This window comes from Nocardioides sp. IC4_145, from assembly GCF_011250565.1.
Classification (GTDB): Bacteria; Actinomycetota; Actinomycetes; order Propionibacteriales; family Nocardioidaceae; genus Nocardioides.
In genome coordinates this window covers 1-43,033 of record NZ_JAANMS010000043.1, presented here as the reverse complement: position 1 = coordinate 43,033, position 43,033 = coordinate 1, and the positions used below count along the sequence as shown (strand labels likewise).

The window sequence follows — 43,033 nt, the reverse complement described above, 5'->3', positions numbered from 1 at the left end:
GGCAGGGGGTCGGGCAGGGCATCGCGCTCGCGCTGGCCTCCGGGGGGGTGTCGGTCGCGGTCGTGGGCCGGACGCCGGAGAAGCTCGAGGAGACCTGCCGGCTGGTCCGCGAGCGCGGCGCGGACGCCCACGCGATCGCCTGCGACGTCGCCGAGCTGGAGCGGCTCCCGGGTGTCGTCGCGGAGACCGTGGAGCGGTTCGGCCGCCTCGACGTCCTGGTCAACAACGCCTACGCGGGCGCGGTCGGCAAGAAGCTGCTCGAGGTGGACGACCACCTCTTCCAGAAGGGCTTCCGCACCGGCCCGTTCGCGGCGTTCGCGCTGATGCGGGCCGCCCACCCGCACCTCAAGGCGACTGGCGACGGCTCGATCATCAACCTCGTCACCTCGGCGATGGTGCGGTGGGACCCCACGACCTACGGCCCGTACGCCGCGGCGAAGACCGCGCTGCGCTCGCTGACCCGCACCGCGGCCGTGGAGTGGGCGCCCGACGGCATCCGGGTCAACGCGATCGCGCCGCACGCGCTCTCGCCGGGCCTGAAGTGGTGGACCGAGAACCACCCCGAGGAGGCCGCGGAGTTCGTCGCCTCCATCCCGATGCGTCGCATCGGCGACCCCGAGCAGGACATCGGCCGCGCGGTCGTGGCGCTGCTGGGGCCGGACATGCGGTACCTGACCGGCGCGACCCTGCCGCTCGACGGCGGGCAGGCGTTCTTCGGATGAGTGGGAGGACCACCATGGACGAGCTGGCCGACGTCGCTGCGATCACGCGGCTGAAGTACCGCTACCTGCGCTGCCTGGACACCAAGAGCTGGGCGGAGTTCGCGGACTGCTTCGCGCCCGACGCGACCGCGGACTACAACGGGCTGGTCTTCGACGAGCCGACGTCGCTGGTCGACTTCATGCGTCGCAACATGGGGGAGGGCGTGCTGACCATGCACCAGGCGCACCACCCCGAGGTCGACCTCGACCCCGACGACCCGGACCGCGCGAGCGGCACGTGGTACCTCCACGACAAGGTCATCGTCGACGCCTTCCGCTTCTCCCTCGAGGGCGGCGCGATCTACTCCGACCGCTACGTGCGCACCGTCGACGGGTGGCGGATCCAGCACACCGGCTACCGGCGCACCTTCGAGGTCGAGACGAACCTCGACGACCCGACGCGCACCAAGGTGCTCGGCCCCGAGGCGCGCGCCCGCGGCTGACCCGCCTCACCCGAAGGGACAGGTGCGCGCCGCGCTGAGCTGCGGTAGTGCGAGATGTGACACCCGGGCGCGCTTGGTCTCGAGTTCGTAACGAAGCGGCGAAGGAGCGCCCGGGCCCTTCCGTGCACCACCTCCGCAGTGGTCGGGTGACGCCGGCCGCGCCCCCGCGCGGCCTCTCGGAACCATCTCGGAGGAACACGTGAACAGACGCACCACGAGCGTCCTCGGCGTGGCCGCAGCCCTCGGGCTCGCCGCCGGCGCCGTCGCAGCACCGGCCACGGCGACCCCTGCCGCCGACCCGGACGCCACCACCCACCAGACGGCCGGCCAGGCCAAGGCCGACGACCGTCCCGACCCGCTCGAGACCAAGCGCCGCGCCGGCAAGGCCCGCGCCACCGAGCTCGTCGTCACCGGCCAGGTGAAGCCCCAGGACCGCGGCGGCTCGGAGGCCGTCAAGGTCGCGCCCGGCCAGTGGGTCGAGTACGGCACCCAGGAGACCGCTCAGCTGCTCTCCTTCCTCGTCGACTTCGGCGACCAGGTCGACCCGCGCTTCCCGGCCGAGGGCGCCGGCCCGCGGCACGGCCAGATCGAGGAGCCGGCCGAGGACGACAACAGCACCTACTGGCGCGAGACGTTCGACCGCTCGCACTTCATGGACATGTTCTTCCACGGCATGCCCGAGGAGGGCGGCGCGTCGTTCCGCCAGGTCTACGACGAGATGTCCTCGGGCCGCTTCGACGTCCAGGGCGACGTCAGTGACTGGGTGACCGTGCCGTACAACTCGGCCAGCTACGGCATGACCGAGTCGAACCAGGACATGACCCGCTTCATCTCCGACGCCGCCACCGCGTGGCTGGAGTCCCAGGAGGCCGCCGGCAAGTCCGACGCCGAGATCCAGGACTACCTCGAGCGCTTCGACGTCTGGGACCGCTTCGACCACGACGGGGACGGCGACTTCGCCGAGCCCGACGGCTACATCGACCACTTCCAGGCCATCCACGCCGGCGAGGGCGAGGAGGCGGGCGCACCCGAGTCGGCCATCTGGTCGCACCGCTGGGCGGTCCGCCCGACCGCGCCGGTCGGCCCCGACGGCGCCAAGCACGGCGGCGTCGAGATCGGTGACACGGGGATCTGGATCCGCGACTACACCACCGAGCCGGAGAACGGCGGCCTCGGGGTCTTCGCCCACGAGTTCGCCCACGACCTCGGCCTGCCCGACTACTACGACACCAACGGCGGCGAGAACGGCACGGCCTTCTGGACGCTCATGAGCTCCGGCTCCTGGCTCAGCCACGCCGACGACGACGCCATCGGCACCCTGCCCAACTCGATGGGCCCGCACGAGAAGCTGTTCCTCGGCTGGCTCGACCACGCCACCGTCCGCGCCGGGCAGTCCGCGCAGGTCAAGCTCGGTCCGGCCTACCACGCGACCAAGTCGCCGCAGGCCGTCCTCGTCAACCTGCCGAACGGCACCACCGAGACCGAGGTCGGCCCGGCCGCGTCCGGCAGCCGCTACCTCTACTCCGGCACCGGGGACGACCGGACCGCGACGGCCACCAGCCCCGCGTTCACGGTCCCCGAGGGCGCGACGCTGACCGCGAAGGTCGACTACCAGATCGAGACGGACTGGGACTACGCCTACGCCGAGGTCTCCACCGACGGCGGGTCGACCTTCACCCCGCTGGCGACCAACCTCTCCACCGACACCGACCCCAACGGCCAGAACGACGGCCACGGGATCACCGGCTCCTCCGAGGGCCAGTGGGTCGACCTGAGCGCCGATCTGGCGGCGTACGCCGGCGAGCAGGCGCAGGTCCGGTTCCGGATGTTCAACGACGCGGCGTACCACGAGCTCGGCCTGAAGGTCGACGACGTGGCCGTCGGCTCGGCGCTGACCACCGGCTTCGAGGACGGCGACGAGGCGTGGACGCGCGACGGCTTCGTGGCGGTCGAGGACGGTTCGTACATCGAGGAGTACACCCACTACTACCTCGCCGAGAACCGCCAGTACGCCGGCTACGACACCACCCTCGCCGAGGGCCCGTACAACTTCGGCTGGGGCGTCTCCGCGCCGGACCGGGTCGAGCGCTTCCCGTACCAGAACGGCATGCTCGTCTGGTACGTCAACGGCCTCTTCGCCGACAACAACACCAGCCAGCACCCCGGTGCTGGTGAGGCCCTCCCGGTCGACGCCGACGCGAGCGCGCTGCGCTGGTCCGACGGCACGCTCGCGCGCAACCGGATCGGCTCGTTCGACGCCACCTTCGGCCTCGGCCGCACCGACGCGATCAGCCTGCACCGCGAGACCGCCGGCGGGATGACCACGCTCGACGTGCCGTCGCGGCAGCAGTCGCCGGTCTTCGACGACAGCGACCCGGACCGCTACTACGACCCCGCCAACCCGCAGGGCAGCGTCCGCGTCGCCGGCAGCGGCACCACCATCCGCGTGGTGAACAGCAACGAGAAGCAGGGGTTCATGACCGTCCGGGTCAACTGACCTCCTTCTTCGCACGACCTCCACTGGGCGGGGCCCGGCGCGACGCGCCGGGCTCCGTCCGTTCCCGGTCCAGACCGGTCGGAGGTCGGTGTAACGGGCCGGGACGTCCGTGACAGGTGTCGGTCGAAGCACCTTCCGGAGCGCCGCCCGGCCTCGGTCCCCCTGTGGGGCCGGGCAGCGATCCACCAGGAGCGCACACGGTCGCCCGCCCTCGGTCCCCCCTGGAGGGCGGGCGTCCGTGTTCCCGCCTCGTCGCGGGCCCCCGGGAACACGGGGCGCCGAGCAGTGTTGTGCCTGTCGACGACGGGGTCGGCGTGGTTGTCCACAGCCGCGCCCCACCGACGGCGTCGATGTCGGCGGCGCGGGGGATGATCGTCGCGGACAAGACCCATGGACGACGAGACAGGAGGGGCCGTGTCCCAGTCGCCACTGCCGGACCTGGACGAGTCGATGGTGCAGCGTTCCTTCGACGCTGGCACGGTCACCCGGGCGCAGGAGTACGTCGGCCGCTTCGTCGACGACATCCGGCTGGTCGGCGCGGACGTGGACGAGGTCGTGGTGGCTGCGACCGTCGAGGGCTCGTCGCCCCAGCCCTACGAGGTCGAGCTGTGCGCGGTGCGGACCCCGAGCCGGTGGGAGCTCTACAGCGACTGCACCTGCCCCGTGGGGGTGGGCTGCAAGCACGGCGCCGCGCTGGCGCTGACCATCAGCCGGCAGAAGGCCGAGCAGGCAGGGCAGTCCGGGCAGGCCGGCGCCGGCCCGGCCTGGACCGAGCGACTCGGGCGGGTGCTCGACGAGCTCGACGCCGGCCCGGCCGACGGTCGCACCCAGGCGCTCGCGCTCGAGGTCTCGCTCGACCGACCCGAGGCGCGGCGCGACGCCTCCGCGCACCGACGCGCCCCGTCCTGGCAGGTCCGGGCGAGCCGGCCCTCGCTGCGGATGCGCCCCCTCGGCTCCGGTGCGCGCGGCAAGTGGGTCAAGCGCGGTGTCGGGTGGGACGAGCTGACCCGGGTGTCGTACTCCCGCACCCACGACCCCGACCAGCTCGCGCCGCTGCTGGAGCTGGCCGGGGCCCGGCGCTCGCCGTACTACTACGGCTCGGGCGAGTCACCCCTCGACGACTTCGGGCCCGGTCTTTGGGCGATGCTCGACCGGGCCCGTGCCGCGGGCGTGCAGCTCCGCGGCGGGGGAGGCCTGACCTCGGTGACCCTCGCCCCGCGACCGCTGTCGCTCAGCGCCGAGCTCAGCGCCGACGGCCCCGAGGAAGCCGACACCGGCGCCGCGCGGCTCGTGGTCGGCGTGTGGCACGACGACCGCTTCTGGACCGGTGACGAGCTGCTCGTGGTCGGCCAGCGCGGCCACGGCGTCGGCCTGCTCGACGAGGCCGCCGGGACGCTGGTCCTGGCGCCGCTGGACCGGCTGGTCCCCGAGCCGGTGCGGCGTCTGGTCGAGAACCCCGACCCGCTGCGCATCCCCGCCGACCAGGGCGAGCTCTTCGTCAGCACCCACCTGCCGCGGCTGCGCCGCCACCTGCCCGTCGCCTCGCGCGACGGGTCGGTGCCGGTGCCCGAGGAGCAGCCGCCGGCCCTGGTGCTCACCATCGCCTGGAAGGGACCCGGCACGGCCGAGGTCACCTGGGGCTGGTCCTACCGCACGGGCGACCACGAGGTCCGCGCGCCGCTCGACGCGGGCGCAGCGTCGAGGGCGGCACGACGTCACGACCGCGAACGCGCCCACCTCGACCGGCTCGACCTCGGCGCGACCGGCGACGAGCTGCTCCGCGGCGAGGACGGCGCGCTGGTCGCGAGCCAGCTGCTGCGCGGCAGCCGGCTGCTGACCCTCGTCGGCGAGGTGCTGCCCGACCTTCGCGAGGACCCGCTCGTCGAGGTCGAGGACGTCGGCATCCAGCCCGACCACCGCGCCGCCGAGGGCGAGCCGGAGATCCGGTTCGAGCTCGACGACCAGTCCGGCGAGGGCCGGGTCGACTGGCTGAACCTCCGGGTGGTCATCGACGTCGACGGCGAGGAGGTGCCGCTGTCCTCGCTCATCGAGGCGATCACCGAGGCGTTGCGCCACGACGAGGAGATGGTGTTCCTCCCCAGCGGCCGGCACCTGCCGACGGCCCACCCCGCGCTCACCCGCCTCGCCGAGGCGGTGCGGGCGGCCGAGGAGCTGTCGGAGCAGAAGGACCCCGACTCGATCGGTGTCGGCGCCGGCGACCTCGGCACGTGGGGCGAGCTGGCGGAGATCGGCGTCGTCGACGAGCAGGCCCGCCAGTGGGTCGAGGCGGCGCAGGCGCTGCGCGGCCTCACCACCCTGCCCGAGGTGGACCCGCCGGGCATGGTGAGCACGCTGCGGGAGTACCAGCTCCAGGGGTTCCGCTGGCTCGCCTTCCTCCACGACGCCGGGCTCGGCGGGATCCTCGCCGACGACATGGGCCTCGGCAAGACGCTGCAGACGCTCGCGCTGATCAGCCACGCGCGAGCCCAGGGAGCGGGACCCTTCCTGGTGGTCGCGCCCACGAGTGTCGTGCCGGGCTGGGTCCGCGAGGCCGCGACCCACGCCCCCGGGCTGGACGTCCGCGCGGTGACCGCCGGCCGCCGGCGCCGCGGCGAGGAGCTCAAGGACGTCATCGCCGGCGCGGACGTCGTGGTGACGACGTACACGCTGCTCCGCCTGGAGTCCGACGACTACGCCGCGATGCCGTGGGGCGGGCTGGTGCTCGACGAGGCGCAGCAGGTCAAGAACCACCAGGGCAAGACCTACCAGGCCGTGCGGCTCGTCGACGCGCCGTTCCGCCTGGCGCTGACGGGCACGCCGTTCGAGAACCGGCTGATGGAGCTGTGGTCGCTGCTCTCGATCGTGGCGCCCGGGCTCTACCCGCACCCGAAGAAGTTCGGCGAGATCGTCGCCAAGCCGGTGGAGAAGCAGGGCGACGAGGCCGCGCTGCGACGCTTTCGCACCCGGATCCGCCCGTTCCTGCTACGCCGCACCAAGGAGCTGGTCGCCGCCGACCTGCCGCCCAAGCAGGAGCAGGTGCTCGACGTGGCGCTGGGGGCCAAGCACCGCAAGGTGTACGACGCGCACCTGCAGCGCGAGCGCCAGCACATCCTCGGCCTGATCCAGGAGGACTTCGCCGCCAACCGGGTCGCGATCTTCAGCTCGCTGACCAAGCTGCGCCAGCTCAGCCTCGACCCGTACCTCGTCGACCCGGAGCTCGATTCGGTCGGCTCGGCCAAGATCGACCTGCTCGCCGACCACCTGCGCGAGCTGGCCGAGGAGGGCCACCGGGCGCTGGTGTTCAGCCAGTTCACCGGCTTCCTCGCGCGGGTGCGCGAGCGGCTCGACGTCGAGGGGCTGTCCTACTCCTACCTCGACGGCCGCACGCGGGACCGGGACGCAGCGATCGAGGGGTTCCGCAACGGCGACGCCTCGGCGTTCCTCATCAGCCTCAAGGCCGGCGGCGTCGGGCTGACGCTGACCGAGGCGACCTACGTCTTCGTCCTCGACCCGTGGTGGAACCCCGCCACCGAGGCCCAGGCCGTCGACCGGGCCCACCGGATCGGGCAGCACTCACCCGTCACTGTCTACCGCCTGGTCGCCACCGACACCATCGAGGAGAAGGTGATGGAGCTCAAGGCCCGCAAGGCCGCGCTCTTCGCCCAGGTGGTCGACGGCGACGGGGCCATGTCGGCCGCGGTCACCGCCGACGACGTCCGGGCGCTGCTGGAGGACTGAGGCGCTCCCGGGGCACGCCCTCAGCGGTCGACGACCTGCCGGCGGTCGTCCGGCAGTCGCCGGGTGCGGCCGGCGCGGTCGAGGTGCTCGAGCAGCGGGAGCACGACCCGGCGCGACGTGCCGAGCGCCTGCCGGGCCTCGCTGGTGGTGAACGGCTGCGGCAGCCCGCGCAACCGCTCGACCGCGAGGGCGTCCGCGCCGGGCAGCAGCACGACCGCGGGCGCGAGGCGGAGGAGTCGGCCGGCCTTGGCGGCAGCAGCGGTACGCCGCGGGTCGAGGCCGAGGGCGGCGAGCCGGTCGGCGGGGGGCGCCGCGAACGGCTCGTCGGCGAGGTCCGTCGCAAGCTCGGCCAGCGCGCGCTCGAGGTCTGCCGGCAGAGCCGGGCCTGCGTCCCCGACAACGACGCGACCGCGCTCGACGCGCCCGCCGTCCACGCGAGGCGCGACCGCCGCGACGACCGCGGCCGGCACGCCGAGCCGGTCGGCGAGCGCCGTTGCCGGCACGCCACGGTCGAGGGGGTGGGCCGCGTCGTGCTTGCGGACCGCTTCGGCGACCTCGCGGGCGAGGGCGGCGGCCCGGGCCGCGGAGACGAAGGTGCCGTCGGCGTCGACCGCGCCGTCGGGCAGGGGAGTGGTCGGGACCCCGAGGCGCTCGAGGAGGGCGGCCGCGACCAGGCCGCGACGGTCCAGCTCGCCGGCCAGGTCCGGCTCGTCGCCGACGGTCGCCAGCACCCGGGAGCGGGCGGCGGCGTCGCCGCGCCGGTCGAGCGGCGGCGGCTCGGGGTCGAGCACCCGCACGCCCCAGACGAGGCGCGACCCGGGGTCGCGGAGCAGCGCCCGGTCACCGACCCGCAGCGGCACCGCCCGCGGCAGCGCGAGCCGCACCAGCGCGCCCTCGTCGCCGGCGAGCGGCCGCGCCCGGACCGCGAACGACGCAGCCCCGACGTGCAGCACCGGTCGCTCCGGCATGCGTCCCTCCCCGGTCACCCGGACGTCGACCGTCGTCGCGGGGTGGAACGCGCCCGGCGTGACCAGCACGCTGTCGCGGTCGACCCGGTCGAGGCCGTCGCCGGTGAGGTTGAGGGCGACCCGGGCCACCCCGGCGGCCGCGTCGACCCCGGCGCCGAGCGACTGGACGCCGCGCACGCGGACCGGCGCGGCCGGGCCCCCGGACCACAGCTCGAGCGCGTCGCCACGGCGTACCGTCCCGGCCGGCAGCGTGCCCGTCACCACCGTCCCGGCGCCGGTGATGGTGAACCGGCGGTCGACCCACAGCCGCACGGCCGCGGCGGGGTCGGGCTGCGGCAGGCGGGCGACGAGGGCGGCGAGGTGCTCGCGCAGCTCGTCGAGGCCGGCGCCGGTGCGGGCGCTGACCGGGACCACGGGCGCGCCGACCAGCGAGGTGCGGTCGACCTCGGCCCGCGCGCGCTCGACCATCGGCGCGGGGTCGGCGAGGTCCGCGCGGGTGACCGCCACGACGCCGTGCGCGACACCGAGCGCGTCGAGGGCGGCGAGGTGCTCCGCGGCCTGGGGCATCCACGGGTCGTCGGCGGCGACGGCGAGCAGCGCCGCGGGGACGGGCCCGATGCCGGCGAGCATGGTGGTGACGAACCGTTCGTGGCCGGGCACGTCGACGAACGCGACCTGCTCGCTGCCGGTGTCGGTGGGCAGCTCGGTCCAGGCGTAGCCGAGCTGGATCGACAGCCCGCGGGCGCGCTCCTCGGCGAGCCGGTCGGGCTCCATGCCGGTGAGGGCGTGGACGAGGGTGGACTTGCCGTGGTCGACGTGACCGGCGGTGGCGACGACGTGCACGCTCAGGCTCCCGCGCCGGCGACACGGCGTACGACGGCGGCGACCCGTGCGTCGTCGGCCGGCTCGACCGCGACCAGGTCGAGGAGCAACCGGCCGCGCTCGACCCGGCCCACGACCGGGAGCTCGGCGTCGAGGCGCAGCGGCTCGGCCAGCGCGGCGGGCAGTGCGACCGCCGCGGAGGGCAGGTCGACCCCGGGAGCGCCGCCGCCGCCGACGGCCGCGGTCGAGTCGACCGCCTCGGCGCTCCCGCCGGGCACCTCGCCGATCGCCGCGGCCAGCGCCTCGGCCCGCGCCCGCAGGGCGAGCGGGTCCGCGGTCAGCGCCGCCGCGACCGGCGGCACGGGTCCGGTCAGGGTCGCCTCCAGCGCGGCGAGGGTGAGCTTGTCGACGCGCAGCGCGCGGGCGAACGGGTGTCGACGCAGCGACTCCACCAGGTCCGCGCGCCCCAGCAGCAGCCCGCACTGCGGGCCGCCCAGCAGCTTGTCGCCGGAGGCGGTCACCAGGTCGGCGCCCTCCTTCAGGGCAGCGGCCGCGCTCGGCTCGTCCGGCAGTCGCGGGTGCGGCGCGAGCAGGCCCGACCCGATGTCGGCGACGACCGGCACCGGCAGCGTCGCCAGGTCGCGGACGGGGACGGAGGAGGTGAAGCCGGAGACGAGGAAGTTCGAGGGGTGCACCTTGAGCACGAACGCGACGTCGTCGTCGATCGCGGCGTCGTAGTCCGCCAGCCGCACCCGGTTCGTCGTGCCGACCTCGCGCAGCCGCGCACCGACGGACTCGAGCAGCTCGGGGATGCGGAACCCGTCGCCGATCTCCACCAGCTCCCCGCGGGCGATCACGACGACGCGGCCGGCGGCCAGCGCGCAGGTGACCAGCGCCAGGGCGGCTGCGCCGTTGTTGACGACGTGCACCCCGCCGGCGTCCGGCACCGCCGCGGCCAGGGCGGCGATGGTGTCCCGGCCGCGCCGACCCCGGCGGCCGGTCGCGAGGTCGAGCTCGACGTCGGTCGCCCCGGCCGCGACGGTGAGCGCCTCGACGGCCGCCTCGGAGAGCGGCGCCCGGCCGAGGTTGGTGTGGACCACGACGCCGGTGGCGTTGACGACCCGCCGCAACGAGACGGCGTACGTCGGCAGCGCGGCGTGTGCCGTCGCCGCCACGTCCTCGGGCGCGACCTCGCCCGCGCGGCACCGCTCGAGCGTCTCGGCCACGACCCGCTTGACGATCGTGTCGCCCAGCCGCGTCCGCGGCTCGGCCAGGAGCGGGTCGGCCAGGACGGCGTCGGTGCGCGGCGTCCGTCGTCTCGGGTCGTCGCTGGGCACGGGGTCAGCATGCCCGAGACGGCCGAACGCCCGGCCGGGAGACCCGGCCGGGCGTTCGTGGTGCTGCCGTGGTGCTGCGGTGCCCCGAGGGGCTCGCGTCACTTCTTCTTGACGGTGACGGTGACCTTCGCGGTCGCCGCCTTCACGCTCGGGTTGTTGCCGTACTTCAGGGTCAGCTTGTTCTTGCCGACGGGCAGCTTGGCGATCTTGATGGAGGCCTTGCCGTTCTTGACGTTGGCGGAGCCGACCTTCTTCTTGCCCTTGAACGCGGTGACCTTGCCGGCGTTGACCGCACCGGCGTCGGCCTGGAGCGAGGTGACCTTGACGGTCGCCTTCTTGCCCTTCTTGACCGTCGCGCCCTTGGCCTTGAACTCCTTGACGCTCTGCTGGTTGAGCGTGATGGTGTCGACCGCGGCGGGCGTCGAACCCTCGACGATCGTGCAGGTGAGCGTGACCGAGTCCGCGGTGGCCGTCTTGGTGGCAAGCGAGAAGACGGTCGGGAGGAGGACGTCGTAGGCGCCGGGCTTCGGGGTCTGGAATGCACTGTTCTTGCCGGTGGCGTTCCACGTGGTCGTGCCGTCCTGGGTCACGAAGTCGCCGGCGAGCGGCACGGGCGCCTTCGAGGTGCCCAGCGTGAACCCGAAGTCGGGCGACTCGGCGCGCTCGATGCCCGCAGCGGTGAGCAGACCGGCGGCCTCAGGCGGAACGGTGGCGCTGGCGGTCACGTTGAGCAGACCGGCAGGGACGCCCGCGCCGGCCCAGTACTCCGGGACCGGGATGTCTCCGGTGACGGACAGCGTGAACGTGCCGGCGTTGATCGGGCCGGCGGCGCAGGTGTAGTCGTTGGTGACGGTCGCGGCCTGCGCCGTGCTCATGGTCGCGCCGACGAGGGCGGTGCCGGCGACGGCGACGGACGTGGTGGCCACGGCGAGGCGGCGGGCGAAGCGGTTGATCTGCATGAAGAAGGGTCCCTCCCAGGACGTATCCGAAGGCTGCTGCGCAGCAGCGCCCGTTGAGCGTAGACCTCCGACGTGAGCCCCGTCACCGAAGTGCCGGAAACTCTGCGTGGAGGAAGCGGGGATCCGGGAGAAGTTGGCGGAGGCGGACGGGAATCGAACCCGCCTGACCGAGATGCTCGGCCACTACGGTTTTGAGGACCGCGCCCGTCACCAGACGAGGAACGCCTCCGCGGCGATCCTAGGCGCTGGTCCCGGCGAGCGCCCTCCGGCGTCCCCGCGCGGCGACTTACCACGGGAGTCCCTCGCATACCGGGGTAGATCTACCCCGGTATGCGAGGGGGTCACCGGTTCACCGGTGACCCCGACAGACCCCCGCCGGCCGCCGACCACCACCGGCCCGCACGACACCGGACTACGGTCACTCCCATGACGACCTCGGTGGCGGCAGGGATCCGGCTGACGCAGTTCGCCTCGGGTGGCGGGTGCGCGTGCAAGGTGCCGCCCGGGGAGCTCGAGCGGGTGCTGGGCGACCTGTCGAGCGGGCGGACCGACCAGGACGCGAGCGGCGACCTGCTGGTCGGGCTCGACTCCGGCGACGACGCGGCGGCGGTGCGGATCGACGGCGAGCGGGCGGTCATCGCGACGACGGACTTCTTCACGCCGGTCGTCGACGACGCCTACGACTTCGGGCGGATCGCCGCGACCAACGCGCTGTCCGACGTCTACGCGATGGGCGGCGAGCCGCTGGTGGCGCTCAACCTGCTGGCGTGGCCGCGGGACCGGATCCCGTTCGAGGTCGCGGCCGAGGTGCTGCGCGGCGGAGCCGACGTGTGCCGCGCGGCCGGCGCGCACCTCGCGGGCGGGCACAGCATCGACGACCCCGAGCCGAAGTACGGCCTCGCCGTCACCGGGCTCGCCCACCCGGACCGGCTGCTGCGCAACGACGCCGCGCGCCCCGGCGTACCCCTCACGCTCACCAAGCCGATCGGCCTCGGCGTGCTCAACAACCGGCACAAGTCGACCGGCGAGGTCTTCCAGCACGCGATCGACGTGATGACGACGCTCAACCGCGACGCGTCCCGCGCGGCCGTCGGCGCCGGGCTGGCCGCGGCCACCGACGTGACCGGCTTCGGCCTGCTCGGCCACCTGCACAAGATGGCGCGCGCGAGCGGGGTGACCGCGGTGGTCGACGCGAGCGCGGTGCCGTACGTCGAGGGGGCGCGCGAGGCGCTGCGCGACGGGTTCGTCCCCGGCGGCAGCCGCCGCAACCTCGACTGGGTCCGCCCGTTCCTCGAGGCCGGCGTCGACGAGGACGAGCTGGTCCTCCTCGCCGACGCCCAGACCTCCGGCGGCCTCCTCGTCGCCGGCGAGCTGCCCGGCCACCCCGTCATCGGCGAGCTCGTGCCCGCCCGCGACGGCGTGACCGTGCAGGTGCGCTAGCCGCCGAGGATGGCGGTGAGCGCCTTGCGGTGCTTCGTGTAGGCCGCGCGGCCGGCGCGGGTGATGCGGTACGACGTCGTGCCCCCGCGGCCGCGGCCGTCCTTGCTGACCGAGACGTAGCCGGCCTTCTCCAGCGCCGACATCTGCTTGGACAGGTCGGAGTCGCTGACCTGCAGGTGCTCGCGCAGGAACGGGAACGTCACCGACGTCGCCGTCGACAGCATCGCCATCGCGGCCAGCCGCTTGGGCGCGTGGATGACCGGGTCGAGCTCCTCGAGCCCGCTGGTCACGAGAGCCGTTCCCGCACGCGCGCGGCGGCCGCGGCGTACGACTGCTCGTGCAGCCAGAGCCCGACCGTCGCGAGCACGAACATCAGCGCCGAGGCCCAGCCCCAACCGGCTTCCTTGCCGGTCCACCACACGGCGGCGAAGACGAGCGCGACGCCGACGAAGTAGATCGCGAACATCGGGCCCATCCCGCGCGGCGCACGCCGCAGCATCGACGGCATCGCACCGCGGTAGCGGGCGTACCACCCGCAGAACGCGCCGAGCGCCACCAGCAGCACGACGAGCAGGGCGACCGCGACGGCGAGGTTGACGTCGGTCAGGCCCTGCAGGCCGGTCATCCCGGCGAACCAGGCACCGGCCGCGGGGTAGTACCACCACGGGGTGGGCGGGTAGTCGACGTACGGCGCGGCCTCGGCGCGCTCCAGCTCGCGGAGGAGGTCTGCGTCCTGGTTGCTTTCCATGTTGGAAAGTGAACCAGTCACTTTCCGGATTGGCAAGTGGTCGAGCCGACATGCCGAGGGGGAGGAGGAGATTGGTTGTCGGCGGACGGGGGTACTGTCGCCAGACCGAGGGAGGGTGACCGTGGCGAAGACGAACCTGGGATGGCCGGTGCTCCGGCAGCTCCTCGGCTCCGACGTGCTCGGCCGCGGCGTCGCCGCCCGGTCGAAGCAGACCGACGCGACCACCGCCCGCACCGAGACCGCGGACCGGGTCGCCAAGAGCGTCTGCCCCTACTGCGCGGTCGGGTGTGCGCAGAAGATCTTCGTCAAGGACGAGCAGGTCATCCAGATCGAGGGCGACCCCGACAGTCCGGTCAACCGCGGCCGGCTGTGCCCGAAGGGCGCGGCCAGCAAGAACCTCGTGACCAGCGAGCTGCGCCAGACCAAGGTCCGCTACCGCCGCCCCTACGGCACCGAGTGGGAGGACCTCGACCTCGACGTCGCGATGGAGATGATCGCCGACCGGGTCGTCAAGGCGCGCAACGACACCTGGCAGGAACTCGACGACCAGGACCGCAAGGTCCGGCGGACGATGGGCATCGCCAGCCTCGGAGGGGCGACCCTCGACAACGAGGAGAACTACCTCATCAAGAAGCTCTTCACCGCGATGGGCGCCATCCAGATCGAGAACCAGGCGCGGATATGACACTCCGCCACGGTCCCCGGTCTGGGGACCTCGTTCGGGCGCGGCGGCGCCACAGGCTTCCTGCAGGACCTGTCCAACGCTGACTGCATCGTCATCCAGGGCTCCAACATGGCCGAGGCCCACCCGGTGGGCTTCCAGTGGGTCATGGAGGCGAAGGCCCGCGGCGCGAAGGTCATCCACATCGACCCGCGGTTCACGCGGACCAGCGCGCTCGCGGACACGTTCGTGCCGCTGCGCGTCGGGACGGACATCGCGTTCCTCGGCGGGATCATCAACTACGTCCTGACCAACGAGCTCGACTTCCGCGAGTACGTCGTGGCGTACACCAACGCCGCCACCATCGTCAGCGACGAGTACGCCGACACCGACGACCTCGACGGGCTGTTCTCCGGGTTCGACGCGGAGACCCGCACCTACGACCCGCAGTCCTGGCAATACGCCACGCAGGAGGACGAGGGCGGGGACCGCCAGGACCACGAGACCCAGCGGGAGACCGCCTCGGGCATGCAGCACGAGACGCACGGCATGAGCGTCAACGACGACGTGCTGCGCGACGAGACGCTGCAGCACCCCAACTGCGTCTACCAGGTGCTGAAGCGGCACTTCGCCCGCTACACCCCCGAGGTCGTGGCGAACACGTGCGGCGTGAGCGAGGAGCAGTTCCTCGAGGTCTGCCGGGCCTGGACGCAGAACTCCACCCGTGACCGCACGACCGCGCTGGTCTACAGCGTCGGCTGGACCCAGCACAGCGTCGGCGTGCAGTACATCCGCACCGGCGCGATCCTCCAGCTGCTGCTGGGCAACATGGGCCGCCCCGGCGGCGGGATCATGGCGCTGCGCGGCCACGCCAGCATCCAGGGCTCCACCGACATCCCGACGCTGTTCAACCTGCTGCCCGGCTACCTGCCCATGCCGAACGCGGAGGAGCACCAGAGCCTCGACCAGTGGATCGACGCGGTCCGCAACCCGGGGGCGAAGGGCTTCTGGTCCAAGGCCGACGCCTACGGCATCAGCATGCTCAAGGCGTGGTGGGGCGAGCACGCGACCGCCGAGAACGACTTCTGCTACGACTACCTGCCGCGCATCACCGGCGACCACGGCACCTACCGCACCGTGCTCGACATGATCGACGGCAAGGTGAAGGGCTACTTCCTGCTCGGGCAGAACCCCGCCGTCGGCTCCGCGCACGGCAAGGCTCAGCGCCTGGGCATGGCCAACCTCGACTGGCTGGTCGTGCGCGACCTGTTCGAGATCGAGAGCGCGTCGTTCTGGAAGGACTCCCCGGAGGTCGAGACCGGCGAGATCGTGCCCGAGGAATGCCGCACCGAGGTCTTCCTCATGCCTGCCGCCTCCCACGTGGAGAAGGAGGGCACGTTCACCCAGACCCACCGGATGCTGCAGTGGCGCGAGAAGGCCGTCGAGCCGCCGGGCGACTGCCGCAGCGAGCTGTGGTTCTTCTTCCACCTCGGCCGGATGATCCGCGAGCGGCTCGCCGACTCCACCGACGAGCGCGACCGGCCGTTGCTGGACCTCACCTGGGACTACCCGCTGCTCGGGGAGACCCAGGACCCGGACGCCGAGGCCGTGCTCGAGGAGATCAACGGCTTCGAGGTGGCCACCGGGCGACCGCTGTCGACGTTCACCGAGATGGCCGACGACGGCTCGACCGCGGGTGGCTGCTGGATCTACACCGGCGTCATGAAGGACGGCGTCAACCAGGCCGCCCGCCGCAAGCCCGGCAACGAGCAGGACTGGGTCGCGGCCGAGTGGGGCTGGACCTGGCCGGCCAACCGGCGCACGCTCTACAACCGCGCGTCGGCCGACCCCGAGGGCCGCCCGTGGAGCGAGCGCAAGGCCTACGTCTGGTGGGACGAGGAGCAGCAGCGCTGGACCGGCCACGACGTGCCGGACTTCGAGGTGACCAAGCCGCCGTCGTACCGGCCGGACGAGGGCGTGGACGGCATCGCCGGGATCGCGGGCGACGACCCGTTCATCATGCAGGGCGACGGGAAGGGCGGCCTGTTCGTGCCGCAGGGCCTCATCGACGGCCCGCTGCCGACGCACTACGAGCCGGTCGAGTCGCCCTTCCGCAACCCGATCTACGGCCAGCAGGCCAACCCGACGCGCAAGGAGTACCCGCGCCAGGACAACCGGATGAACCCCAGCCCGCCCGAGGACGGCAGCGAGGTCTTCCCCTACGTGTTCACCACCAGCCGGCTGACCGAGCACCACACGGCTGGCGGGATGAGCCGGTACGTCGCCCGGCTGGCCGAGCTCCAGCCGGAGATGTTCGTCGAGATCAGCCCCGAGCTGGCCGCCGAGCGGGGGCTGGAGAACGGCGGCTGGTGCCACGTGGTGACCGCCCGCGCGGCGATCGAGGCGCGGGTGCTCGTGACCGAGCGGATGACCCCGCTGCGCGTCGAGGGGCGCACCGTGCACCAGGTGTGGCTGCCCTACCACTGGGGCACGGGTGGCCTGGTGACCGGCGACTCGGCCAACGACCTGCTGGGCATCTCGCTCGACCCCAACGTCCTGATCCAGGAGAGCAAGGTGGGCACCTGTGACGTCCTTCCCGGCCGCCGACCGACCGGCCGCGCGGTGGTGGACCTCGTGACGACCTACCAGCAGCGGTCCGGGGTCTACGACGACCACACGGTCCCGATCGTCACCACCGGCCCGGGTGCCGCGGGCGACGACGAGGGCGACCCGACCGGCGGGGGAGGAGGGGCCGAGTGAGCTGGACGATCAGCGAGAACTCCTTCTGGGGGCCGCTCGACCCGGCGGCCGACGCCGGCTACGACGAGGACCGCCCCAAGCGCAAGGGCTTCTTCACCGACACGAGCATCTGCATCGGCTGCAAGGCGTGCGAGGTCGCGTGCAAGGAGTGGAACGACGTCCCGTCGGACCACTTCGACATGACCGCGACGTCGTACGACAACAGCCACTCGCTCAACGCCAACCAGTGGCGCCACGTCGCCTTCATCGAGCAGCCCAAGCGGCTGGTCACCGAGGGCGAGGGCCAGGACACCGGCCTGCGCGGCACCGTCGACCTCGGCATGCCGACCGTGCCACCGACCGGCGCGGCCGAGCAGCTGGCCAACGGCGCCGACGACCGACCGGACTTCCGCTGGCTGATGTCCTCCGACGTCTGCAAGCACTGCACGCACGCCGCCTGCCTCGACGTGTGCCCGACGGGGTCGCTGTTCCGCACCGAGTTCGGCACCGTCGTCGTGCAGGACGACATCTGCAACGGCTGCGGCTACTGCGTGCCGGCCTGCCCGTACGGCGTGATCGAGCGGCGCAAGGCGCCCGACGGTGCCAAGAACGTCGGCATCGCGCAGAAGTGCACGCTCTGCTACGACCGCCTCGACGCCGGCAAGACACCGGCGTGCGCGCAGGCCTGCCCGACCCAGTCGATCCAGTACGGCGACGTCGAGGAGCTCCGCGAGCGGGCCAACAAGCGGGTCGAGCAGCTCCACGAGGCCGGAATCATGGACGCCCGCCTCTACGGCAACGACCCCAACGACGGCGTCGGCGGCACCGGCGCGTTCTTCCTGCTGCTCGACGAGCCGGAGGTCTACGGCTTCCCGCCGGACCCGGTCGTGACGACCAAGGACCTCCCGGCGATGTACAAGCACGCCGTGGCCGCCGCCGGGGCGCTGCTCGCCGGCGCCGCGGTCGCGTTCCTCGGGAGGCGACCGTGACCACCGGCCGACCCACCGGTCCCGAGGGCGACCCCACCGAGGGCGCCGGGACCCAGGACCAGGTCAACGCCGCCAGCGACCCGCTCGGCGCCGACGGGTCGAACGCCGTCGGCCGCGACGGTCCGATCGACGTGCGCTCGCAGACGACCGCGACCGTCGGCACCCGCGGCGGTCGCCGGGGGAGCGGCGAGGGCGGCCGTGGTCGGCGCCGCGGCGGCGGGCGGCGCGGCGGGGACCGCTCGATGGTGCCGGAGGCGGAGTTCACCTCCTACTACGGCCGGCCGATCGTCAAGCCCTCCCCGTGGGAGGCCGACATCCCGGCGTACCTCTTCGCCGGCGGGCTCGCCGCCGGCTCCTCGATCCTCGCCGCCGGCGCGGACCTGACTGGTTGGCCGGCGATGCGCCGCTCGGGCCGGTTCGTGTCGCTCGGCGCGCTCGGGTTCTCGATGGTCGCGCTGGTGCACGACCTCGGCACGCCGAGCCGGTTCTACAACATGCTGCGGGTCGCCAAGCCGACCTCGCCGATGTCGATGGGCACGTGGATCCTCTCCGCGTACGGCGCCTTCGCCGGCGCGGCCACCGCCGCCGAGGTGGGCCGGATGGTGCCGCGCCGCTGGGTGCCGCGCGTCCTGCACCGTCCGCTGGACCTCCTGCCGTACGCCGACCGGCCGGCCGGCGTGCTCGCCGCCGTCGTCGCGCCCGCGGTCGCCTCCTACACCGCCGTGCTGCTCTCCGACACCGCGACGCCGTCGTGGCACTCCGCCTACCGCGAGCTCCCCTTCGTGTTCGTCGGCTCGGCCGCGGCCGCTTCCTCCGGGATGGCGATGATCACCGCCCCGGTCGCCGAGGCCGGGCCCGCCCGCCGGCTCGCCGTCGCCGGCGCGGCGTTCGAGCTGGTGATGGAGCACCGCATGGAGCAGACGATGGGCATCACCGCCGAGCCGCTCCACGAGGGCAAGGCCGGTCGGCTCATGCGGGCGTCCAAGGCGCTCACCGTCGCCGGCGCGGCCGGGACGCTCCTCGCGGGCGCGCGCCGCAGCCGGGCGTTGTCGGTGCTCTCCGGGGCCGCGCTGATGGTGGGCTCCGCGTGCACCCGGTTCGGGGTGTTCGAGGCCGGCCAGGCCTCGGCCATGGACCCGAAGTACACCGTCGTCCCCCAGCGCGAGCGGCTCGAGCGCGAGGGTCCGGTCCGCCACCCCTCCGCCACCACCGCTGGTTGAGCAGCAAAGGCACCTCCGCTGGTGGAGCAGCGAAGGCCCGCTCAGGGCCTGAGCGTGTCGAGACCCCGTGACGTGCCCACGACCGCAACCACCCCCACAGATGGTCAAATCCCGACCCGATGACGGTGCCCTCACCGCCGATCGGGCACCGTATGTGCATGACGACCGTGACTCGGGACGACCTGACGACCGCCCCGCCCGCGTCGGCGGACACCTCGGGGCCCGGCTCGGGGAAGGCGGTCGAGAAGGTCTACCCAGGCGGGTTGACCGCGGCGCAGGTCGAGGAGATCGGCCGTGAGCTCGACGCGATCCGCCAGGAGGTCCTCGACGACCGCGGCGAGGTCGACGCGGCGTACATCCGTCGGGTGATCCGCGCCCAGCGCGCCCTCGAGCTCGGCAGCCGCGTGGTGCTCATCGCGGCGAGCCGCAACAAGCTGGCCTGGCTGGTCGGCACCGTCGGCCTGGCCACGGCCAAGGCGCTGGACAACATGGAGATCGGCCACAACGTCCTGCACGGCCAGTGGGACTGGATGCGCGACCCGAAGATCCACTCCTCGACCTGGGACTGGGACCACGCCTCGCCGGCGGAGCAGTGGAAGCGGGCGCACAACGAGGAGCACCACCGCTACACGAACATCCTGGGCCGCGACAACGACCTCGGCTACGGCATCCTCCGCGTCGACGAGGCCCAGCAGTGGCGCCCGCGGCACCTGATCCAGCCGGTGTGGAACTTCGTGACCGCCTGCATCTTCGAGTACGGCATCGCGATGTACGACCTCGACTTCGGCGAGCACCTGCGCGAGAAGCGCAAGATGTCGCCGGAGAAGCGCGAGGAGGTCAAGGCCGCGCTGCACAAGGTGCGCAAGCAGGTCACCAAGGACTTCGTCGTCCACCCGGTCCTCAGCGGCCCGGGCTGGAAGGCGACGCTCACGGCCAACGCCGTCGCGACGCTGGCCCGCAACGTCTGGAGCCACTCGGTCATCATGTGCGGCCACTTCCCGGAGGGCGTCGAGACCTTCGAGGAGGCCGAGCTCGACGAGAACGAGACCCGAGCGCAGTGGTACCTGCGCCAGATGCTCGGCTCGGCGAACATCTCCGGCTCGAAGTTCATGCACCTGATGACCGGCAACCTGTCCCACCAGATCGAGCACCACTGCTTCCCCGACCTGCCGAGCCGGCGGTACGGCGAGATCGCGCCGCGGATGCGGGAGATCTTCGACCGCTACGGCCTCTCCTACAACGCCCGCCCGCTGCCGCAGCAGGTCGCCAGCGCCTGGCACAAGGTCGTCCGGCTGTCCCTGCCCAACGGCTGGCTCGCCGAGACCAACCGCCGCAACCTCGGTCGCCAGCTGCGCAAGCTCGCCGGCCCCGAGCCGGCCGCCCTGCCTGCCTGAGCCGTCCCACCTCCGGTCGACCCCACCGCCGCGGCGGCGAGCTCACGCCCAGCCGGGGCCGCCTGCGGGCCGGTTCCTCAGCACTCGGCGCCGCTGGTCGGGCAGGCGGGCCGGGGTGACCGCCACGGTGCCGGGCACGACGACCTCGGCGTCGACGGCGAGGAGCAGCTCGCCCGACCCGTGACGAGGGCGGTACGCCGCCAGCGCGGCCAGCACGCGACCGCCCCGCTCGCCGGTGACCGGGTCGACGTCGACCACGGCGCAGCGCGGCACGCGGGAGGTGACCCGCACGCGGGCCGGCCCGAGGTCGACCTCCGCGCCGACCCAGGAGTCCTCGGCGTGCGGCTCGTCTGACTCGACCACGAACGTCGGCCGGAACCGCGCGGCCAGCCCGTCGAGCGTCCGCGCGTCGGCCGGCAGGCCGAGCCGCTCGGCCAGCGCGCGGAGCGTGCCGGTCGAGACGATCGTGACCGCGCCGGCGTACACGACCCCGCCACGTGGTGCCGCCGCCAGCCGCACGGGCTTGCCCAGGTAGGACGACGCCAGCGCGGAGTGCGGACCGTCGAGCAGGTCGAGCGTGACCGGGCCGCCCCAGTAGTCGCAGGTCAGCGACTCCCCGGACGGCACGGCCGGGCCGGACACGACCTCCCCGGTCGGGAGGGTGAGCGCGAGCCCGTCGGTGGACGCCACCGCCGAGACGGCGACGAGCGACGGGTGCTGCACGGTGCGCAGCACCCGTCGCTGGTCGACGTCGACGAGGCACCAGGCCCGGTCGCCGACGGGTCCGGACTCGTCGAGCCGGACCGCGTCGTACGACTGGTGCCGGGTGCCCTTGACCGGCGCGAAGCCGGCCCGGACCACCCGCGGGGCGGGCGTCAGGGCAGCGGGTCGACTTCCGCGTGGTCCCCGACCGTCGCGGCGAGCGAGCGCAGGTGGAACGTCGCGTCGCCGAGCAGGTGGTCGAGGAAGGTGAGCCGGCTGGTGTAGGCGCCGATGGAGTACTCCGCGGTCATGCCGATGCCGCCGTGGAGCTGGATCGCCTCCTGGCCGATGTGCCGACCGGCCCGCGCGACCTGCAGCGACGCGCGCTGCGCGGCCTCGGCGATCTCCGCCGGCGACCCGGAGGCCACGACCATCGTCGCCCAGACCGCGAGCGACTTGGCCAGCTCCAGCGAGATGTACATGTCCGCGGCCCGGAACGTCAGCGCCTGGAAGGTGTTGAGGGTGACGCCGAACTGCTTGCGCGAGGTGAGGTACGCCGAGGTGGTCCGCAGCGCGGTCTCCATCGCGCCGACCGCCTCGTTGCACGCCATGATCCGCGCCAGGTCGGTGACGGTGGCGATCGAGGCCGCGACGTCCGCGCCGGGCTCGCCGAGCGGGGTCGCGGGCGTGCCGTCGAAGGTCACCTTCGCCGCGCGGCCGCCGTCGTGCGTGGCGTACCCCGTCCGCGTCATGCCGGCGGCGTCCCCGCTCACGAGGAACAACCCGGTGCCGCCGGAGGGCAGCATCGCGCTGACCACGAGCACGTCGGCGCGCGCGCCCTGGACGACCGGCTCCTTGGCGCCGGTCAGCGTCCACGAGCCCCCGTCCTCGGCAGCGGTCGTCGCGGTCGCGTCGTTGGTCCACCGGCGGCCGGGCTCGGCGAGCGCCGGGGCGAGCACGCTCTCGCCGGCGCTCAGCGCCCCGAGCACCTCGGCGCGCTGCTCGGCGGTGCCGACCGCGCTGACCAGGCCGCCGGCCCACACGACCGAGGCGAGGTAGGGCTCGGGCGCGACCACGCGGCCGAGCTCCTCGGCGACGATCGAGATCTCGACCGGGCCGGCGCCGACGCCGCCGTCGTCCTCGCTGAAGGGCAGGCCGAGCAGGCCCATCTCGGCCAACCGGCCCCACTGCGCCTCGTCGAAGCCGGGGTCGGCCGCGACGGTCTGCCGCCGCTGCTCGTAGTCGGAGTAGGCCTTGCCGACCAGGCCGCGGACGGCCTCGCGCAGCGCCTGCTGCTCCTCGTCGTAGGTGAAGTCCATGTCGAAGTCCTTCCCGTCCCGCTCAGAGACCGAGGATCGTCTTGGCGATGATCTGGCGCTGCACCTCGTTGGAGCCGCCGTAGATCGAGGCCTTGCGGAGGTTGAGGTACGCCGGGGTGGCGCGGCGCGACCACCACGGCAGGTCGGAGTCGTCCCCGGCGCCGGAGGCCAGCGAGGCCGGGCCGGCGAGGTCGACGACCAGCTCGGAGACCGCCTGCTGCAGCTCGGTGCCCTTGAGCTTCAGCACCGACGAGGCCGGGTGCGGCCTGCCGTCGGCGGAGTGCGCGACCACGCGCAGCGCGGTCAGCTCGAGGGCGAGCAGCTCGTTCTCCAGCTCCGCGATCCGGCTGGCGGTGAGCACGTCGTCCAGCTGCCCGGTCTCGCGCGCCCAGTCCTTCGCCTGCGCCAGCACGCGCTTGGTCGCGCCCACGGGGGCGACGCCGACGCGCTCGTTGCCGAGGAGGAACTTGGCCTGGGTCCAGCCGGAGTTCAGCTCGCCGACCATGTTCCCGACCGGGACGCGGACGTCCTCGAACCAGACCTCGTTGACCTCGTGGCCGCCGTCGATGAGCTCGATGGGGCGGACGGTCAGGCCCGGCGAGGTCATGTCGATGAGCAGCATCGAGATGCCGGCCTGCTTCTTCACGTCCGGGTCGGTGCGGACCAGGGTGAAGATCCAGTCGCCGTACTGACCCAGCGTCGTCCACGTCTTCTGCCCGTTGACGACGAACTCGTCGCCGTCGCGGACCGCGGTGGTGCGCAGCGAGGCCAGGTCGGAGCCGGCGTCGGGCTCGGAGAAGCCCTGGGACCACCAGATGTCGAGGTTCGCCGTCGCCGGCAGGAACCGCTCCTTGATCTCCTGGGAGCCGAAGTGCGCGATCACCGGACCGATCATCGAGGCGTTGAACGCGAGCGGCGCAGGGACGTCGGCGCGCTGCATCTCCTCGTGCCAGATGTGGCGGCGCAGCGGGGACCAGTCCTTGCCTCCCCACTCGACCGGCCAGTTCGGGACCGCGAGGCCGTGGGCGTTGAGCACCCGCTGGCTCTCGACGATCTGGTCCTTGGTCAGCTCGCGGCGGTTCGCGACGGCGTCGCGGATCTCCTGCGGGACCTCGGTGGTGAAGAACGTCCGCATCTCGTCGCGGAACGCGGCGTCCTCGGCGGACAGCTCCAGCTGCATCGGCAACCCTCCCGGCTCGGCGGCAACGGTCGTCCGACCGCGCGCAGGCCACCGTAGCCGGGGGCACCGACCGGGCGCGTCGTGCCGGGCGCCCAACAGCGCCGGTCAGCGGGTGTCCGGGGAGCGGTCAGCCGATGTCCACCAGCCACTGGACGCCGTACCGGTCCTCCAGCTGGCCGAACACGTCGCCCCACATCTGCTTCTCCAGCGGCACGTGCACCTCACCGCCGTCGGCCAGCGCGTGGAACCACCGGGTCAGCCGCTCCTCCTCGTCCCCGCTGAGCGCGATCGTGACGGTCGCGTCGCCGGGGGTGAGCGTGGTGCCGGGCGGCAGGTCGGAGGCCATGAACATCAAGCCCTCCTCGGTGCGGAGCATCGCGTGCATGACGCCGTCGGCGCCGTCGCCCTCCACGCCGTACTCGCCGAAGGTGTTCATCGTCAGCTCGCCACCGAGCACGGACTGGTAGAAGGTCATCGCCTCGCGGGCGGTGCCGTCGAAGTGGAGGTAGGGGCTCAGGTTCAGGTTCATGCCGGGTGGACCGGCGACGACCCCCGGACTCATCGTTGGCCCCGTCGGGGAGGATGGGCGCATGGTCTCCCCGCAGCGCAGCATGGACTCACGCACCCTCGGGCGCACCGGTCGCGACGTCTCCGTCGTCGGCCTCGGCACCTGGCAGCTCGGCGCCGACTGGGGCGAGGTGAGCGAGGCCGACGCCCGCGCCGTGCTCGAGGCGTCGGTCGAGGCCGGCGTGACGTTCTTCGACACCGCCGACGTGTACGGCGACGGCCGCAGCGAGCAGGTCATCGGCGCGTTCCTGCGCGACCACGACGGCATCACGGTCGCGACCAAGATGGGCCGCCGCGTCGACCAGGTCCCCGAGAACTACCGCCTCGACGCGTTCCGCGAGTGGACCGACCGGTCCCGCCGCAACCTCGGCGTCGACACCCTCGACCTGGTGCAGCTGCACTGCCCGCCAAGCGCGACGATCGAGGACGACGCGACGTACGACGCCCTCGACGCGCTCGTCGCCGACGGCGCCATCGCGGCGTACGGCGTCTCGGTCGAGACCGCCGACCAGGCGCTGGCCGCCATCGCCCGCCCGCACGTCGCCAGCGTCCAGATCATCCTCAACGCCTTCCGGCTCAAGCCGCTCGACCGCGTGCTGCCCGCTGCGCAGGAGGCCGGCGTCGGGATCATCGCGCGCGTGCCGCTCGCGTCCGGCCTGCTGTCGGGCAAGTACGACGAGTCCACGACGTTCGCCGACGACGACCACCGCACCTACAACCGCGACGGCAGCGCCTTCGACAAGGGCGAGACGTTCTCCGGCGTGGACTTCGCGACGGGCGTCGCCGCCGCGCGAGAGTTCACCGCGCTGACCCGCGAGCACGGCCCCGACGACGCCACCGCCGCGCAGGTCGCGCTCGCGTGGGTGTGGCAGCAGGCCGGCGTCACCACCGTGATCCCCGGCGCCCGCAACCCGGAGCAGGCCCGTGCCAACGCGGCCGCCGGCGCGCTCCCGCCGCTGTCGCCGGAGCTGCTCGACGGGGTGCGCCGGCTCTACGACGCCTCGTTCCGCGACGCGGTCCACGACCAGTGGTGACCCTGTTCCGGGCGCCGCTGCTGCTGGGCGCCCTCCTCGCGCTCGTGGTGGGCCTGGGCGCCTGCGCCGACGACACCAGCGAGATCCAGCGGCTCATCGAGGGCGACACGACGGTGGTCGACGTCCGCACTCCCGAGGAGCACGCCGCCGGCCACGTCGAGGGCGCGATCAACATCGACCTCGCGGCCGACGACTTCCGCGAGCGGGTCGACGAGCTGCCGCGCGACACCTACTACGTCGTCTACTGCGCGTCGGGCTCCCGGGCCAGCCGCGCCGTGGCGATCATGCAGTCGCTCGGGTTCGGCAGCGTCGTCAACGGCGGTGGGTACGACTCGCTCGCCGAGCTCGGCGTGTCGACCACCTCGTGATCGCGTGATCCTCGCGTCGTCGGTGGCGGTCCGCTGCGACTACTTCGACACCGGTCGGTGCCGCTCCTGCGCGCTGCTCGACCAGCCCTACGAGGCGCAGCTCGCCGACAAGCAGCGCGAGGTCGCCGCGCTGCTGCCGACGCCGGCCGCGGGGTGGTCGGAGCCGGTCGCCTCGGCGCCTGCAGAGTTCCGCAACAAGGCGAAGATGGTGGTCGGTGGGACGGCCGCTGCGCCGACGCTCGGCATCCTCGACGAGACCTTCGCCGGCGTCGACCTGCGGGAGTGCCGGCTCCACACGCGCGGTCTCCACGACGCGCTGCCGGTGCTCGCCGAGTTCATCGGCCGCGCCGACCTGGCGCCGTACGACGTCGGGCAGCGGCGCGGCGAGCTCAAGCACCTGCTGGTCACCGAGTCGCCGGCCGGTGAGCTCATGGTGCGGTTCGTGTGCCGCTCGCAGGAGCCGGTGGCGCGGCTGCGCAAGCACCTGCCGTGGCTGCTCGAGCGGCTGCCGGTCGCGGTCGCGACGGTCAACCTCCAACCCGCGCACAAGGCCGTGCTCGAGGGGGAGCGGGAGGTCGTGCTGACCCGCGACGCCACCCTGGCGATGCCGTTGGGCGCGGTCACCTTGCACCTGCGCCCGCAGAGCTTCTTCCAGACCAACACCGCGATGGCGACCGCGCTCTACGGCGAGGCGGTCGCGTGGGTCGCCGACCTCGCGCCGGCGTCGGTGTGGGACCTCTACTGCGGCGTGGGCGGCTTCGCGCTGCACCTCGCCGGGGACGGCACCACGCCCGGCCCGACCGTCACCGGCGTGGAGATCTCGAACGAGGCCGTCCGCTCCGCCGAGCACAGCGCCACCGCCGCCGGGCTGTCCGACGTCGTGTTCAAGGCCGGCGACGCGACGACGTACGCCGTCAACGCGGCCGCCGCGGACCTGCCCGACCTGGTCGTGGTCAACCCGCCGCGGCGCGGCATCGGCGACCAGCTCGCCGGCTGGCTGGAGACCTCCGGCGTGCCGCACGTCCTCTACTCCAGCTGCAACGCGCGCACGCTCGCCGCGGACCTGGCCGCGATGCCGTCCTTCGCGCCGGTGCGCGGCCGGCTGCTGGACATGTTCCCCAACACCCGTCACTACGAGGTACTGGTGCTGCTCAGCCGTCGATGATGGGCCGCAGGTGACGTCCGCCTCGCTGCGGGCCGCCGCGCGCGACCCGCTCGCGGCGACTGGTCCCGGGTCCGTAGATTGGGTCGACGTGGCCGAGGACTACTGCGAGCTGTGCGACCTCCCGCTGAGCCAGTGCGTGCACGGGCGCCCCGAGCCGACGCCGGCACCGCCCGAGCCGAAGGCCTCCCCGGTCCGCACCCGCAGCGCCACCCCGCGCGTGCCCGGCACGCCGGTGAAGAAGTCCGCGCCTCGCAAGTGGACCTCGCCCGACGAGCTCAAGGCGCCGATCGTCGCGCTGCTCCAGGAGCACGGCGGCGAGCTCGACGCGGACGACGTGTTCCCGTCCCTCGATGAGCGGCTCGGCGAGGCGCTGCGGGCGGGCGACCGCGATCCGTCGCCGACCGGCGAGCCGCGCTGGCAGCTGGCCGCGCGCAAGGCCCGCCGGGCGCTGCAGGACGAGGGCGTCATCGAGCCCGGTACGCCGGGCGTGTGGCGCCTGCGCTGAGGCGTCGGCCGGCTCCCGGCAGGGCTCAGGCGAGCGAGCTGAGGTCCGGCGGCACGTCGACGGCGTGCTCCTGGAGCAGCTCGATCCGCACGATCTCGAGCGCGCGCTCGTTGGTCGCGGCCAGCACGACCGGCGCGGCGGCGCCCGCCTGGTAGGACTGCAACCACCGGCCGGCCACCACGCACCACGGGTCGCCCGGGTGCAGCCCCGGGAAGTGCCACGCCGGCCGCGGCGTCGTCAGGTCGTTGCCGACCGAGCGCTGGTGGTCGAGGAACTCGCTCGTCATCACCGCGCACACCGCGTGCAGCCCCACGTCGTCGGGACCGCACGAGCAGTGCCCGTCGCGGTAGAACCCGGTCAGCGGGTCGGTCCCGCACGGAACCAGCTCCCCGCCCAGCACGTTCCGCTCGCCCATGCCCGCAGCCTAGGCCCGGAGCGCGGGCCCTCTCGGTCCGTGGGGTGAGCAGGGTGCGCGGAAAATGCGTCGACAGGTCGCCGCCGTCGCCGCCACGATGACGCCATGAGGCCGACCACCACGCGCCCGCAGCCGCGCGCGTCCTGGCGCGCCCTCAGCCGCGAGCAGAAGCAGGCCGTCCTCCAGGACGTCCGCGAGCGCCAGCAGCGCCAGGTCGAGGTGGAGATCCGGCGGCTCGACGCCCTGGTCTGACGTGCCCGTCTGGCTCGTCGAGGCCGGCGGGTACCTTCCGCCAGTGACCGAGCCACGACTCGTCCCCGCCCGCGTCCCCCGCGTCCCTGAGGCGGTGGTGCTCGCCCTGCACGGCGGCGACGTCCGCCCCGGCGACCCCGACGTGAGCCCGTGGCAGCTGTCGGTGCTGCGGGTGGTGCCCGTCGCCGCACGGGTGGCGCGCGCCGGACGTGGCCGGCTCGCGGTCCACCGCGTGCTCAACGCCGCCCGCGGGTGGGGCGTCGATCGGACGCCCGTCGACGACGTGCGGTGGGCGCTGGCGCAGGTGCGCGAGCGGTACGGCGACCTGCCGGTCGGTCTCGTCGGGCACTCGCTAGGCGGCCGGGCGGCGTTGCTGGCGGGCCGCGAGCCCGGTGTCGCCGCCGTCGTCGCGCTGAACCCGTGGCTGCACGCGTCCGACGACGTCGACCTGACCGGCCGGCGGGTCCTGGTGGTGCACGGCACCGAGGACCGGGTCGCGGATCCCGCCCGGGCGCGGCGGGTGGTCGATCGGCTCCGCCGGCACACCGACGTCGAGTGGCGCGACGTCCCCGGCGCCGGCCACGCGATGCTCCGGCACGCGTCGGTCTTCGAACGGGCCGCCGCCGACTTCCTCACCGGGGCGCTGCTGCCGCGCGGCGTACGGTGATGACATGAGCCACCTGCTCGTCGTCATGGGCGTCTCGGGGTCGGGGAAGTCCACGGTCGGCGCCGCGCTCTCGCAGCGCCTGCGGGTGCCGTTCGCCGACGCCGACGACCTCCACCCGGAGGCGAACGTCGCGAAGATGGCGCGTGGCGAAGCGCTCGACGACTCCGACCGCTGGCCGTGGCTGCAGGAGGTCGGCCGCTGGCTGGCCGACCGCGCCGCGGCGGGGACCGGCGGGGTGATGAGCTGCTCGGCGCTCAAGCGCTCGTACCGCGACCAGCTGCGCCACCACGCCCCCGAGACGACCTTCGTGCTGCTCGAGGGGGGCCGCGACATCATCGAGCGGCGCCAGGCCTCCCGCCCCGGCCACTTCATGCCGCCCTCCCTGCTCACCTCGCAGTTCTCCACGCTCGAGCCGCTCGAGCCCGACGAGGACGGCGTCGTGCTCGAGGTGGACCAGGGCGTCGACGCGATCGTCCAGGCGTACGTCGACACGATGGAACGCCGCAGCTCCTGACCCGGGTCGCCGTGCCCTTGGGCTGGTCGAGCAGGGAGCCCTGGCAGCCGACCGTCGGCTTGCGGGCCGTGGGTGGTCGCGGCGGGGGCAACTAGAAGGAGAGGTACGCCGTCGCTCGCGGTTGCATCCCGGTCCCGGCTCGCGGCGGGCTCATCTCGGCCGGTCGAGGAGGGCCGCCCGGCCCGCACGACGAAGTCACGGGGCGGCGGCCGTCACCGGAGCGGATGGGCGACGCGTTCTGCGAGCTCCTCGAACGCCTCCCCGCCCACAAGCTGCCCCAGCTCGGCGGGCTCAACGCTTCGATCATCGTCCTGCTCGACTACAGCGGCCTCGAGAGCGAGACCGGACGCGCGGTCCTCGAGAACGGCGAGCCCATCTCCGCCTCCCTCGCCCGCCGGATGGCGTGCGAGGCAGGACTGATCCCCGCCGTCCTGGGCAGCCGCTCCGAGCTCCTCGACCTCGGCCGGACCGCCCGCCTGTTCTCCGGCGCCCAGCGCCTCGGCCTCGTCGTCACCCAGCGGGTGTGCACCGCAGTCGGGTGTGACTGGCCGGCCCACCTGTGCCACGCCACCACGACGACAGCTGGCTCTCCGGCGGCGAGACGAACTTCGACAAGGCCCGGCTGCTCTGCCCGAAGCACCACGCCCGCATCCACGACCCCGGGTTCGGGACCACCATCCACCCCGACAACCAGGTCACCTTCCACATGCGGACGTAGACCGGCAGGTTTCGAGACGTGCGCCAGCGCGCTCCTCAACCAGCCGGCCGAGCGCCCCAGCGCCCAGCCTTCCCGCCGAGTCACCCGTCTGGGCGGTGTGTGCGACAGGTGGCGCGGGTACCGCCGAGGCATGTCCATCCTGTCCCTCGCCACGCGCACCGCCTCGGTGATCAGGCCAGTGGCCGTGCCGGTGCGCGGGCGACTGTTCCGTCGTGGGCTCGAGGAGCCCGTGGGGCATGCGTTCTTCGACTCGGCCGGCACGGACGACGTGGTCGTCACCGAGTCCCGCGAGGCCGGGGTGCTCGGTGCGCAGGCGCCGGTGCACGGGCTGACCGTCCACGTCCCGCTCGACGACGGCACGGAACTGCACCTGGTCCTCGCCGCGACGACGTGGAGCCGGGTGAGCCGGCGGATGCGCCACGGCGTACCGGGCCTGGAGTGGACGATGACCGGGGTGCTCGCCGCACCCGGCGAGACCGACGACGGCGAGCCGCTGCTCGTCGCCGCCCGGATGGTCGGCGGCAGCACCGCGGAGCTCGCCGTCGCGCGGCAGGGGCGGCCCTGGCAGGAGTTCGGCTGCCTGATCATCAGCGACCAGGTGGCGGCCTGACCCCGGATCCTGCCGCGGATGCGGCCGGGGCCGCGGAGCGGCTGCGGGCCGAGCACGCGCTGGTGACGCGCCGGCTGGCGACGCTGCGCGGCGACTACACCGGCATGGTCGAGGCGTCCCGCGACACCAACGCCGACGACGAGCACGACCCGGAGGGCGCGACCATCGCGTTCGAGCGATCCCAGCTCGACACCCTCGTCCGGCAGGCCTCGCGCCGGCTCACCGAGATCGAGGCCGCCCTGGCGCGGCTCGACACCGGCGCCTACGGGACCTGCGAGAGCTGCGGACGCGCCATCCCCGCCGAGCGCCTCGAGGTCCGGCCCGATGCGCGGCGCTGCGTCGCCTGCGGTTGACCCGACGACGAACCGACGAGCAGCCGGGGACGAGGCGGAGAGAACCGCTCCAGGATGGGCACCGGGCGGGACGTGGACCTGGTGATCATGGCCGACACCCACCTGCCCAAGCGGGCCAAGGACCTGCCGGCCGAGCTGTGGGCGGCCGTCGAGGCCGCCGACGTCGTCGTCCACGCCGGTGACTGGGTCGACGAGGAGACGCTCGACCGGCTCGAGGAGCGCTCCCGCGAGCTCGTCGCCTGCTGGGGCAACAACGACGGCCCAGGCCTGCGGGCGCGGTTGCCGGAGGTCGCCCGGGCCGAGGTCGAGGGCGTACGCCTCGGCGTCGTGCACGAGACCGGTGGCAAGCAGGGACGCGAGCAGCGCGCCGACGCGGCGTACCCCGACCTCGACGTCCTCGTCTTCGGTCACAGCCACATCCCGTGGGACACCACCACGCCCCGCGGCCTGCGGCTGCTCAACCCCGGCTCTCCCACGGACCGGCGCCAGCAGCCGCACTGCACCTACCTGACCGCCCGCGTGGCTGACGGCGTCATCGGCGACGTCGTCCTCCACCGGCTCCCGCCCCGCACACCCCGGAGGCCCGCATGACCTCGACCCAGCGCGAGACCCAGCGCGAGACCCAGCACGAGGATGGACCGGCGCACCCGCTCGCGGCACTGCCCGCCAAGGTCGGCGGGGCGGTGATCGCCACCGCCGTCCGCGGGCTCGCCGCCGTGCGGCCGGCGGAGAAGCCGATGCATCCCACGGGCCGGGTGCTCCGCGGCCGGCTCGAGCGGCACGGCCTCGAGCCGGGCATCGGCGTGCCGTTCGTCGACCGAGCGGGCGTGGACGAGGTGGTCGCTCGAGAGTCCAAGGGCGTGGGGCTCCCGCTCGGCCTCCCCGACATCCACGGGCTCGCGATCAGGGTGCCGCTCGGCAGCGCCACCGTGGACGAGGCCCGCGGCGGCTCGGGCCGGCACGCCGACCTGTTGTTCTCCACCAACGGCTGGGGGCCCGTCACGCGCTTCCTCGTCGTGCCGTCAGCCGGGATGACGACCCGTCCGCTGACGACGCTGTTCCCCTACCGGAGCCCACGCGGGCCGGTGCTGCTCGGCGCGCGGTACGTCGACGAGCGGCACGTCGAGCTCGGCGTGGCCGGCCTGCGCTCGGACTGGCGGGTGTTCGCCGACCTCCACCTGGAGCTCGAGGAGCCCGGAGCGACGGGGGACGGCACCGACGACCCGGAGCTGGAGTTCGACGCGATCCTCAACGAACTGCCCGAGCTGCCGAACTACGACTGGGTCCGTCGCGTGCGGGCGCCGTCGTACGCCGTGGCCCGTAGCTCGCGCCGCTAGAGCGACCAGACGTACCGGCTGCTCGGCACCAGGTCGATGCCCTGGTCCGCGCCGAACCGGGACACGCTCGCCATCATCCGCTCCATCCGCGAGCGCAGCTCCGCGTCGTCCCCGCCGCTGCCGTAGAACGCGTGCAGGTCGGTCGTGGCCGCCATGGGGAACAGCTCCTCCACGATCGCGCTGACGTACGGCGCGTCGTCGGTGACCGCGTCGAGCACGACGTTCTGGACGTACCCGAACGTCCCCTGCGTCTCGATCGCCACGGGCGTGTGGTCCACCAGCCAGCGGTGCCGCCACTCGGACTCGTCGAGCTCGGCCGGGCGGCGCAGCACCGCGACGTTCGCCAGCGCGTCGGTCCGCTGGCCGTCAGGCACGGCCGGGGGCGTCAGCGGCAACCGCTCCTCGACCTCGAAGCCGGCGAGCGACGTCCCACTGCCGTCCAGGACGGCGGTGAGGGCCTCGACGACCGGCCCCGTGGGCGTGCGCTCGTCCGTGGTCCAGACCGACACCACCGCACGCACGGGCCCTGTCGGTGAGGCGATCCGCATCGCCGCCGCCACCGACTCGTCGTCGACGTTGACCTGGAGCCGCTGCGCGCCCGCCCGGGCGAGCCGGTCCCGCAGGTCGGTGCCGAGGAGGAGGGCGCGCAGCGAGCCGGAGTCGGGGCCGCCGGAGAGCAGGAACACGAGCTTGGTCACCGGCGGACCGTAGCCACTCTCAGGTCGCCACGGGAAGGGCCGCTTCGTCCATCGGGAGCGCCAGCACGTCCACGTCGGTGGCCAGGTGGACCATCTCGGCCGGCAGGCCCGCGACGCGCGCTGCGGCGTACAGCATCCCGGCCCAGGCGCGGTCCTCGTCGGCGCGGCCCGAGCCCGGCCGCGAGCGCAGGAACGCCACCCGCGAGCCCTCGGGCAGCGCCTCGCTGCGCAGCTGGGCGAGCATGCCGCCGAGCTGGTCCGCGCCGTCCTCGGGCGGCGGGCCGGCGCAGTCCTCGATCTCGGTCAGGGAGGGCAGCGGCACGGAGTCCGGTCCGACGAGCATCAGCCAGGTGCTGGTGCGCGTCCAGCCCAGCGGGTTCATCAGCGTGCGCCAGGCGCGCTCGAGGTCGGTCTGGGTCTTGATCACGGGTGCGTAGGTCATGGCACCGACCCTGGCGCCGGCTGCGGACCTTTCGCAGGCGCGCGGCCGGCGCCTGTGGAGGACGGTGCTGTGCGGCGAGGTTGTGGACGGACGGTGGGCCGGCGCTGAGGGTGGGTCCGGCGGGTTTCGAGACAGGCGCCAGGGCGCCTTCCTCAACCAGCCGGGCAGCCGGGCAGCCGGGCAGCCGGGCAGCCGGGCAGCCGGGGAGGGCTCAGGCCTCCGGCAGGATGCCGGCGGCGCGAGCGGGGGCGGCGTACGCCTCGGCGAGCGAGGCGACGGTCTCGTGGGCGTTGAGCCCGCTCGGGTTGGGCACGACCCACAGCTCGGCGCCGGCCAGCGATTCGGGCTGGCGGCCGGGGACGGCCTTGGGCAGCGAGAAGGCGGCGCGGTAGGCCGTGATGCCGGCGACGGCGACCACGCGCGGGCGGGCGCGACGCACGGTCTCGAGGAGGGCGAGCCCGCCGGCGCGGTACTCCTCGGGCGTCAGCTCGGAGGCCTTCGCGGTCGCTCGCCGCACGACGTTGGTGATCCCGATGCCGCGCGAGCGGAGGTGGTCGCGGTCCTCGTCCGACATCCCGGCCGCCGGGTCGATGCGACGCTCCAGGATCCCGGCCAGGAACAGCGCGGGGTAGAAGCGGTTGCCCGGGTGGGCGAAGTGCGTCTGCGTCGCGGCCGTCCACAGCCCCGGGTTGATGCCGACGAAGAGCAGCCGGAGGTCGGGGTCGCCGGGGCCGGGGAGGAGGTCGGGCACTTCCCGGTCGCGGAAGGACTCCAGCTCCGCGCGGGTGAAGGAGCGGGCCACGGGTCAGCCGCCGGGCGGGAGGTAGCGGACCTGGAGGCCGTTGGCGACCTGCCGGAGGTGCCCGTCCGAGGGGGTGTTGACGACGCCGAGCCGCCCGCCGCTGCCGCGGGTGAGCATGGTGGTCGAGCCGCCGCCGTCGAGGTTGAGCGCCTCGTCGGCGCCGAGGTCGATCAACGTCGCGGCCAGCTCGACCATCGTCGCGCCGCGGCTCCAGGTCTGCCGCCCGTCCACGACGAGCACGAGCACCTCGCCGGTGTCGCGGTCGATCCCGATCGCGGTGCGGGGGTGCATCTCGCGGTCGTCGACGACCTCGACGACCCCGTCGCGGACGAGCACCTTGTTGCCGCTGATCGCCATCCGCGGCCCGCCCTGCAGCCACCAGCGCACGTCGAGGCGGGCGCCCTTGCGCAGCGTCCCGAGCGCCTTCGCCCCGGGCCCGCGACCGACCAGCATCACCCCGCGGATCTTCTCGGCGCTCGACAGCTTGGCCCGCGTGCGCACGACCTTGCCGCCGCGGACCAGCACCATCCGGACGTTCTTCCGCTGCCCGCTGGTCACCCGGTAACCCGACGTCGTGCCCCACGCGGCGGTGTAGATCCCGATGCCGCCGGGCTCGACGAAGGGGGAGTTCAGGTTGGTGATCGTCCACCCCGGGCGCTGGGCGACCTTCGCCCGCAGCGGCACCTCGCCGATGTCGGGACGACCCTGCTTGTCGATCGAGAACGACGAGGTCCACCCCGACCGGCGCGCGTGCAGCACGCCGCGCTCGCGGTCGCGCCCGGTGCCGAGCGGCGCGCCGGTGTCGCCGATGTCGAAGAAGTCGCCGTTGACGCCCGCGACCGTGCCCGGACCGGAGTACGCCGCCGACAGCAGCGTCGGCAGGGTGGCCGTGCCGGAGATCCTCCGGGCGCCCGCGTAGTCGAGCGAGACGCCGGGGACCGACGGGTCGACGGTCAGCAGCGAGAACCGCTGCGGCCCGCGGGCGTCCGCCTCGTCCCACCGGGTCAGGGTCACCCCCGGCGCCACCGTGGACCGGGTCGGGGCCGTCCGGGTCGGCGGAAGCCCGGCGAGCAGCCGCGGCACGGCCGGCGCCCGCCAGCCGGGCTGGCCGTCCGAGGTGTGCCGGGGGCCGCGCTCGGCCCGCAGGTCCGGCCCGCCGCCCGGCGTACCGCCTGACGTGCCGTCCGGGCCTGCGGCGGCGCTGGTGGCTCCGGTCGCGGCGAGGGTGAGCGCACAGACGAGTGCGCCGGCGGTCAGGGGGAGTCGGGCGCGCACCCGCTCAAGGCTAGGCCGCTCACCGGCCGACCACAGGGAGATGGACGACCGTGTCCTCGATCGTGACCACGCCGGGCAGCCGCGAGCCCATCAGGAGGAAGGTGTCGGAGATCGGGGTGACCATGAGGTAGAGGTTCTGCCCCTCCGGCACGTCCACGGCCACCGAGGGCAACGCCACGCGCCGCTTCTCGCCGAGGACGGGGGTGGGCTCGTTGATCGGCAGCACGTTGTTCTGCACCAGGCGTGCGTCGAGCGGGGTGCGGCCGATCGCGAGGCCGTAGAAGGCGCGGTTTTGCACGCCGAGGGCGGTCAGCTCGCCCGTGAGGTACGGCGTGCCGGCGACGCGGATCGGACCGGCGGCGACCCGGTAGGACAGCGGGGTGCCGACGCCCTCGAGGGTGGCGACGGTGCCGACCTTCCGGGCGGTGTTGGCCCGCGGCGAGGTGATGGTCGTGCAGCGGTCGCCCGGCGTGGCCAGGTGCATCTTCCCGAAGCCGCGCAAGCGGGTCGGCCGGCCCTTGAGCACGTGGTCGAAGAACGCGATGTTCAGCTTCTCGAAGTCGCCGCCGGCCAGCTTGCGGCTGCACGGGTCGGTGTCGGCGGTGGTGCCGGCGGGCAGGATCGCGGGCAGCACGTGGCCGCCGTTGTAGGCGACGAAGATGCTCTGCTTGCGGGCCTTCGCGGTCATCGCCCGCTGCCAGTTGCGGAAGCCCTGCTCGAGCGGGAACAGCCCGTCGGTCGTGCCCTGGCCGAGCAGCATCGGGATGTCGAGCCGGCGACCCTGCTCGACGTGCCACTTCGGTCCGTTCTTGCGGAAGAACGACACCATGTCCTCGGTGCCGGGGATCGAGCCGTCGGGCCACACGCCGAGCGCGGCGCCCTCGAGGAGCGCCTTGTAGACGTTCGCCGGCAGTGCGTCGCTGGGCAGCGAGGCGGCGCTGAGCGCGAGCGCCCACTCGGTGCGCACCACGCCGTTCGGCGCGAGGCTCTGGCTGAGGTCGTGCCAGGTGATCTGCGGGGAGAGGGCGTCGAAGACCGGCTTGCCGCGCGCACGGAGCAGCTCGAAGGCGCCGACGTACTGGAACCCGCCGCCGTAGCTGCCGCCGATCGCGCCCAGCCGTGGGTCGCCGGGGCCGTCCTGCTGCACCCACGGCAGCCGGGCGACGACCTTCACCAGGCCGCGGACGTCGCGCCCCTCGAGGGCCGGGGCCTCGACGTGGGCGTGGCCGCCGGAGGCGCCGAACCCGCGCTGGTCGAAGGTGAGCACGCCGTACCCCGCGTCCAGCCAGGCCTGCACCTCGCGCTGCTCCGCGCGCTGCCCGCCCCAGCCGTGGCTGTGCATGATCATCGGGACCCGCCGCTTCGTCGACGCCCGGGCCGGCTTGAAGACGGTGTAGCAGATCTCGACCTTCGCGGTCTCGCCCGGCTCCGGGACGCTCGCGATGCAGCCGTCGCGCTCGGTCACCGCCGCGCGCGCCGCGGCCTCGCCGCGCGCCGGGTCGGCGGCCGGGCTGCTCGGGGCGGCGGCCAGTCCGCCCGCCAGGAGCGCGAGGGTGGCGGTGAGCGTGGCGGCGGTACGGCGCATGGAGTCCCTGTCGGTCGGCGAGGCGTGTTACCGATGGGTAGAACGCGCGAGCGCGACCGAGGTCACGCCGGTCTGCGGGGTGCTCGGGAGGAGCCGGGTCAGTCGCACGGCACCGCGCCGAGGAGCGCGAGACCCCGCAGGTCGCCGGTGCCGAACGACGTCCGACCGATGTTGTCGGCATGCATCAGCTCGGCGCGGCTCTCGACGTGGCCGAGGCCGACGACGTGGCCCAGCTCGTGGTCGAGGATCGCCGCCTGCAGGTCGAAGGCCCGCGGACCGGCGCCGGGGGAGAGGTCGACGAAGACGTCGGTGTCGAGCACCACCATGCCGGTGCTGTAGGTCCAGCGCCCGGAGGTCTCGAGGTACGCCGCGCCGCCGACGCCGGCGACGTCCCCGGCGAGGTCGGGCACCTCCTCCTCGTCGGCCCAGCCGATCAGCACCGGCGCGGACCGGCCGAGCGCGCCGATGCGGTCGGTGAAGTTGCGGTCGTCGGTCTCCCCGACGAAGGCGAACCGGAAGCCGGTCGCCTCCGACACGGTCGCCACGCTCCGCTCGACCAGCTGCCTCCAGTGCGCCGGCGCGCCGGCCGGGTTGACGACGTACTCGATGTCGCGGCACGGGTTCCAGCTCACCGGCTCCTCGGAGTCGGGCTGGGTGGCGGCGAACTGGTAGCTCCCGCCGCCGACCGGCACCGACACCGCCTCGGCCCGGCGCTGCTCGGTGCCGAGCAGCTCGCGGAGGCGGTCGCCGCTGCCGCTCGGGTCCCGGAGCAGCACCAGCCCGGCGAGGGCGAGCACGACCAGCACGCCCGGGAGGACCGGGCCGTGCCGGCGGGGCTCCCGGTGGTCCACGACCCCCTGGTGACCGGGCGGACGTCCCGGCAATCCCGCCCCGGCGGCCCTAGGGTCGGCCGCGTGCGACCGTGGAACACCTTCGTCGAGGGCGACAACCTCGACGTGCTCCGCGCGATGGCCGCCGCCGGCGAGCGGGTCGACCTGGTGTGCACCGACCCGCCGTACAACACCGGCAACGAGTTCGCCTACCGCGACGACTTCCGCGACGAAGGCGGCCGACCCGGCAGCCGTCACGACGCCTGGGTGGCGATGGTCCGCCCGCGGCTCGAGGCGTGCCGCGACGTGCTGCGCGAGACCGGTGCGCTCTTCGTCAGCATCGACGACAACGAGGCGGCCCGGCTGCGGCTGCTGCTCGACGAGGTGATGGGGGAGCGGAACTTCCTGGCCCAGGTGGTGGTCAACCTCAACCCCAAGGGGCGGCAGCTGGGCCGCGGGTTCGCGACCAGCCACGAGTACCTCCTCGTCTACGCCCGCGACGCGCGGCGCACCGTGCTCGACGCCAGCAGCGCCGAGACCGTCGACGAGCGCGACTTCCCGCTGGCCGACGAGGCGACCGGCCGGCGCTACCGGCACCTGCCGCTGCGCAACACCAACAAGAAGTTCAACCCCGTCACCTCGCCGACCCTGCACTTCCCGGTGTGGGGCGACCCAGTCACCGGGCGGGTGGCCACGGCGCCGTTCGCCGGGGCCGTCGAGGTGGCGCCGGTCTTCGGCGACGGCCGCCCGGCGGTCTGGCGCTGGAGCCGGCCCCTGATCGAGGAACGTCCCGGCGACCTCGTCTGCCGCGTCGTCCGCGGCCGGCGCGGGGAGCGGGTCGACGTGTTCCAGCGCGACTGGCTCGAGCGCGACGGCGGCCGCCGCAAGAAGCTGCCCACGATCTGGCTGGCCGAGGAGGTCGGCTCGACCGACACCGCCGTCGCCGAGCTCAAGGAGCTCGTCGGCCACGTCTTCGAGTCGCCCAAGCCGACCGGGCTGGTACGCCGCGTGCTCGGCACGATGCCCGCTGACGCGGTCGTCCTCGACCCCTTCGCCGGCAGCGGCACCACCGGCCACGCGGTCGCGCTGGCCAACCTCGCCGACGGCGGCACCCGTCGCTGCATCTCGGTGAACTCGGCCGAGCCGACCCGTCCCGGCTCGAACGCCCACGCGGCCGGGCTGCTCACCGTCGCCGACATCACCCGGGCCCGGCTCCGCGCCGTCGACCGGCTGCTCGGGGGCGGGCTCGACGAGCGGGTCGGCTGGGGCTGAGCCGGCTCAGGCCACGCCCGCGGCCTTCTCCAGCGCCGCGACCTCGTCGTCGAGGTGGACGAGCAGCCGCTGCAGGTGCGGGACGGTGCGGCGGCAACCGGTCACGCCGAACGCCAGCTTGCCGTCGTACGACGTGCACGTGATGTTGAGGGCCATCCCGTCGATGGGGATCGACAGCGGGTAGGTGCCGTCGAGGCGGGCGCCGTTCCAGTAGCGGGTCGAGCCGGGGCCCGGGACGTTGCTGATGATGCAGTTGTACGGCGGCCGCACCAGCCCCTGCATCCGCAGCATCGGCGTGAGGATCGCCGGCGCCTGGCCGAGTGCGCTCATCGCGACGATCTGCACCGGCGTCATCGACGACAGCGCCTCCTTGCCGTCGCGCATCGAGGCGTGGATGAGGTCGAGCCGGCGGGCGGGGTCGTCGTGGTTGGTGGCGAGCTGCACCATCACGGCGCCGACCGCGTTCCCGCCGTCGGGGTTGGCGATGTGCGACTGCTTGGCGTTGAGACCGACCGGCACCATCGCGACCAGCGAGGAGTCGGGGAGCGCGTCGAGCTCGAGCAGGTAGCTGCGCAGCGCGCCGCTGCACATGGCCAGCACGACGTCGTTGAGGGTGGTGCCGGTCGCCCTGCCGACCGCGCGGAGCCGCTCGATCGGCCAGTCCTGCGCGGCGAACCGGCGGGAGCCGGTGATCCGCTGGTTGAAGATCGTGCGCGGGGCGTAGAGCGAGAGCGCCGAGGTCTCGTTGCGCAGCCCCTTGGTCAGCGTGCGGACCAGGGCACTGGGCAGGCCGGCGGCCTCGGCGGTGAGGCCGAGGGCGCTGCGGAGCGCCTGCACGGGCACCTCGGCGAGGTCGACGGACCGGCGGTCGCGGACGCGGGGCTCGGCGCCCTCGCGCGGCCGGGCGTCCCACGGGGCGCGCATGCCGCGCTCGTCGGGGTCCTCGCTGAGCACGCTCTGCAGCAGCCGCATGGCGGAGACGCCGTCGACCAGCGCGTGGTGGACCTTGGTGTAGAGCGCGACCCGGCTGTCGTGGAGGCCCTCGATGACGTGCGCCTCCCACAGCGGGCGCTCGCGGGCGAGCCGGGTGCCGTGCAGCCGGCCGCAGAGGTCGAGCAGCTCGCGGATCCGGCCCGGCTGGGGCAGGGCGCTGTGCCGGACGTGGTGGTCGATGTCGAACTGCTCGTCCTGCTGCCACACCAGCTGGCCGGCCGTCCGCAGCGATCGGTGGGGGCGCTTGAGGAACAGCGGCGACATCTCCGAGACGTCGCGCATGCACTGGTACATCTCCCGGGTGTATCCCGGCCCCGCGTCCGCCGGGTTCTCGAACAGCTGCAGGCCGCCGACGTGCATCGGCATGCTGCGGTTCTCGGCCATGAGGAAGGCCAACGACGTGGGGTCGATCGGAGTGACCACGGAGGGCCTTTCGGTGGCGACGGGTGCCGCCCGTGCGCGCGGCGGTGCGAGCGGCGGTCGGGCGGCGTCGGGCGGGATCGGTCAGGGGCAGAGTGTGGCTCGCAGTGACGGCTGCCACAAGGGTCGGGTACGCCGCCGGGCGGCCGGCGCCGCCGGCCGGCCCCGTTCCCGTCCACAACGCCGGCTCGCGCACGGCTGTCCACCGGCGCTCCGGGTGCCGGCCGGCACGGTCGCCGGATCTTCCTAGCGTCGTGCTCGCACCGGAACTCGCCGGTGCACGGACTCCTCGGGAGCAGACATGACGCAGTGCAGGACGGGCCGCCGGACGAAGAAGCGGACGAACGGGTGGACGGCCGGCGTGGGTGCGATCGGCGTGGTCGCCGGGCTGGTGGTCGGCGGCCTCGCCGGCGGGGCAGCGACCGCGGCGGACGGGCCGGAGCTCGTCGGCGGCAAGAAGTACAAGCCGGTGCCGAGCACGATCGTGAGCGTGACCGGCGACAAGAAGAACGGCTTCGAGATCCGGCGCTACGACGGCAGCGAGCAGTTCCCGCCGACCGACTCCGAGGCACGGGCGGAGTGCAACGAGTACGACACCGAGGTCGCCCGCGTGCGGTGCCGCAGCGAGGTCCGCACCTGGTACCGCGACCTGGGCGACATGAAGCGGGCGATCCACTACGCGCGGTCCTCGGCCTCGGGCTCCTGACCGTCGGGTCGTCACTCCTCAGGGCCGTCGCGGCCGGGCGCGGGCCGGTCGGCCGGTGCGGTGGGGCGGGCTCTGGCACGATCATCGCCATGCGTGAGCCCGGCCCGGTGGACCGACTGCGGGCCCGTGGTCGGACCTCCGCCCGGGCGCGGCTGGATCGGCTGTCCTCGAAGCGGTGGCAGATCGCGCAGTGCGCGGTCGCGGCCGGTGTGGCCTGGTTCATCGCGGCCGACCTGCTGGACCACCCGACGCCCTTCTTCGCCCCGGTCGCGGCCGTCCTCAGCCTGGGGACGTCCTACGGGCAGCGGTTGCAACGGGTCGGCGAGGTCGCGCTCGGGGTGGCCGTCGGCGTGCTCGTCGGGGACCTGCTGACCCTGCAGATCGGCACGGGCGCGTGGCAGCTGACGCTCGTGGTGGTCCTCGCGATGTCGACGGCGTTCCTCCTCGACGGCGGGCAGGTGGTGGTCACGCAGGCCGCCGTGCAGTCGATCGTGGTCGCCACCCTGCTCCCGGACCCGGGAGCGGCGCTGGTGCGCTGGACCGACGCGCTCGTCGGCGGAGCGGTCGCCCTCGTGGCGGCGACGGTCGTCCCGTCCGCGCCGCTGCGCCGGCCCCGCGAGCAGGCCGCGGTGATCGTCCGGAAGATCTCCGCGCTCCTGCGCGCGGCCGGCGAGGTGATGACCGACGGGGCGTCCGAGCGCGGCCTGGACCTGCTCGCCGACGCCCGGCAGACCGACCGGTTGATCCGCGAGCTGCAGGCGGCTGCCGACGAGGGCATGGCGGTGGTGGCGTCCTCACCGTTCCGCGTGCGGCACCGGGGTGACCTCCGCCGGATGGCCGACCTGGTCGAGCCGCTCGACCGCGCGCTGCGCAGCACCCGCGTCCTGGTCCGCCAGGTGGCGGTGCTGGCCTACCACCGGCGGCCGGTGCCCTCGTCGTACGCGCTGCTCGCCCTCGACCTCGCCGACGCCGCGGACACGGTGGCCGACGAACTCGAGGCCGACCGGATGGCCTCGGCGGCCCGCACCGCCCTGCTGGCGGTCGGCGACGCCTCCGGCCGGGTCGAGCGGGCCGTGGAGATGAACGCCGAGGTCGTGCTGGTCCAGCTGCGGTCGGTGGTGGTCGACCTGCTGGTCCTGACCGGCATGGACCAGATCGAGTCCACCAACGCGCTGCCTCCGCCTCCGCGATGACCAGCCACGACGGGACCGACCGGCCGGCGGACCCGCGGGCGGGGTGGGTGCTGCACGTCGACCTCGACCAGTTCATCGCCGCCGTGGAGGTGCTGCGGCGCCCCGAGCTCGCCGGCAGGCCGGTCGTCGTCGGCGGTCGCGGCGACCCGACCGAGCGCGGGGTCGTGTCGACCGCGTCGTACGAGGCCCGCGCGCACGGCGTCGGCTCGGGCATGCCGCTGCGGGTCGCGGCCCGCAAGTGCCCGGACGCGGTGTTCCTGCCGGTGGACAAGGCGGCCTACGACGCGGCGTCGGCGGAGGTCATGGCCACGCTGCGTGCGGTGACCTGGGACGGCGCGCCGGTGGTGGTCGAGGTGCTCGGCTGGGACGAGGCGTTCCTCGGGATCGACTCGGCC

At 73.8% G+C, this 43,033-nt stretch carries 42 protein-coding genes, 1 tRNA gene and 1 pseudogene; 25 read left to right on the top strand and 19 right to left on the bottom strand.

Annotated elements, in window-relative coordinates; all coding sequences use genetic code 11:
* The 4 genes from G6553_RS16590 to G6553_RS22255 all read left to right on the top strand — a co-directional run.
* A partial coding sequence (locus G6553_RS16590) for an SDR family oxidoreductase (RefSeq protein ID WP_166195443.1) occupies positions 1–722 on the top strand: 722 nt, incomplete at its 5' end.
* 14 nt (positions 723–736) lie between these two features.
* Positions 737–1,204, top strand: coding sequence for a nuclear transport factor 2 family protein (locus tag G6553_RS16585; protein ID WP_242680564.1), 468 nt, complete (start codon positions 737–739; stop codon positions 1,202–1,204).
* 199 nt (positions 1,205–1,403) lie between these two features.
* A complete protein-coding gene (locus G6553_RS16580; protein ID WP_166195437.1) occupies positions 1,404–3,701 on the top strand; it encodes an immune inhibitor A domain-containing protein in 2,298 nt (765 codons plus the stop codon).
* 414 nt (positions 3,702–4,115) lie between these two features.
* Positions 4,116–7,439, top strand: coding sequence for a DEAD/DEAH box helicase (locus G6553_RS22255; protein WP_166195434.1), 3,324 nt, complete (start codon positions 4,116–4,118; stop codon positions 7,437–7,439).
* 20 nt (positions 7,440–7,459) lie between these two features.
* Here G6553_RS22255 and selB read toward each other — a convergent pair whose 3' ends face one another.
* The 4 genes from selB to G6553_RS16555 form a co-directional block, all read right to left on the bottom strand.
* On the bottom strand, positions 7,460–9,250 hold the full coding sequence (gene selB / locus G6553_RS16570) for a selenocysteine-specific translation elongation factor (protein ID WP_166195431.1): 1,791 nt from the start codon (positions 9,248–9,250) through the stop codon (positions 7,460–7,462).
* Positions 9,251–9,252: 2 nt separating this feature from the next.
* Positions 9,253–10,566 carry an L-seryl-tRNA(Sec) selenium transferase gene (gene selA, locus G6553_RS16565; RefSeq protein WP_166195428.1) on the bottom strand — a complete coding sequence of 438 codons (1,314 nt, stop codon included), beginning with the start codon at positions 10,564–10,566 and terminating at the stop codon, positions 9,253–9,255.
* Positions 10,567–10,664: 98 nt separating this feature from the next.
* Complete coding sequence (locus G6553_RS16560; protein ID WP_166195425.1) at positions 10,665–11,525, bottom strand: Ig-like domain repeat protein; 861 nt, start codon at positions 11,523–11,525, stop codon at positions 10,665–10,667.
* Positions 11,526–11,659: 134 nt separating this feature from the next.
* Positions 11,660–11,754: transfer RNA gene (locus tag G6553_RS16555), tRNA-Sec, on the bottom strand.
* A gap of 197 nt (positions 11,755–11,951) precedes the next feature.
* On the opposite strand from G6553_RS16555, the gene selD reads away from it, so the two are divergent.
* Complete coding sequence (selD, locus tag G6553_RS16550) at positions 11,952–12,965, top strand: selenide, water dikinase SelD (protein ID WP_166195422.1); 1,014 nt, start codon at positions 11,952–11,954, stop codon at positions 12,963–12,965.
* On the opposite strand, the gene G6553_RS16545 is transcribed toward selD, so the two are convergent.
* Complete coding sequence (locus tag G6553_RS16545) at positions 12,962–13,255, bottom strand: transcriptional regulator (protein WP_347565772.1); 294 nt, start codon at positions 13,253–13,255, stop codon at positions 12,962–12,964. The two genes, selD and G6553_RS16545, sit on opposite strands and share 4 nt — an antisense overlap.
* The gene (locus G6553_RS16540; RefSeq protein ID WP_166195419.1) at positions 13,252–13,713 is read right to left on the bottom strand and encodes a hypothetical protein; all 462 of its coding nucleotides are present in this window, start codon (positions 13,711–13,713) and stop codon (positions 13,252–13,254) included. The genes G6553_RS16545 and G6553_RS16540 overlap by 4 nt, the downstream gene beginning before the upstream one ends.
* 121 nt (positions 13,714–13,834) lie before the next feature.
* Between G6553_RS16540 and fdh the strand changes: the two genes are divergently transcribed.
* The 4 genes from fdh (at position 13,835) to G6553_RS16515 (ending at position 20,716) form a co-directional block, all read left to right on the top strand.
* On the top strand, positions 13,835–17,134 hold the full coding sequence (gene fdh, locus G6553_RS16530) for a formate dehydrogenase (protein WP_347565771.1): 3,300 nt from the start codon (positions 13,835–13,837) through the stop codon (positions 17,132–17,134).
* On the top strand, positions 17,131–18,102 hold the full coding sequence (locus G6553_RS21380; protein WP_347565770.1) for a 4Fe-4S dicluster domain-containing protein: 972 nt from the start codon (positions 17,131–17,133) through the stop codon (positions 18,100–18,102). Before fdh ends, G6553_RS21380 begins: the two co-directional genes overlap by 4 nt.
* A complete protein-coding gene (gene nrfD, locus G6553_RS16520) occupies positions 18,099–19,322 on the top strand; it encodes an NrfD/PsrC family molybdoenzyme membrane anchor subunit (RefSeq protein ID WP_207619897.1) in 1,224 nt (407 codons plus the stop codon). Before G6553_RS21380 ends, nrfD begins: the two co-directional genes overlap by 4 nt.
* A gap of 158 nt (positions 19,323–19,480) precedes the next feature.
* Positions 19,481–20,716 carry an acyl-CoA desaturase gene (locus G6553_RS16515; RefSeq protein WP_166195413.1) on the top strand — a complete coding sequence of 412 codons (1,236 nt, stop codon included), beginning with the start codon at positions 19,481–19,483 and terminating at the stop codon, positions 20,714–20,716.
* Between the two features lie 42 nt (positions 20,717–20,758).
* Here the strand turns inward: G6553_RS16515 and G6553_RS16510 are convergent, their stop codons facing one another.
* From G6553_RS16510 to G6553_RS16495, 4 genes are all read right to left on the bottom strand, one after another.
* Positions 20,759–21,577: an MOSC N-terminal beta barrel domain-containing protein gene (locus G6553_RS16510; RefSeq protein WP_347565769.1), complete on the bottom strand. Its 819-nt coding sequence runs from the start codon at positions 21,575–21,577 to the stop codon at positions 20,759–20,761.
* Positions 21,578–21,591: 14 nt separating this feature from the next.
* Entirely contained in the window at positions 21,592–22,737 is a 1,146-nt protein-coding gene (locus tag G6553_RS16505; protein WP_166195410.1) for an acyl-CoA dehydrogenase, read from the bottom strand.
* A gap of 22 nt (positions 22,738–22,759) precedes the next feature.
* Complete coding sequence (locus G6553_RS16500) at positions 22,760–23,917, bottom strand: acyl-CoA dehydrogenase family protein (protein ID WP_166195407.1); 1,158 nt, start codon at positions 23,915–23,917, stop codon at positions 22,760–22,762.
* Between the two features lie 127 nt (positions 23,918–24,044).
* Positions 24,045–24,479, bottom strand: coding sequence for a VOC family protein (locus G6553_RS16495; protein ID WP_242680563.1), 435 nt, complete (start codon positions 24,477–24,479; stop codon positions 24,045–24,047).
* A gap of 28 nt (positions 24,480–24,507) precedes the next feature.
* Here G6553_RS16495 and G6553_RS16490 point away from each other — a divergent pair, with 28 nt between their 5' ends.
* Genes G6553_RS16490 through G6553_RS16475 form a run of 4 tightly spaced genes read left to right on the top strand, consistent with a single transcriptional unit; the run spans position 24,508 to position 27,556 of the window.
* A complete protein-coding gene (locus G6553_RS16490; RefSeq protein WP_242680562.1) occupies positions 24,508–25,518 on the top strand; it encodes an aldo/keto reductase in 1,011 nt (336 codons plus the stop codon).
* A complete protein-coding gene (locus tag G6553_RS16485) occupies positions 25,515–25,886 on the top strand; it encodes a rhodanese-like domain-containing protein (protein ID WP_166195404.1) in 372 nt (123 codons plus the stop codon). Before G6553_RS16490 ends, G6553_RS16485 begins: the two co-directional genes overlap by 4 nt.
* Before the next feature lie 4 nt (positions 25,887–25,890).
* Positions 25,891–27,051 carry a 23S rRNA (uracil(747)-C(5))-methyltransferase RlmC gene (gene rlmC / locus G6553_RS16480; RefSeq protein WP_347565768.1) on the top strand — a complete coding sequence of 387 codons (1,161 nt, stop codon included), beginning with the start codon at positions 25,891–25,893 and terminating at the stop codon, positions 27,049–27,051.
* Between the two features lie 10 nt (positions 27,052–27,061).
* Positions 27,062–27,556 carry a hypothetical protein gene (locus G6553_RS16475; RefSeq protein ID WP_347565767.1) on the top strand — a complete coding sequence of 165 codons (495 nt, stop codon included), beginning with the start codon at positions 27,062–27,064 and terminating at the stop codon, positions 27,554–27,556.
* A 25-nt stretch (positions 27,557–27,581) separates the two neighbouring features.
* Here the strand turns inward: G6553_RS16475 and G6553_RS16470 are convergent, their stop codons facing one another.
* Positions 27,582–27,971 (bottom strand): DUF2237 domain-containing protein, encoded by a 390-nt coding sequence (locus G6553_RS16470; RefSeq protein WP_166195401.1) that lies wholly within the window; start codon positions 27,969–27,971, stop codon positions 27,582–27,584.
* 105 nt (positions 27,972–28,076) lie between these two features.
* Between G6553_RS16470 and G6553_RS16465 the strand changes: the two genes are divergently transcribed.
* The 3 genes from G6553_RS16465 to G6553_RS16455 are packed head-to-tail and all read left to right on the top strand — an operon-like array spanning position 28,077 to position 29,404.
* A complete protein-coding gene (locus G6553_RS16465; protein WP_166195399.1) occupies positions 28,077–28,223 on the top strand; it encodes a hypothetical protein in 147 nt (48 codons plus the stop codon).
* Between the two features lie 43 nt (positions 28,224–28,266).
* A complete protein-coding gene (locus G6553_RS16460) occupies positions 28,267–28,890 on the top strand; it encodes a dienelactone hydrolase family protein (protein WP_166195396.1) in 624 nt (207 codons plus the stop codon).
* A 4-nt stretch (positions 28,891–28,894) separates the two neighbouring features.
* Complete coding sequence (locus tag G6553_RS16455) at positions 28,895–29,404, top strand: gluconokinase (protein WP_166195394.1); 510 nt, start codon at positions 28,895–28,897, stop codon at positions 29,402–29,404.
* A 212-nt stretch (positions 29,405–29,616) separates the two neighbouring features.
* On the opposite strand, the gene G6553_RS21375 is transcribed toward G6553_RS16455, so the two are convergent.
* Positions 29,617–29,970: a hypothetical protein gene (locus G6553_RS21375; RefSeq protein ID WP_242680561.1), complete on the bottom strand. Its 354-nt coding sequence runs from the start codon at positions 29,968–29,970 to the stop codon at positions 29,617–29,619.
* Here G6553_RS21375 and G6553_RS21370 point away from each other — a divergent pair.
* From G6553_RS21370 to G6553_RS16435, 5 genes are all read left to right on the top strand, one after another.
* The gene (locus tag G6553_RS21370) at positions 29,964–30,122 is read left to right on the top strand and encodes a hypothetical protein (protein ID WP_242680560.1); all 159 of its coding nucleotides are present in this window, start codon (positions 29,964–29,966) and stop codon (positions 30,120–30,122) included. The two genes, G6553_RS21375 and G6553_RS21370, sit on opposite strands and share 7 nt — an antisense overlap.
* Before the next feature lie 130 nt (positions 30,123–30,252).
* Positions 30,253–30,732 carry a hypothetical protein gene (locus tag G6553_RS21365; RefSeq protein WP_242680559.1) on the top strand — a complete coding sequence of 160 codons (480 nt, stop codon included), beginning with the start codon at positions 30,253–30,255 and terminating at the stop codon, positions 30,730–30,732.
* Between the two features lie 62 nt (positions 30,733–30,794).
* Positions 30,795–31,085, top strand: a complete 291-nt coding sequence (locus G6553_RS16445) for a TraR/DksA C4-type zinc finger protein (protein ID WP_347565766.1) — start codon at positions 30,795–30,797, stop codon at positions 31,083–31,085.
* Positions 31,086–31,157: 72 nt separating this feature from the next.
* Positions 31,158–31,676 (top strand): YfcE family phosphodiesterase, encoded by a 519-nt coding sequence (locus tag G6553_RS16440; protein ID WP_166195388.1) that lies wholly within the window; start codon positions 31,158–31,160, stop codon positions 31,674–31,676.
* On the top strand, positions 31,673–32,422 hold the full coding sequence (locus G6553_RS16435; RefSeq protein ID WP_166195385.1) for a hypothetical protein: 750 nt from the start codon (positions 31,673–31,675) through the stop codon (positions 32,420–32,422). Before G6553_RS16440 ends, G6553_RS16435 begins: the two co-directional genes overlap by 4 nt.
* Here G6553_RS16435 and G6553_RS16430 read toward each other — a convergent pair.
* The 6 genes from G6553_RS16430 to G6553_RS16405 form a co-directional block, all read right to left on the bottom strand.
* Positions 32,419–33,120, bottom strand: coding sequence for a hypothetical protein (locus tag G6553_RS16430; RefSeq protein WP_347565765.1), 702 nt, complete (start codon positions 33,118–33,120; stop codon positions 32,419–32,421). The genes G6553_RS16435 and G6553_RS16430 overlap by 4 nt on opposite strands.
* A 19-nt stretch (positions 33,121–33,139) precedes the next feature.
* Positions 33,140–33,562 carry a hypothetical protein gene (locus G6553_RS16425; protein ID WP_166195382.1) on the bottom strand — a complete coding sequence of 141 codons (423 nt, stop codon included), beginning with the start codon at positions 33,560–33,562 and terminating at the stop codon, positions 33,140–33,142.
* 211 nt (positions 33,563–33,773) lie between these two features.
* Positions 33,774–34,364: a mismatch-specific DNA-glycosylase gene (locus tag G6553_RS16420; protein WP_166195379.1), complete on the bottom strand. Its 591-nt coding sequence runs from the start codon at positions 34,362–34,364 to the stop codon at positions 33,774–33,776.
* A 3-nt stretch (positions 34,365–34,367) separates the two neighbouring features.
* Positions 34,368–35,639, bottom strand: a complete 1,272-nt coding sequence (locus G6553_RS16415) for a phosphodiester glycosidase family protein (protein WP_166195376.1) — start codon at positions 35,637–35,639, stop codon at positions 34,368–34,370.
* A gap of 19 nt (positions 35,640–35,658) precedes the next feature.
* Complete coding sequence (locus G6553_RS16410) at positions 35,659–37,224, bottom strand: CocE/NonD family hydrolase (protein ID WP_166195374.1); 1,566 nt, start codon at positions 37,222–37,224, stop codon at positions 35,659–35,661.
* 98 nt (positions 37,225–37,322) lie between these two features.
* Entirely contained in the window at positions 37,323–38,075 is a 753-nt protein-coding gene (locus tag G6553_RS16405) for a hypothetical protein (RefSeq protein ID WP_166195371.1), read from the bottom strand.
* Between the two features lie 63 nt (positions 38,076–38,138).
* Between G6553_RS16405 and G6553_RS16400 the strand changes: the two genes are divergently transcribed.
* Complete coding sequence (locus G6553_RS16400; protein WP_347565764.1) at positions 38,139–39,326, top strand: site-specific DNA-methyltransferase; 1,188 nt, start codon at positions 38,139–38,141, stop codon at positions 39,324–39,326.
* Between the two features lie 6 nt (positions 39,327–39,332).
* Here G6553_RS16400 and G6553_RS16395 read toward each other — a convergent pair whose 3' ends face one another.
* Positions 39,333–40,742: a wax ester/triacylglycerol synthase family O-acyltransferase gene (locus tag G6553_RS16395; RefSeq protein ID WP_166195368.1), complete on the bottom strand. Its 1,410-nt coding sequence runs from the start codon at positions 40,740–40,742 to the stop codon at positions 39,333–39,335.
* Positions 40,743–41,040: 298 nt separating this feature from the next.
* Between G6553_RS16395 and G6553_RS16390 the strand changes: the two genes are divergently transcribed.
* The 3 genes and pseudogenes from G6553_RS16390 to G6553_RS16380 form a co-directional block, all read left to right on the top strand.
* Positions 41,041–41,445 carry a hypothetical protein gene (locus G6553_RS16390; protein ID WP_166195365.1) on the top strand — a complete coding sequence of 135 codons (405 nt, stop codon included), beginning with the start codon at positions 41,041–41,043 and terminating at the stop codon, positions 41,443–41,445.
* Between the two features lie 89 nt (positions 41,446–41,534).
* Positions 41,535–42,638, top strand: a complete 1,104-nt coding sequence (locus G6553_RS16385; RefSeq protein ID WP_166195362.1) for an FUSC family protein — start codon at positions 41,535–41,537, stop codon at positions 42,636–42,638.
* Positions 42,635–43,033 (top strand): annotated as a pseudogene (locus tag G6553_RS16380) (hypothetical protein); the annotation flags it as partial. The gene G6553_RS16385 and the pseudogene G6553_RS16380, both read left to right, overlap by 4 nt.

Coding starts and splice junctions, on each gene's coding strand:
- G6553_RS16585 (WP_242680564.1), top strand. CDS start 737: ATGGACGAGCTGGCCGACGTCGCTGCGATCACGCGGCTGAAGTACCGC.
- G6553_RS16560 (WP_166195425.1), bottom strand. CDS start 11,525: ATGCAGATCAACCGCTTCGCCCGCCGCCTCGCCGTGGCCACCACGTCC.
- selD (WP_166195422.1), top strand. CDS start 11,952: ATGACGACCTCGGTGGCGGCAGGGATCCGGCTGACGCAGTTCGCCTCG.
- G6553_RS16540 (WP_166195419.1), bottom strand. CDS start 13,713: ATGGAAAGCAACCAGGACGCAGACCTCCTCCGCGAGCTGGAGCGCGCC.
- G6553_RS16515 (WP_166195413.1), top strand. CDS start 19,481: ATGACGACCGTGACTCGGGACGACCTGACGACCGCCCCGCCCGCGTCG.
- G6553_RS16505 (WP_166195410.1), bottom strand. CDS start 22,737: ATGGACTTCACCTACGACGAGGAGCAGCAGGCGCTGCGCGAGGCCGTC.
- G6553_RS16500 (WP_166195407.1), bottom strand. CDS start 23,917: ATGCAGCTGGAGCTGTCCGCCGAGGACGCCGCGTTCCGCGACGAGATG.
- G6553_RS16495 (WP_242680563.1), bottom strand. CDS start 24,479: ATGAGTCCGGGGGTCGTCGCCGGTCCACCCGGCATGAACCTGAACCTG.
- G6553_RS16490 (WP_242680562.1), top strand. CDS start 24,508: ATGGTCTCCCCGCAGCGCAGCATGGACTCACGCACCCTCGGGCGCACC.
- G6553_RS16470 (WP_166195401.1), bottom strand. CDS start 27,971: ATGGGCGAGCGGAACGTGCTGGGCGGGGAGCTGGTTCCGTGCGGGACC.
- G6553_RS16465 (WP_166195399.1), top strand. CDS start 28,077: ATGAGGCCGACCACCACGCGCCCGCAGCCGCGCGCGTCCTGGCGCGCC.
- G6553_RS16455 (WP_166195394.1), top strand. CDS start 28,895: ATGAGCCACCTGCTCGTCGTCATGGGCGTCTCGGGGTCGGGGAAGTCC.
- G6553_RS21365 (WP_242680559.1), top strand. CDS start 30,253: ATGTCCATCCTGTCCCTCGCCACGCGCACCGCCTCGGTGATCAGGCCA.
- G6553_RS16435 (WP_166195385.1), top strand. CDS start 31,673: ATGACCTCGACCCAGCGCGAGACCCAGCGCGAGACCCAGCACGAGGAT.
- G6553_RS16425 (WP_166195382.1), bottom strand. CDS start 33,562: ATGACCTACGCACCCGTGATCAAGACCCAGACCGACCTCGAGCGCGCC.
- G6553_RS16410 (WP_166195374.1), bottom strand. CDS start 37,224: ATGCGCCGTACCGCCGCCACGCTCACCGCCACCCTCGCGCTCCTGGCG.
- G6553_RS16390 (WP_166195365.1), top strand. CDS start 41,041: ATGACGCAGTGCAGGACGGGCCGCCGGACGAAGAAGCGGACGAACGGG.
- G6553_RS16385 (WP_166195362.1), top strand. CDS start 41,535: ATGCGTGAGCCCGGCCCGGTGGACCGACTGCGGGCCCGTGGTCGGACC.